The organism is Psychromonas arctica, from assembly GCF_038155225.1.
Lineage (GTDB): Bacteria > Pseudomonadota > Gammaproteobacteria > Enterobacterales > Psychromonadaceae > Psychromonas > Psychromonas arctica_B.
The window spans coordinates 57,672-115,342 of record NZ_JBAKBA010000007.1; the positions used below are offsets into that span (position 1 = coordinate 57,672).

Below are 57,671 nucleotides of genomic sequence, written 5' to 3' on the forward strand. Positions count from 1 at the left end.
AGAGCTACTTTCAACTACTACAGGCTCTAAAGAAGGTAAGTCAGCAGCTGTATCTGTTGATGATTGATCGCTCCCAATCATCCGCACATTATGCAAAAAGGCGACATCTGAACCTTCATCCAAACTCGAATCTTTAGTATATTGCCAAGTAATAACGGTGTTTGTTCCAGCAATTTGATAGTTTTCTGATGTAAATCCTTGTATGCCAGAAATACTCTGTATGGCAATACCGTTAATAAACAGTGTCAGAAAGTCATAATTTTCTTCGGAACTAATTGCCCAATCAAAATTCAACGACCAATCCCCAGATACGATTGCGGTTATTTGTGTGGCACCATTATTAGAAATAGACGGCGATTGAAGGTAGCTTGCACCTTCCGAAAGTAACCATGGTAATGTATTTGATTGATACCAAGTTACATCGGCATTTTCGGTAAAAGTAATATCATTAGCATTAACGATTTGCATGCCTTTAGCTTCAATTTCAATCGTTGAATCTGCTACTGTGTCATCATTGGTTTCTACAAGGAGGGTTGTTTTATGTGTTTGATAGGTATTCGGTTTATATTCAAAACTCACATCACAAGTGCTGTCTGTAGCTAACCCTGCGCATTCACTTGTTTGTAACGTAAATTCAGTTTCGTTTGATAAAGAAAAAGTCGGTGAGATAAGAGATTCAGAATTATTTTGAAGAGTGATAGTAAATACTCTGCCTTCACCAATATCTGCGACAAAATAGTCTGTATTATTGACGCTTGTGACCGCATTGATTTGTAAATCAATCCACTCTGAATAATTTGACACTTTAGTATAAGCACCTGGGTTATTAGGAGCTGCACAACCAAATCCGAAACTAACAATTCCAATTTGTTGAGTTTCACTTTGTTCTATCGATTCAACAACTAATGGGCCTCCACTATCACCCTGACATGAGTCAATACCACCATTACTAATATCTCCTGCGCACACCATGTTATCAGTGAAATTAGGAATAGCTGCTCCACATGTTGTAGTAGATAGAAGGGGAAGTGTCACTTCATTTAAAATATCTGGGTATATTGGGTCTACATCTTCGCCAGCTGTGAAACCAACCGTTGAGCCCCAACCAATAGCTGTTGAGGTTATGCTATCAACCGAAGTAAACTCTGCTGTTTCTAAGCTTGATAGTGCCATTATTGTCGTATTAGTTACAGGAGTTGATAATTTGATAAGTGCAATGTCGTTATCAAAAGTAATAGAATTAAAATTAGGATGAATAATTATTTTATCAATATTGATCGATGATGTTTCAGTAGAAGTCGATAAGTCGTATTCACCTACTGTCGCGACAATATTATTTGCCGATAAACCTTCCATACAATGTGCTGCAGTCAAAACCCATTGTTCATTGATTAAAGAACCACCACAGAAATGACTTTCTGTATTTGCCGTTTTGATACTCACTATCCATGGGTACGTTGATTGACTAGTAACTTCATCGCCACCGACAATACGTGCAGATGGTGGTTGAGAGTCTTCTGCAAATGAGCTCATTGATGTAACCAATAAACATGAAAATGTAAGTTGTTTGAAAAATGTAGTGTTATTCATAATATCCCTATTAAATAAAATCCGCTTAATATGTTATTGGTGCCTTTAATCTTCAACCTATAACTTATAAGTTGGGTGCATCATAATTAGTTGGTTGATCGCTATACACACACACATTATGTGCTTCAACTAAGCCATTCTCCGCGACACATTGTTGTTCAAAGAAATCAACAATTTCTTTACGTTGACAGTGTGCTTCAAACGCTACTTTATTTGCCCATATTTCATTAAATACCAAAGGAAAGCTTTCACCTGTCGCGAAGTCATTTGGCACATGTCTAGTTGCTATATATTGGACACAACCATCTTCGCGTAGTGAGTTTGGCTCAAGTGATTGTAGTATGTTAAATAACGCATCTTCTTGGCCTGGTTTTGCTCTAAACATAGCGATGCAATAAATTTTTTGTGACATGTTATTTTCCTAATAAAATGGGATTGAAATTTTTGATATCTATTTAACGTAACGGTGTTAACTTTTAACTTAGTCGTCTCACCATAAGCACTGCTAACACTTAATATTCTCAATAAAAGAGACTAAACAATAAGTGCTCATGTGACCTTTATGTCAACAATCTACGTATATAATTAGCAGTCGACATTTATCGTTATAAAAATGTACTTAATCGGGATACTTGATTATTTCTATTTTCAATTTAGCCCTTAAATACATCGTATTTTTTGATGTGAAATTGACAACGCAAAAGATTGTACAGTGCACCAATCACAATATTTAAACTCAAACTTATAGGTAAACGATAGAGGTTAATGATTTGTTTTATTTAATGAAGCAACACGTTACTATCACTTAATTATATAATTTTAATAAAGGAATTAATATGGATATCTTATTTCAGTACATTTTTAATATACAAGTTTTTATTCTAGTGTTGGTCGTTATCATCTTAAAAAAATCAATTATTTTTGTGCCACAAAATCGTGCATTTTTAATTGAACGATTTGGTAAATATCAATCGACTCGAGAAGCTGGCTTGAATTTTCTTGTTCCTTTTATCGACCACATAGGTGCAAATCGCTCTCTTAAAGAACAAGCCGTTGATGTACCAAGCCAAAGTGCGATTACTAAAGACAATATTTCGTTAAGTGTTGATGGTGTATTATTTTTCAGAGTACTAGACCCACATAAAGCAACTTACGGTATTGATGATTATGTTTTTGCGGTTACGCAGTTATCACAAACAACGATGCGTTCTGAATTAGGTAAAATGGAACTAGATAAAACATTCGAAGAGCGTGATGTACTGAATACCAATATTGTTGCATCAATCAATGAAGCTGCCGGTCCTTGGGGGATTCAAGTTTTACGTTATGAAATTAAAGATATTGTGCCACCGACAACCGTTATGGAAGCGATGGAAACACAAATGAAAGCGGAGCGTGTTAAACGAGCTCAAATTTTAGAGTCTGAAGGTGATCGTCAAGCTGCTATTAATGTTGCTGAAGGTCAAAAACGTTCAGTAGTATTAAAAGCGGAAGCTGAAAAAGAAGAGCAAGTACTGCAAGCTCAAGGTGAAGCTGAGGCCATTATTGCTGTTGCAACGGCTCAAGCAGAAGCGTTAAATCGAGTTGGTGAAGCTGCTAATACTGACGCAGGTCAAAAAGCTATTCAGTTAGATCTGGCAACTAAAGCGATTCAAGCTAAAGCTGCCATTGCTAAAGAATCATCAGTGGTATTATTACCTGATAGCGGTAACGATGCAGCGTCTATGGTTGCACAAGCAATGACTATCATTACTAGCTTAAATAAAAAATAAAGGCTGATTATGGAATATATATTTTTACATTTACCGCAAGCTTTAGTGGTACTTGGTCTTATTCTCTTAGCCATTGAAGTATTAGTATTGGGTTTTTCAACATTTGTTTTATTTTTTGTTGGGCTGGGTACTATTATTACTGGTATTTTGATGGCGTTAGGCATTTTGCCTACGAGTATGCTTAATGCGTTATTAGCAACAGCCGTTATTTCAACAATTGTTGCTTTGATAAGCTGGCAGCCTATGAAACGATTGCAAAACAAAGGTGAAATACACCAAGTAAAAAATGGCATGATTGGTGAGAAATTTACATTATTTGAAGATTTAGCAGTTGGAAAAACCATCACCCATCGCTATTCGGGCATTAATTGGCAAGTTAAAGCGAACGAATCACTAACTGCAGGAACCGAAGTAAAGATAACGGAAATGCAAGTAGGTTTATTAACCGTGGAACAAGTTATTTAAGTTGTAAATGTAGAAATATATTGGTGTTACGACGTAAACAACTGGTTTGCGTTGTACCACTTTTTACCTTTATTTTTTATTCCCTCTCTATCTTTGTTTATAAAATCCAGTCTATTGCCGTCTCTATATTTATCACAAAACCTGACAACGTCTTAAACCTGTAATTTACAATTCATTACCATCATTTAATTATTTAATTTATAGAGTCTATTATAGCAATCATGCGAATTAACTGATCTATTTTACTTGTTAAAATCACTTATTTTATCGTTGTAAATCTCGTAAAGGAAACAACCATTAAAGCATTCACATCTTTTGTTAATTCTCCGACAGACGATTAACGAAGCCTTTCTTCGAAAGGCCTCAACTTACGCCTTAAACTAAATTATTTTTTCTGCGAAAAATTTAGGTCAATTATTTAATGTAATTGGAATTAGAATGCCTTTTACTCTTTAAATTTTATTATTTTGAATGTAAACAGCTAGTTTTAAAAGGGCAGTTAGAGCAGGAAAATGAAGGGGAAGTAAATGGTAATAAAAGCCGATAAAATTATCGGCTTTTATAATTGGTATAACGGTTATGCACGACCCATAAATTTCTTTTCAGTCGTGTTAACACGGATTTTGTCACCCGTTGAAATATGCTCTGGTACTTGTACTGTTAAGCCAGTTGATAAAATAGCTGGTTTTGTACGAGCAGTAGCAGAACCACCTTTAATAGAAGGATCTGTTTCTACAATCACTAAATCAACACTTGCCGGTAATTCAACACCTACTGGTGAACCATCAACAATAACAACTTGTAAACCTTGTGTATTTTCATCAATAAATAAAACTTCATCAGCGATGCTGTCTTTATTTAAGTTGTATGGCGTGTAATCTTCGCTATCCATAAAGACTAGTTCATCACCATCAAGGTATGAAAACATAACATTACGACGAATTAAGTCTGCTAATGTAAGCATGTCACTGTCTTTGAATGTTTCATCTGTTTTTGCACCAGAAACAACATCGTACATACGCATACGATATAAACTACCGCCTGCACGACCTTGAGGTACTGAACGCTCGATGTCTTTAATAATGTAAACACTGTTGTTAAATTCAACTGCAGTATTCTTTTTGATATCACTTGCCTTAGGCATATTAACTTTCCTTTATATTGTGCTTATATACATCGCGCTGGTTTAGGTAAACCAGCAATTTTAGTGGCTTGCTTCGCTGGGCCATCTGGGAATAATCTGTATAAATAACGGCTATTGATTTTTTCTTTACCGTATTTGTTTTGCATCGCTTTGACCAGAGCTCGAATTGCTGGTGAAGTATTAAATTGCTCATAAAAATCACGAACAAAATAGATAACTTGCCAGTGTTCATCTGTCATTGCTATCGTTTCTAATTGTGCTATTGCATCTGCTAATGCTACATCCCACTGTGTTGAGTCGAGTAAGTAACCTTGTGCATCTGTAGCAATTTCTTGACCATTAAATATCAAGTCTAATTCCTTTACCTAGTGAGCGCTTTATTGGAGCAAAATTCTATATTAAAAGTGATAAATTGCCTATCCTAAAAAGAGCAATCTTTTACATTGTTTACACTTGTACAAGTTATTTAGGTGAGCGAAGGGGATTCGCGATGTGCCCTACGTTCAATTTTTTGTAAAAGTGCTTGTATATCTAATGCAGTAAAAGCAATCAATCGTAATTGTTCAACAATTAATTTAGATTCATCTGACATTGTCTCTTTATATAATTGAAATGACTCAATTTCAATTTTTTCAATCGCAGTCTCTTTTAATTCAGGACGGTAGGTATATAAAATTTGCTCCGAAGTGGCGATAAAAAGTTGCTTTAATAGTGCTAAATCCTGTTCTGATTCAATCTTATGACGATGTGAAGAGAGGGCTGCAATATAGCAATTTAATGCATCACAGCGATTAACTAAGCCATAGACTTCTTGTTTAAGGTGTTGTTTTGAATTGGGCTCAAAGAGCATGCTCTGCCAAGCTGACGTTAATGCGGCATCTGATTTAAAGGACGCAAACCGAGTTTGGCGGAATATAATGCTTTCACTTCGCCCAAACTGATATTGCTGTGCTATTTGTTTAAAGTAACGACTACTATTGAGCAAATGATTATTTACTAAAGCAGGGAAGCGTTTAAATTGCCAATCAGGGTAAATAAAGCTAATCGCTAAAAAGCTTAATACACAACCAATTAACGTTTCATAAATGCGTGCGTATAAAACATCAATACCGGAAGGGGCCAGTAGATTAGTTAATATCATTACAAATAAAGTAATAAATATAACGGCTAAACCGTAATTTGTTCGTACGTAGTTAATGAACAAGAATGCTGAAACGACCATTAATATTGATTGTAATATCTCATTTTCAATCATGATAAAAACAGGAAAGCTAAGTAGTATGCCTAATAGTGTACCAAAACTTCTCAACGTAAGACGTTTACGTGTTTCACTGAAACTAGGCTGACAAACAAATAACACGGTTGATAAGATCCAAAAACCATTGTTAAGTTGAAACTGTACTTGGATAAGGTAAGCAATCACTAATGAGAGACTAATACGCACGGCATGTTTAAATACCGGTGTTTTTTGTTTATAGGCTTTTCGGATTGTTTTCCAAAAGTCTGGGGATTGTTTGTTTTCACTATCAACAACAATAACGGCATTTTCTTTGTTTATGTTAGATAATGAATTTAGTAGGCAGTCTATACCATTAAGGTTATCGTAGATTGCTTGTAAAGCTTGCATTGCTTCTTGATTATTATTGAATAATTGCAGTTTTTGTTTTAATAAAAAAAGTTGATCAGACAGTGCTTGTATAGTCCATTTTAAACGGCGTGAATGTTGATATATTTTTTTTTCACTGATGTTTGCACCTACTTGGTGGCAATCCATGCTCAATTGTAATAGTAATTGGTGAAAGCCTTCTAATATCTGACTTCGCCCAAAAGTGTTTTCTAATTGACTATATAAATATTGGCTCGCACTAATACGTTCATGAATTTGTTCTGCAACTAAATAATATTGGTTCAGTAAACTTAATTCTTGTTGTCGTCTATTCGCTTTGTATTGACCTTTTATCATACTTTTAGATGATTCTAAACGCGCCATAATACTGATGTTTAAAACGGCTAGTTTCTGTCTCGTATCAATAATAGCTTGTTTAGAATTGCCTTTTTGCGCATCAAATAAGTCTGACTTTTGTAGTTGATATCGACTTATTGCATAAAATAGCTGTGAGAGTTGTTCACGCAAGGTTCTGTTAGGACTTAAATGCGACCAATAAATCGCAAATAAACCATACCAGAGTGCGCCGATGGCTAATAAAAGAGGTTGTTCAAACCAAACTACGTTAGCTTTGTGACCTATCATGGTATAGATAGCGATTAAAATCGCACCAAAACCAATCTTAGTATAATGCGTCCCAAGGCTCGCTAACATCATAAAAGCAAAGGTAGAGGTGCCTAAACCGAGGGCAAAAAAGGTAGGGTAAGGTAATAATAATTCGACACTTGAGGCTGCAATAAAGAAGCAAGCGATAACCGTCGCAATAAATTTCTTTCTCTCTTTAGTGTTTTCATCAACTTCAACAATAGCACTGGCCATTACACCCAAACAAAGTGACAGTGAAACCGCTAAATTAGATTGTTCAAATAAGCCTAGATGAAAGTCAAATAATGCAGGTATAAAGGTGCATGTCATTGCAATGACAACACGAAATCCAGAATGTGCGTTAGAGTCAGAAATTAATCGTCTAAGCATTAAAGCAAAAGAGTATTGCATGTACTATTCTCATTAGCGTGGTTAATAGCAATCAGTGTCGGCACAGGATCATTGCTATTGATAAAATACTTGGGTTAAGTGTTAATAACCTATATCGAGCTTGTATAGCTAACTTATCATCATTAACGATGACTTTATAATGGTGAATCACAGCATAAAAAAAGGTTGTGAATCAAAGAGTTGATTTTAACCTTAATTCTTAAGCTTAAGTTACTAATTTTTGTATCTTTGATGTGACATTTTAAGTGAGTTTTGCGACAATAGCGTCGAATTTTTTAACTAAAAAGAGTAATGTTTGATGTCTGCACAAATCATTGATGGAAAAGCGATTGCTGCTAAGGTTACTGATAAAGTAGCTATTGGGGTTCAAGCCCGTAAAGACAAGGGGTTACGTGTACCTGGTCTGGCTGTAGTGTTAGTGGGCGGAGATCCTGCTTCGCAAATTTATGTACAAAGTAAACGCCGTACCTGTGAAAAAGTAGGATTCACTTCTAAAGCATTCGACTTACCAGCAACGACATCTCAACAAGACTTATTAACACTTATCGATGAACTGAATGAAGATTCAACGATTGATGGTATTTTGGTGCAATTTCCATTACCTGAAGGTTTGGATGAAACATCAGTGATTGAACGTATCAAGCCAAGTAAAGATGTCGATGGCTTTCATCCTTACAATGTTGGCCGTTTAGCACAACGTATTCCATTATTAAGATCATGTACACCACGCGGAATGATCACTATGCTTGAGTCAATTAATATTGATTTACATGGTAAACATGCTGTTGTTGTTGGTGCATCAAACATTGTGGGTCGCCCAATGACATTAGAGCTTTTACTCGCGGGTTGTACAACAACGACGTGTCATCGCTTTACTAAAGACCTTGAATACCATGTACGACAAGCTGAGATATTAGTCGTTGCACGTGGTAAAGCTAACTTTATACCAGGAGACTGGATCAGAGAGGGCGCTGTTGTCTTAGATGTGGGTATTAATCGTTTAGAGAACGGGAAAATCACCGGTGATGTAGATTTTGAAACAGCAAAAGAAAAAGCGGCTTGGATTTCGCCTGTACCTGGTGGGGTTGGTCCAATGACAGTTGCCACGTTAATTGAAAATACATTATTCGCTTGTAACGAATACCATTCTTAAAAAATGAATTGCCATTAAAATAAAAAAGACTGCAAATGCAGTCTTTTTTATATTTGGCTGTGTATCTAAATATCTCTCGATGATCTAGGATTTATAGATTATCTAAATATCTCTCAGCATCTAGTGCCGCCATACAACCTGTTCCAGCAGAAGTGATTGCTTGACGGTAAATATGGTCAGAAACATCACCCGCAGCAAATACACCTGGAATAGTGGTTTGAGTTGCGTTACCTTCACTACCTGTTTGTACTTTCAGGTAACCGTGATTCATCTCTAATTGATCAACAAACATATCAGTATTTGGTTTATGACCAATAGCAATGAATACACCCATTACTTCTAATTCTTCAGTTTTATCAGATAATGTATCTTTTAAACGTAAGCCTGTTACGCCCATATCATCACCTAATACTTCATCTAAAGTACGGTCCGTATGTAACACGATGTTACCGTTTTTAACTTTTTCGTTTAAACGGTCTAATAAAATTTTCTCTGAACGGAATGTAGTACGACGATGTACTAAATGTACTTCAGAAGCGATATTAGAAAGGTATAGCGCTTCTTCAACAGCGGTATTACCACCACCAACAACCGCTACTTTTTGATTACGGTAGAAAAATCCATCACAAGTTGCACATGCTGAAACACCGCGTCCTTTAAATGCTTCTTCTGAATCTAGACCTAAGTAACGTGCAGAAGCCCCTGTTGCAATGATTAATGCATCACAAGTATATGTGCCAGTATCACCTTTAAGTGTAAAAGGAGGCTTAGTTAATTCAACTTCGTTGATATGATCAAAAATGATCTCAGTATCAAAACGTAAAGCATGTTCTTTCATGCTTTCCATTAAACCTGGACCTGTCATATCAGCCGCACCACCTGGCCAGTTTTCAACTTCAGTTGTGGTCGTTAATTGTCCACCTTGTTGCATACCTGTAATTAATACTGGTTTAAGGTTGGCACGAGCTGCATAGACGGCAGCTGTATAACCTGCAGGGCCTGATCCTAAAATCAATAATTTGTTATGTATAGTTTCGCTCATATCGTTACCTTGAATAATGAAAAAACAGATCAGCTAATGTGTAATGCTGACCTTAATAATTAATAAATTATGCTAATACTAAACTTTTAGCACATAAACTTCAGTAAAAAAAAACGGATACTTCATAGAAATATCCGTTTTTATTAATAGGCATCACCTACTAAAATGTTACCTACTAAGTTATAGCGATGTTTTTACTGTGTCACTACTTGCTTTATTACTTGCAAATGAACTACCAGCTTGTTGTGTTGCTTTTACAATTGTTTGGCGTTCTGTTGCTGCAACAATTGTAATCTCTTTAGATAAATCTAATGGCTCTGAAATAGTCTTCACCGTTGCAGATGTAGATTGACCTTTGGCGATACTAACTGTTCCACTTTTACTTGCTGGCACTGTCGTTGCTTTAGGTGCTTCAGTTGCTTCAGTTGCTTCAGTTTTTGCAGGCGTCACGTTGACTTCTTCTGCTTTAACTTCAACTTCATCAACTTTAGGTGCTTCAACAGCGGCTTCAGCCATTACTGCTACTTCAACTTTAGGCTCTTCAGTCTTTGTCTCTTCAACAGCTGCTTCAGTAACCGCAGGCGCTTCAACGTTAACTTCTTCAACGATAGGTGCCGTTGTTTCAGTAGCAACAGGAGTAGCAATTTCTTCTACTTTAGCTGTTGTTTTAGCTTTTTCTACTGGCAAGATCTTTTGTGCTGGTGTCACAGGAGATTGCTCAGGGATTTGTTGAAGTTGTTCAACTTCTTGCTGTGGTGTTTTATTGTCAGCGATTTCATCAACTGTTTTAGCAACTGGAACGGTTGCTTTTACATTTGCTGTATCAGAGTCTGAGTTCGTATCCGTTTCTGGGTAACGACTTGTCACTGCTTGAGCTTGTTGATCACGCTTGTTACGTTGTCCATTATTACGTAAATAACGAGAACGACGCTGCGGAATCTCAACAGGTGTGTAACCTTCATCATTTGATGATGGTACGTTATCTGTAGACTCTGTTTCAGCTGAGTTGTCTGTAGTAGGCGCTTGATTTGCTTCAACCTTTTTAGCTGCTTCTGGTGATTTTCTCACTTTAGCTTTTGGCTTTTTAGTTTCAACGTTTGCTTTAGGCTGAGTTGTTACATCTACATTAGTATCAGCTACTTCTGACTTGTTATTTTCAACTGCATTTTCTGCTACGTTCTCAGGTTGTTGAACACGTACTTTTTTACGCATGTTACGACGTTTACGACGCGCTACAACAACTTCTTGAGTATTGGTTTTCTCAGTATTGTCTTGAGCAGGTTTTGCTTCATTCTCATACTTTTTAGTTTGTTGTGTAGGCTTACGATCCGAAGGCTTACGATCTGAAGGTTTACGGTTACCGCGACGTTCAGTTGAGCTATCCGCTGGTTTTTCATTGCGGTTACGGTTTGGGTTACCTTTCGTATTACGAGGGTTACGCGGACTACGGTTCGGTGCAGTTTTTGGTTCAGGTTTTGCTTGAACTTCTGCTTTAGCTTCAACTTTTGAATCGTCACTGAAGAATTTAACTATTGCATTAATAACTTTAGTCACTAAAGAATCTGAATTAACAGCTGCTTTTGTTTCTATTGTTTTTTTAGCTTCAACTTTTACCGTTGGTGTTTCTTTAGTCGGAGCGCTAAAACCACTTAGTAACGGCTCTTCTAGTTCTTCATGCTCTTTTTGAGCAATGTTAGGAATGTATACTGTATGTTGTTTTTCTAACGCATCATAATTGATGTCTTCTTTACCATCTTTACGTGTGCGTTTAACTTCGAAATGAGGCGTTAATAAGTTTGCATCAGGAACAATGTAAACTTCACATCCATGACGGTTTTCAATTTTAGCCACTGCTTTACGTTTTTCATTAAGTAAATAAGCAGCAACGGCAACCGGTACTCGTGCTTGGATTTGAACTGTATTTTCTTTTAAGCCTTCTTCTTCAATTAAACGAAGAATCGCTAAAGATAATGAGTCATTATCACGAATAGTACCTTGTCCATGACAGCGAGGACATACACGAGAAGCTGATTCACCTAGAGAAGGGCGTATACGTTGACGAGACATTTCCATCAAACCAAAACGAGAAATTCGACCTAATTGGATACGAGCTCTATCTTGACGTACTGATTCACGCATTCTGTTTTCAACTTCACGTTGATGGCGTGCAGGTGTCATATCGATGAAATCGATAACCACTAAACCACCTAAATCACGTAAACGTAGTTGACGAGCAATTTCTTCTGCTGCTTCTAAGTTTGTGTTGAATGCGGTTTCTTCAATATCTCCACCACGTGTTGCACGAGCTGAGTTGATATCGATAGAGGTTAATGCTTCAGTCGGGTCAATAACGATTGAACCACCAGATGGTAAACGTACTTCACGTTGGAAGGCTGATTCAATTTGGCTTTCAACTTGGTAATGTGTGAATAATGGAATTTCACCTTGGTATAATTTAAGGCGATTTACATAGTCTGGACGAATCATTTCGATATGACTTTTAGCTGTTTCAAAAGTCTTTGCATTGTCGATAACAATTTCACCAATATCACGACGTAAATAATCACGAATTGAACGTACAATAACGTTACTTTCTCGGTGAATTAAAAATGGAGCGGCTTTTGTTTTTGATGCTTGATCAATGGCTTGCCAATGAGTAATTAAAACGTTTAAATCCCATTCTAATTCTTCAGCTGATTTACCAACACCTGCTGTTCGTACAATCAAACCCATACCATTTGGTAATGTAAGATCTGACAATGCTGCTTTTAATTCAGTACGCTCATCACCTTCGATGCGACGAGAGATACCGCCAGCACGAGGATTGTTTGGCATTAAAACTAAATAGCTACCAGCTAAACTAATAAAAGTGGTTAAAGCTGCACCTTTATTGCCACGTTCTTCTTTTTCAATTTGAATTATAACTTCTTGGCCTTCTTTAATAACATCTTTGATGTTAGGGCGGCCTTTAAATGAGTATCCTTCTGGAAAATAATTGCGAGCAATTTCTTTAAGCGGTAAAAAACCATGGCGTTCAGCACCGTAATCTACAAATGCAGCTTCTAAGCTTGCTTCAACACGTGTAATTTTACCTTTATAAATATTTGCTTTCTTTTGTTCGTGACCAGGACTTTCGATATCAAGATCATACAGCTTTTGCCCATCGACTAGGGCTACACGTAACTCTTCTGCTTGAGTTGCGTTGATTAACATTCTTTTCATTTGTGAACTCTTGTTTAATTTTTTCGTTATTTTTATATGTACTAACTGTTTTTTGCATGCTGACCTCATGTCTGGTTATACAATCTCTCGACTGGAAGTATTCTGAGGTGCGTTAAAAGCGGATACAAATAGGTTAAATTAAAATTAATTTAACCTTGCAGCGTTACATTCTAATCATTTGATTTGCTTTCATAATAGTTATGCCTACAAGCGATTTTATAGTCATAAAATCACGAGGCATTAACTTTGTTATTGTCGCATTTATATCTACTTACAAGCAACAAAGTTTTTATATATTATGCGATCAGGCGTGATAAACTTAACGAATGGAACAGATAAATCACTCAGTACGCATTATTGACATCGCTCAAGAAAATGCACAACAACGCATCGATAACTTTCTTCGCTTACATCTTAAGGGCGTGCCTAAAAGCATGATCTATAGAATAGTGCGTAAGGGAGAAGTTCGAGTAAATAAAAAACGTATTAAACCAGATTACAAATTACAGGTTGGCGATAGTGTTCGAATTCCACCTGTTAAAGTTGACCCTGACAATGCGTTACCATCACCTAAACTTAATAGTATTAAGAATTTAGAGTCAGAAATTGTTTATGAAGATGATGGTTTAATCATTCTTAATAAACCCTCTGGCCTTGCCGTTCATGGAGGAAGTGGAGTCGATTTTGGCGTCATAGAAGGGTTGCGCGCATTACGTCCTGACGCTCGATTCTTAGAACTGGTACATCGTCTTGATAAAGCAACGTCGGGATGTTTATTAATTGCTAAAAAACGCAGTGTTTTACGTGCATTACATGAACAGCTTCGCCAGAAAACAATGAAAAAGCAATATTTTGCTTTAGTAAAAGGGCAGTGGAATATAAAAGACCGCTTAGTCCGTGAACCGCTATTAAAAATTCCTCAAGATTCCGTGGTTAAAGTGAGTCCGTTAGGAAAAGCATCAGAAACACATTTCAAAATTGTTCAACGTTATGAAGGTGCTACATTAGTTGAAGCAAGCCCTGTGACTGGCCGAACACATCAAATTCGTGTTCACGCTGCTTGTAAAGGACATAATATTGCTTGTGATGAACGTTACGGCGATAAAACCTTTGATAGTAAAATGAAAGCATTAGGGTTGAATCGACTATTTTTGCATGCAGCTCATATTACTTTCTTTCACCCTGTGCTTGAGAAAAGAATGACCGTTAGTGCACCACTTTGTCCTCGTTTAGAGGAATTGTTAGGAAAATTACAACGAAGCTAATATGAAATATCAATTAATTATTTTTGATTGGGATGGAACCTTAATGGACTCCATTGATAAAATTGTTTTGTGTATGCAACAAGCTGCAAAACAACAAAAGCAAACAATACCTGATGCGCAAGCGGTGAAAAATATTATTGGTTTAAGTTTATTAAAAGCAATGCAACAGCTTTTTCCAAACGGTTCATTAACTGAACATGCGTTATTAGTTGAAGCGTATCGAGATCAATATAATAGAATGCATGACATCGACACGCCTTTTTATGATGGTATTGCTGAGTTATTAATTAATCTGAAAGCACAAGGGTATACGCTTGCGGTGGCTACTGGTAAAGGACGTAATGGATTAAACCGTATGATGAAGAAAACAAATACTGAACATTTGTTTTCTATGACAATATGCGCCGATGAATCTAACTCCAAACCAGATCCATCGATGATTTACACCTTATTAAAAGAATTGAATATAAACTCATCGGAAGCTTTAATGGTGGGTGATTCAAGTTATGATTTAGATATGGCTGCTAATGCAGGTGTAAATAGTCTAGGCGTTAGTTACGGTGTGCATGGTCGCGATATTTTAATGTTGTCTAAACCTGTTGCGGTTGTTGATTGCTTAGCGACACAACTGTATGACTACATTTAATCGCTGTATTTAGTTATGCTTTATCGGGTTATTAGTAAATGGCTGTTAATAGTTAATAGTTAGTTGATATTTTAACTTAGTCTTTGTGAAATATTCATCGATTAAAAGGAATGATAATGTTTAGTGAATATATTAAATTAACGGGGCGTGGTGAAAAAGGCCGTCGTCCTTTAACCATGGATGAATCAAAACAAGCCTTAACTGATTACTTAAATGGCGATGCTACTTTATTACAGTTAGCTGTATTGTTGATGTTACAACGTGTTCGTTGTGAAACTCCCGAAGAAGCTGCCGGCTATATCGCAGCACTGCGTACTAAAGTTTCAAATGATTGGCACACATTAACGCCTGATCTTGATTGGCCATGTTTTGCGGGCAAAAAAAGACAGCCACCTTGGTTACTGTTAGCCGCTAAATTGCTTGCTGCCAATGGCGTGAAGATATTTTTACACGGTCACATGACGGTTGATTTAGTAAAATACCAAGTTGAGTCAGCCTGTCCTTTACTTAACATTGCTATTGCCGACACACCTGAAAAAGCTAAGATTGCATTAGAAAATGATTCATTGGTGTATGTGCCTTTATCAGCTTATTGCCCTGAGTTAATTGAATTATTGGCACTACGTGAGCAAGTTGGCCTACGTACCCCACTTAATACAGTTGCTAGAAGTGTCAATCCAAGTAATGCGCCTTATAGTATTCATGGTGTGTTTCATAAAAGTTATGAAAAGATTCATGCACAAGCAGCATTATTAAATAATGAACACAGTATTATTGCCTTCAAAGGGGAAGGTGGGGAAAGTGAAGTTAATCCTCGTGTTTCTACTTTGGCTTGTGGTGTAACGCAAGTAAATGGAAAAGCTCAGTATGTTGAGCAAGATTGGCCAACGTATTTAGAAGATTTCTCAGGTGCTCATACAGAAGTGTCTGCTGAATATTTGTTAAAAGTTTGGAATAAAGAGATTGAAGATGCTTACGGAGATGCCGCTGTTATTACTACCGTTGCAATGGTATTAAAACAAATGCAACCCGATAGCTCGCAAGATGAAGCATTACAAAAAGCGAAGCAGTTATGGGAAAGTCGAACTATTTGAGTATTTTCAATACTGAGAGTTTAAATAAAAAGGAAGCTAATTAGCTTCCTTTTTATTTATTATGCTTAGGCTGATAACATTTAATACGATTCAATATTTGGTAAATTATCTACGTATCTGAATGATAATACCGAATAAAGGATGGTCTAAATAATGAATTTCTCCACTTTTTAGACGTCTAGTTTGATCAAATAAAGTTTCTGTTATTACTTTTTCAGTTCTTACTGTTCTTTTTGGTACAGATTCTTGAGCAACTATTTGTACTGTTGCTTCTGTATCGACTGTTGGCGTCTCCGTTGCAAGTACAGATACAGAAGATGAAACTGGTTTTTCTGTTTGTGTTCTAACAATGAGCTGTGCATCTATTTGCAAGTAACGTTGTACATAAATTAAAAAGTTACCATCTATTTCATATAGATCTTGAAGTGTCTCGTTCTTTTGAAGAGAGGCTAATACATCTAATTTTTCAGGGGCAGTGTCAAGATCATTTGATGTTGTTACCGTTGCTTTTCCAAGCCTAGCTGATTGAGGCATATCTAATGCATAGTTTTTACCTGCAAACAAATGAATTGGCAATGCATCTTGTTTATTTTGAATCGGCATACGCCATGCCGTATGTAATAGTGGCGTAAATAATTGATGATTATTAAGTCTTCTAAGTTGCTCTTTAAGTCTTAACCCTTTCAATAATATAAGTCTATTACCTTCCTTTACCATTTCATTATCAGTTATTTGAACTGGGTTTTGCTTATGCAAACAAGGTTGGCCTGCTAAACAACTTGTTGCAGGCTCCGCTTTAATGACTTCTAGGCGATCACGTTGTTTTAAATAAACATTATTCTGATCTAGCTGTTCACTGGTATTTTTTACATCAACATTGCGTTTAAAGACAATAATTTCAACGTCAAACCAACGATCTCCTGCTTGTACGTTGAATGAGCATGTTGTTGCGATCAGTAATGGTAAAATATAACGTAAATTCAAAGCTTATCCTTTCTTGGATTTATTTAATTAGGTGTAATTTAAAGCTATCAAGTAATTGTTTCAACCAATTTAGGCGCTCTGCGCTATTTTCTAGTGCCATGGTGAATTTTAGTTTACTTGGACCGTCTAGTTTAAAGGTATTTGATTGAGTTTGCAGTAACGAAACAAGAAACATCGGATCTACTTTTGAATGTTCAGTAAAGGTAACTGCACCACCTAAAGCATGTGCTTCAATGCGTGCAATGCCCAATTTTGAACAACGTTGTTTAATGGCGGTTACTGCAACTAAGTTTTTTGTTGAGTCAGGCAACAAGCCAAATCTATCAATTAGTTCAACTTGAATCTCATTTAGTTCATTATTATTTTTGCTATTCGCAATACGTTTGTATAAAGAAAGGCGCATATTAACATCTGGAATGTAATCATCTGGTATCAGTGCCGGTATGCGTAACTCAACCTCTGCTTGTGTGGCTAACAGATGTTCTAAACTTGGCTCTTGGCCATTACGTAAAGCATCAACTGCTTGATTTAGCATATCCATATAAAGGTTAAAGCCGATACTGGTTATCTGACCGGATTGTTCGTCACCCAGTAATTCACCCGCACCACGAATTTCTAAATCGTGTGTTGCTAAGGTAAACCCCGCACCTAATGTGTCTAATGAGCCGATTGCTTGTAAACGTTTTTTAGCATCTTTAGTCATTAATTTCGGTGTTGGCGTTAATAAGTAAGCATAAGCTTGATGATGTGAACGACCCACTCGACCACGTAATTGATGCAATTGAGCGAGGCCTAAGTGATCTGCTCTGTTAATAATGATGGTATTAGCCGTTGGAATATCGATACCTGTTTCAATAATAGTGGTACACACTAAAACGTTTTGACGCTGATGATAAAAGTCAGACATGACGCGTTCAAGCTGTTGTTCATTCATTTGACCATGCGCAACTGAAATACGGGCTTGCGGTAATAAAACTTGTAAGTCGGCCGCCGCTTTTGCAATGGTTTCAACATTATTGTGTAAAAAGTAAACTTGTCCACCGCGCATAATTTCACGTGTGATGGCATCGCTAATCGTTTGATCTGTTTTTTGCTCAACGAATGTTTTGACTGCTAAACGTTTAGCAGGTGGCGAAGCAATAATAGATAAGTCTCGCATACCATTCATAGACATGTTTAATGTTCGTGGAATAGGTGTCGCAGTTAACGTTAGAATATCAATTTGAGCACGTAGACGTTTTATTTTCTCTTTTTGACGAACACCAAAACGATGCTCTTCATCGATAATTAATAAGCCTAAATCAGCAAACTTAATGCCGTCACTTAATAGTTTATGAGTACCTATTAATATATCGATTTTACCTTCAGCGGCTTCTTGTAAAATTAGCTTCTGTTCTTTTGCTGTTTTAAAACGAGATAAAACTTCTATTTTAACTGGCCAGTTAGCAAATCGGTCACGAAAATTCTCAAAATGTTGCTGTGCAAGAAGCGTTGTTGGGACGAGTAAAGCAACTTGTCGAGCATTATCCGTCGCCATAAATGCAGCACGCATTGCCACTTCTGTTTTACCAAAGCCTACATCACCACAAACGAGTCTATCCATTGGTTGTGATGAACACATATCGGAAATCACAGAATTAATAGAAAGTGCCTGATCATGCGTTTCTTCAAAAGGGAAGTCATCACTAAAGGCGGCGTAATTAGCTTGATTAAATTGGTATTTAAAACCTTTTTTTGCCGCTCGTTGTGCGTAAATTTCAAGTAACTCAGCGGCGACATCACGTACTTTTTCAGCTGCACGCTTTTTAGCTTTAGCCCAAGTGTCATTACCTAGTTTACTAATAGGTGCTGTTTCAACATCACTGCCACTATAACGCCCAATAAGATGTAAAGAGGTTACTGGAACATATAATTTGTCACCCCGAAGGTATTCAAGTGTTACAAATTCATTAATGCTGCCTGATACTTCAATCGTTTGTAACCCTAAATAACGTGCAACACCATGGTCTATATGAACAACAGGTTGATCTACTTTTAATTCTGCGAGGTTACGTACTATATGTTCAGAGCTTTCTTCACTTTGATTCTCTTTATTTTGACGCCGACGTTGCGTAATTTTGCTGCCAAGTAATTCCGTTTCAGTAATAAAAGCAAATTGACTGTCGATGATTAAAAAGCTGTTCTCAACACGGCTAACGGTAATAGACACTTTGTTTTTACTTTGATGGCATTCACTAATGCTATCGACTGATTTGATGGATAATTTAAGTGGACTTAATAAGGTTAATAACGCTTCTTTACGTCCAGCTGACTCAACACTTAATAATACTTTACCAGGAAAGTCTTCAATGAAAGCTGCAATGTTGGCCAGTGGGTTTTTATCTTTATGATGAATTTTTATATCTGGCAGGGTTGTTAACGGTAAATTAGTTTTACCTGCTTTAGGCGCTGCAAAAGAATCTTGTTGTAATTGATACTTAGGAAATTCATTTAAACGTTTAAAGCATTGTTCTTGTCGTAAATAAAGGGCGATAGGTTGCAATAAAGGGCGTAATAAATCAACGCCTCGTTCTTCAAAACGGTGTTCTATAGTTTTCCAAAAACTATCAATGGCACTATTAATATCACCGACAATGCACAGACGAGTTTGTTTAGGGAAATAGTCAAATAAAGTGGCGGTGTCATTAAAAAATAACGGTAAGTAGTATTCAATACCAGCTGGTAAGTTTGATTGAGAAATTTGCTGGTAAATAGAATTCGCACTAGTAGATAATTTTGAAGGAAATTTTTCACTATAGGCTGTTTTAAAGTTCACAATAGCCTGTTTATCCGTTGCAAATTCATGCGCAGGTAACATTTTAATTTCTTTTATTGTTGGTAATGAACGTTGTGTTTCAGTATCAAAAGGGCGTATCGAATCAACTTCATCATCAAAAAAGTCAATACGATAAGGCGTATTACTGGCCATTGGGTAAATATCTAACAACGATCCTCTTGCACAAAACTCACCGTGCTCGCGTACTTGATCGACTGAGTAGTAACCTGCTTCTTGAAGCTGTTCACGTAATATTTGTAATTCTAATTTTTGCCCTGTTTTAACCACTAAAGTATGTTGTTTTAAATAACTTGGAGGCGCTAATCTTAATAGTAAAGTGGTGACTGGGACTATTAATATGCCATTTGTCATGGATGGTAATTGATACAAGGTTTCTATACGGGTTGAAATAATATCTTGGTGGGGTGAAAAATGATCATAAGGCAAAGTTTCCCAATCAGGGAATAATTTTACTTCAAACTTACCTTCAGCAAAATAAAGCAGCTCTTGGTGCAACTTAATGGCGCTAGGCGTGTCATTAACCACAACGACTAAAGGAGACTTCTGTGGGTTATCTTCAGCGCATTGGTTAATAACAAAACTTTGACTACTGCCAACTAAATTAGCAAGTTGTTGCGTGTCACTAGAAGATTTCAAAGACGGTACATTAAGTAAACTGTTCATATTATTGACTTATTTTCACTTTTTTTTGCTAATTATAGAATGTGTTTATTTAACTATTCGATACAGAGCGAACAGTTAATAATAGTTATGAGTTTAGGTATTTAATTCACGTTGTTTAGCTCTGTTTTTTAGCTGTTGTGATTGTACATGTAGACTTGCTCTAATCAATAGCTCTCTATCTTGTTCGCGTATAAAGCTGTAGGTGCAAGTGCACTCTGTATCATTAATTTCAGACACGCTAGCATAACAGTAGATAGCTGATGACTCTTCAGGTAAAAATATTTTAAGACGAACATTATCATCTACTTTCAATGTGTTGCTACTTTTTATGATAATGCTACCAGCACTAAATTTAATCGTTTGATAACGAGATTTCTCATCATCTTGTTGTGTCAGTACATAACTCAGCAGTGTATTGATTTTTTGATTCTGTGCTTGTAGATAATTCCATAGTGCTTGTGTATTATCGCTGTTTAATTTTAACGGCGCTAAAATGCTCGCATCGGCTTTTGCAAGATCGCTTGCCATTCTGAATGGTCCTGGGATCTCTTCTTCAAAAGCGAGTTGATTAAGTGGTAAATCGTTTTGATCAATTGATTTTAAATTGATTGATAGTACATGCTTTACTAAAAAATATTCATTATTGTTCATATCTACAAACCAAGCTGTTATTGAATGATACAGAAAAACCTTATTGTAGGAGTTTTGTCTGTCTTAGCGAATAAAGATACATTAGAATGGCCTGCATTAAAATGTAATCAACAAGTTAAGTCTAGATTTAGCGCTATTAATGTTGATTGTTGGCGGATAACGCTATTTTAATAACAATCATGCTTTATACCAATGGAATTAAATAAGTGATCAGAGATTGCGCAGGAAAAATTAACACTAATAAGGCGTGAGTTGTAGGGGATAGTTGTTCTCACTTCAAAACTCACAACGCAGTTAGGGGTGATTTTAACCAGTAAGAATGATCACCTTATTAATTCTTTTGGTATTATTAAGACAACTAAAATAAAAAGGTAACTATGTTTTATCCTTTGAGTGTATTTATCGGTTTGCGATATACAAAATCTAAACGTAATAATCAATTTGTCTCGTTTGTTTCTTTATTTTCTACTGGCGGCATTATTTTAGGTGTTTTAGCCTTAATTACTGTTTTGTCGGTGATGAATGGTTTTGAAGGTGAATTAAAACAGCGAATTCTTGGTGCTATTCCCCACGCTAAACTCACTAATCAATCTCAAATGATTGATAACTGGCAACAACGTATTGACTTGATACCTTCCGACCCATCAGTTGTAAGTATTGAGCCTATGATAAATGCTGAAGCAATTTTACAAAGTAAAACAGGATTGCAAGGTGTAAAAATAGAAGGTATTTATCCAGAAAAATACGGAAGTAAAACAGTACAAGATAATATCATTATCGGTAGTCTTGATGACTTAAAAGCCAGTGAATACAACATCATTATTGGTGATCAATTAGCAAATAAATTAGGTGTTCGTTTAGGTGATAAAGTCAGAGTGACTTCAACGAGAGGTGTTCGCTATACCCCACTTGGCCAAGTTCCTAGCCAACGTAACTTCACTATTGCTGGTTTCTTTAACGTTGGTTCGGATGTCGACCAATATCTGGTGTTAATGCATGCTGAAGATGCTGCTCGATTAATCCGTATCAATATTAATCAAGTGACAGATTTACGTTTTTATTTTACCGAACCTTTTGCCGTGGAATCTTGGCAACCTCCTGCACTTAATGATAACGAAATAATTATAGATTGGCGTAGCACTCACGGTGAACTTTTTGCTGCGGTAAAAATGGAAAAAAATATGATTTGGTTGTTGTTATGTTTAATCATCGCTGTGGCAGCTTTTAACATATTATCTTCGTCGGTTATGGTGGTGACAGATAAAAGTGCAGAAGTCGCGATTTTAAAAACCTTAGGCATTCAAGCTTCTACCATTAATTTTATTTTTATTATTCAAGGTGCTTTCAGCGGTATTATTGGAGCCTTAATAGGAACAGGTTTAGGTTTGTTATTAAGTACTTATATTAATGAAGTTATGACATTTTTAGGTTTACATTTATTAGCAAATGCCTCAGGAGGCGCACGCATATTACCCGTTGTACATGAACCAATACAAATAGTTTCAATCATGTTTGGTGCTATGTTTTTAAGTTTATTAGCTACTTTATATCCTGCTTATCGTGCAGGTAAAGTGAGCCCAGTAGAGGCATTAAGATATGAATAATTCAATAATAGTATGTGATGATTTAAGTAAAGTTTATCAAGAAGGGCGTTTAGCAACACCGGTACTACAGGGAGTCAACTTATCTGTCGCTAAAGGCGAACTACTCGCGATAGTGGGGACATCTGGCTCAGGCAAAAGTACACTTTTACACTTATTAGGTGCGCTTGATGCACCTACAACAGGTAATATTCTTTTTAATGGTAAAAATATACATCAGTTGTCTTCAAAGTTGCAGTCTAAATGGCGTAACCAAGAGCTCGGTTTTGTATACCAATTTCATCACTTATTATCAGAATTTAGTGCATTAGAAAATGTAGCTATGCCGTTATTGATTGCGGGAGAACCAATAAAATCCGCACAAAAAAAGGCAATTGAATTATTAAAAAGAGTAGGGCTTAGTGAACGGATTGAACATAGACCTTCTGAGTTGTCAGGAGGGGAAAGACAGCGTGTTGCTATTGCTCGTGCATTAATCAATAAACCATCATTGGTACTTGCAGATGAACCCACTGGTAATTTAGATGCTAAAAGTGCTGAGTCTGTTTATCAATTATTAAGAGAGTTAAATACTGAATTTGGTACTGCGTTTATTGTTGTTACACATGATCAACAATTAGCGAGCAAATTAGATAGACAGTTATATATGAGTAATGGCATTTTAAAGGATACGCAATAATGTTTAGGCCTTTATCGTTATTTGTTGGCTTACGTTATAGTAAAGCCAAGCATAAGAATAAATTTGTTTCCTTTATTTCAATGGCCTCTATTTTCGGTATTGTGTTAGGTGTTGCTGTTTTAATTGTTGGCCTTTCGACCATGAACGGTTTTGAAAATGCATTAAGGGATAAATTGTTATCTGTTATTCCCCATGCTGAATTAGAAGTGGTGAAAGGTGATTTTGAGGATGAAACCAATATTCTTGCTCAAGTAAGAGCGCATCCTGGTGTGACAGGTGCAAGCCCTTATATTGTGATGAATGCATTATTACAAAACAATATTAAAATGAAAGCCTTACAAATGAGGGCGATCACTCCTGAAACAGAAACCCAAGTAACAGCGATTGAAAAGTATATCAAACAGGGTGGTTGGGAATTATTGTCAACAACGGACAGTAGCATTATTTTAGGTGAACCTGTTGCTAAACAGCTTGGCTTAAGTGTTGGTGAGCATGTCACTTTATTATTGCCACAAATCAGTAGCGATAAATTAAGAGCGCCACGTAAATTTATGTTTACATTGACTGGTACTTTTAAAATGGGTGGACAAGTCGACAGTACATTAGGTTTTATCCATATTAATAAAGCTAAAGAAATGCTTAATCTTAATCATGCTACTGGTATCGCATTTAAAGTCGATGATGTCTTACAGGCACAGGTATTGTCGAGAGAAGTGGCTTATAGCATTCCTGTTTATATGTATATAAAGAGCTGGATCACCAGTCAAGGTTACCTTTATCAAGATATTCAAATGGTTAAATCATTGATGTACGTGATTTTGCTCTTAGTAGTCGCCGTTGCTTGTTTTAATATTGTATCTACATTAGTGATGGCGGTTAATGAAAAACGTGGAGATATTGCCATCTTAAAAACTATGGGGGCTGATAAATGGTCTTTACGCGCTATCTTTATTGTTCAAGGTGCCTTTAATGGTTTAGTGGGATGTATTTTCGGCGCTTTACTTGGCGTATATTTAGCCATCAACTTAAGCAGTATATTTAGTACTTTTGAAGAGTTGTTAGGACGAAAATTGCTTTCTGGTGATATCTATTTCATTGATTACTTACCGTCACAATTAGATTATAAACAGGTGTTTATTATTGCTGGTGTCGCCTTTGTGATGAGTGTTGTTGCAACCATCTATCCTGCTTGGACGGCTAGTAATATTGAGCCAGCCAAAGAGTTAGGTTACAGCCATTAATCTTTGACTATAAAATAATTTAAATGGTGCGTTACTTTAACGCACCATTATCTCCTAATAAGGCATAAACAGCTTCTGCAATTAAGCGGTAACCTTGGGCATTAGGATGTATTGTATCACTGCGTAATGAAGATTCCTTTAAAACACCTTTTATAATGTCATTTTCTAATGGGATATTATATTGCTCTGCAAGTTCTTGATATTGTTTAATATCAGGCAAGAATAAAGACGCGCCCGGTACTGAAATAAGTACGACTTGTATGTCTCTGCTTTGCGCTATTTCAATCATCTGAGCTAGATTTTCTTTCATATTGTCTAAGTTTTGCTTTTTAAGCACATCATTACCACCATGACATAGAAGCAATAGTTGTGGTTGATGTTCATCTAATAAAGCACCTAAACGTTGCAGTCCTTGTTTACTTTTCTCGCCACTGATCCCGGCATTGATTACTTCCATGTTTAAGAGTTGACTAAGTTGTTCTGGATAACTTTGTGCTGTAGCTGCACCGTATCCATAAGTTAAGCTATCTCCAAAGGCTAATATAGGTTGTTGGTTATTAAGAGGAGTAAGCTGCTCTGAGTTACCACAAGCCATCAATAGAAGAGTAAGAACGATAGAAAGCAATTTTTTCATTAATGAGTACCTCGTAATAATCATTTAATTAACCCTTTGTATACATCAGGTAGGCTCATTAGCGTTAATGAAGTATTGATAAAGGTATTATAAATTATGGGCAAAAAAAAGCGTACTTTACAGTACGCTATCTATTAATAAGCTTTTCATAATACTTAAAGCTAATGATTAATCATCTAAAATACCAAGAATACTAAGTAAGTGTACAAAGATATTGAAGATATTTAGGTATAAAGAAACAGTTGCACGAATGTAGTTTGTTTCGCCACCGTTAATAATACGGCTTGTATCAACTAAAATTAGACCAGACATGATCATAACAACAACGCTGCTGATGACTAACTGTAGCATTGGAATTTGTAAGAAGATGTTTGCGATGATTGCTACAATCACAGCAATCATACCAGCCATTAAAAAGCCGCTCATGAATGAGAAGTCTTTACGTGTAGTTAATACATATGCAGATAAAGCAAAGAAGATAATCGCAGTTGTACCTAATGCTTGCATGATTAACGCAGGACCGTTTGCCATGGTTAAGTAGTGGTTTAACATATTTCCAAGAGATGCTCCCATCACACCTGTAAACATGAATACCCAGAATAACCCTTTACTAGAGTCTGCCGTTTTTGAAACAACAAACAAAAGGCCAAATCCAACTAGCATTAAAACTAATGATGCTATTGGTCCAATACCAACCATCGTCGCAATAGTTGCAGTAACAGCACTAAACGCAAGTGTCATGCCTAATAACATATACGTATTTTTTAATACTTTGTTAATTGAAACGCCAACACCTTGGGTGTTAGTGTTAATTGAAGAATTCATAATGTACTCCAGTTGATGAATTATAATTAACAACATCATAACATCAGATTTTAGCTTGTGCAGTGTTTTTGTTTTAGATAATAAGATAGTTGTGATTTTTATCGGATGATTGTGATATTGCTTGTTTTAGAAAGAGTTAGGATCAAGTTAATGCTTATAATAAGAGGATTATTGGGAGACTAAAAACAAAAAAAGGCACATAAAGTGCCTTTTATTATAGATATTTTATAAAAGAGCTTATTTAGCGCCTTCAATAATACCTACGAATTCTTCAATGATAAGTGCTGCACCGCCCACTAAACCACCATCAATGTCTGCTTGAGCAAATAGTTCTTTTGCACTGTTAGCTTTAACGCTACCGCCGTAAAGAATTTGCACTTTTTCTGCAACTACTTCACTTTGTGCTTTTAGCCAATTACGGATATGAGCATGAACTTCTTGTGCTTGCTCAGATGTTGCAACTTTACCAGTACCGATTGCCCAAACTGGTTCATAAGCAATCACTGAATTTTCAAGAGCGTCAATACCTGCTAGGTCAACAACTGCTTTAAGTTGAGTTTCTACAACAGCAAATGTTTTATCAGTTTCACGTTCTTCTAGTGTTTCACCAATACATAAAACAGGTACTAAACCATTTTCTTGAATTGCTACGAATTTAGCTGCAACAACAGTATCAGTTTCGTTATGGTATTGACGACGCTCAGAGTGACCTACTAAGCTGTATTTAGCGCCAAACTCTTTAACCATTACTGGCGAAGTTTCACCTGTAAATGCGCCAGCAACATTCGTGCTTACATCTTGCGCACCAAATTCAATGCTGCTGTTTGTAGTTAGGTTCGCAACTTGCTCAATGAAAATAGCTGGCGGACATACAGCTACTTCAACGTTAGTCGCAGCGTCTGCAGCACTTTCAATGCCTTTAATTAGCGTAGAAACTGATTCTTTTGTACCGTTTAGTTTCCAGTTACCCATTACAAGAGGTGTTCTCATGTTTGACTCCATTGTTTTATTAAATTGAATGCTTTTCTGATGTTTTGGTAATTATAAATTACTTCACTTACCATTACTTGATCTATCCGAGTAAATTATCTGTTATCTACTCTAAATACAAGCAAGCGTTGACTGAAAGTCTTATATTTATTGTGTTCAATCAATTATCTATTAATTTACTTCAGTAAATTGCACTGCTGACTGTTGTTTGTAAAAATCATTGTTTAAATCTTCGTCAATTACTGCTGGTTGAGCAAAAGACTCTTTATCAAACGCAAGATCGCCACCATCAATAATACCCGAGTCTTTAGTGATAGATTTAAAGTCGTATAAACTCGTATCTGCTAAATGTGAAGGCACCACATTTTGTATCGCAGTAAACATGGTTTCTAATCGACCTGGATATTTAACATCCCATTCATTTAACATGTCTTTAGTTAATTGGCGTTGTAAGTTAGGCTGAGAGCCACATAGGTTACAAGGAATGATAGGAAACTGTTGTAATTTGGCAAAAGCTTCAATATCTTTTTCTTTACAGTATGCAAGAGGGCGGATAACAACATGTTCGCCATTATCTGATACTAACTTTGCTGGCATTGATTTCATTTTTCCTGCAAAGAATAGATTCAGCATCATAGTCGCCAACATATCATCGCGGTGATGGCCTAATGCAATTTTAGTTGCCCCTAGTTCTTTGGCTGTTTTATATAAAATGCCTCTACGTAAACGAGAACAAAGGCTACATGTCGTTTTACCTGGCTCTAGCTTTTCTTTCACAATACTGTAAGTGTCTTGCTCAACTATTTTATAATCGACGCCAAGTTGGTCAAGGTATTCGGGTAAGATATGTTCAGGAAAACCTGGTTGTTTTTGGTCTAGATTAACGGCAATAATATCAAAATTGATCGGCGCTACTTTCTTTAATTGACTCAATATCTCCAATAAAGTGTAACTATCTTTCCCACCGGATAAACAAACCATGATTTTATCGCCATCTTCGATCATATTGTAATCTGCGATAGCTTGACCGGTTTGTCTGCGCAACACTTTATTTAATTTTTTGAGATCGAATTGTTCTTTTTCTGAAAGTTGTTGCGTCATGATAGGCCTTGTTTAGAGATAGTAAAAACAAGGCGCATTGTATAAAAAGTGGGGAGTAGATGTAAAGAGCTGACTAATGCCAATCAGTATAAATAGCATATCTATTTTATTGTTTAAAATAATTTATCTATGCGATGTAATTAGTATTGTGTTCGTTGATTTATTTTATGAAACTAATCAAAAACCTTCATTCAATCAGTAGAAGTCAATTTATAACTCTGTCGGACGTGCTATTAAAAACCCTTGTACGCCGTCAATGTACATACTTTCTAGTATTTGTCTCTGTTCTGGACTTTCTATTCCTTCTGCGATGACTTGACATTCCATTCGCTGTGCAACGTCAATGATCATACGTATAAATTGTTGGTTTGAACTATCATGTTCAAGGTCTGCAATTAAGCTTGCATCGATTTTTATATAATCTGGTTTTAATTCTTTAAATAAACTAAATGAACCGATACCTTTGCCAAAATTACAAATAATAGAGTGACTACCGACTCTTTTCAGCATATCAAAAAAGCGTTTACTAGAAGCTAAATTGCTGTCTAGTAACTTCTCTTGTATTTCGAAAAATAATGAACATGCAATATCTGGTTCTCTTAATAACAAACGCTCTAACCAAATAACGAAACTACTATTTTGTATCGCAGTTGAGCTTAAATTGATTCCCCAACGTGTATTTGGTTTGGCTTTACGTCTGTAATTAGAAATGACTTTTTCAAGAATTAACTTCTCAAGTTTGATAATCGTATCTGTTCTTTGCGCCATTGAAAAAATAGTACTCGTTGGAATAGTGTTATCATTCTCTCCAATGAATCGAGTGAATATTTCTTGGTAACCTTTCATATTGCGATGTACTGCTTGAACGGGCTGCTGTAAAAAAGAAAATGAACGTTTTTCCATGATATCCATAATCACTGTACGCCAATACTTCTCGCCTACTTCAAATTCTTGATTGTTATTTTTACTGTCTTCAAATGCCCAGGCATTCGAACCACTAATTTGTGCTTTAGCTAATGCTATATCTGTACGAGCTAATACATGTTCAGGTAATTGGTTAGATGAAATTAATGTTACACCATTAAAAGCAACACTTTCTAAATCATTGATAGATTGGTATTGATCGAATTTTACCTTTAGTTCATTACTCAATTTTTGTGCATTAGTAATACTCATCTCATGCGCTATAATGGCAAAATCTGAACCGCTGATTCGAAATACATTTATATTTTTAAATTTGCTCGCTACTTCGCGAATAATATTGGCGATACTGAGTACATATTCATCACCCTGTTGTGAACCTCGGCTAATATTAACTGCAGATAACTCAAATATTCTTATAATAGACAGTATTGCATGTTGTTGTTCATACTCATTGGATAAAAATTGTGTTAATTCTTTACGAAATGCATGTCGGTTATTCAACCCCGTCAAATTATCTTTGTTGGCTTGGTTGGTTAATTTAGTGATTTTTTCATCTTTTAATTGGAGCTGTATTTCAGATAGATGCTTTTTATCTTCTAAGTGCTTTGATACGGTTATAAAAGGTGATTTTTTAGCTTTATTATTGATAATCTCACCAACAATAGTGAGTTCAATGTATTTCAGTAATTTAAAATAAATAATATTGCAGAATAAAAAGGTTAGAAATAATCCACCAAGTATAGATAATATTATGTATTCATATAATTGGTACAGATTAGTGTTAGCTGCTGAATATTCAATAATTTGGTTGGTGCTTTCAGATACTTCTAGTGAATTTTCTATTGGTAATAAATTCTGCAGTAACAAGTCAATATCTGACTCATTACTAAATATTAATGGAGATGGAAGTTGTTCATTACTTATTTTGATATGATTAAATTTACGAATATCGACTGCTTCAGTAAGCTGATTTAAAGATGTAATATTAACTAAAGAAGCTAATTGTTCATTTTCACTTAATAATTTCTGTTGCTCTATTAAACTAGGATTAAACATTGCTTTAATACCTACAATTAATGCAAGTGCAACAATAATGAAAAATAGACTAGAGGCCCAAAGGCTGTGTTTGAAATTATTCAAGTAGGGTGCCTCTTGGTGTGGTTAGATCCTAAAGTAGTTGATTAACTGTTTTGTGTCTTAGCTTTTATCAATTAACTTAGTTTATATTAACTTACTTGACTTTATCAGTGATAGTTAAGTTTTATTTTTCTTAAAATTTACAATTGGTTACAAATAATATTTTTATTTTATTTCAATTAATAGCAAACAGATTAATCGAAGTAAAGATTGGTAATTGTAGCCACAATAATAAGTAAAGTATCATTTTTTATGATTATTTTGTCAACTATAAGTTACTTTCTGTAATCCGGTTGATGCGTTAATAGTAAATATTTTGTTTGTTCTTGCTGTGGATCCTCGCAAATAGTTTCAGTTGAACCTTTTTCTATAATTTTACCTTGGTGTAATACCATTATCTGATCACTCATATGTTTTACCAAATGCATGTTATGAGCTACAAAAATATAGCTTGTACCCTTAATTTTTTGAATATTAAGTAATAAATTAACGATTTTAAATCTTAGCGATATATCTAATGTTGTTAAAATTTCATCTGCTAGAATGATATCAGGATCTAATATCATCGCACGCGCAATGGCTACTTGATGTTTTTGTACGCTTGATAACATATTAGGAAAGAAGGCTAAGTAATCGGGTAATAAACCAACCAATTTAAGTGTTTCAATAATTTTTTGAGAGCGTTCTTTCGCATTCTTGTTGGTATTTAACTCTAATGGAGCGTTTAAGATTTTTCCCACGGTCATTTTAGGATTCAATGAACTGCTTGGATCTTGGAAAATCATGCGAAGAGATAAGCAACGTTGTTGAGAACTAAGTGACTCTAGAGGTTGACCTTTTATAAAAATCTCACCAGAAGTTGCTTTCAAAACACCTGCAATGGTTCTAACTAACGCACTTTTGCCTGAACCACTTTCTCCTACAATTGCTAATGTTTGTCCTGCTTCTATCGTAAAACTAACTGGGCCATAGGCTACTTTTTCACGTGTAGTGAATAAACCTGAAGGTTGCTTAAAGCTTTTACAAAGATTGGTTACTTTTAATAATGACGGCATAATTAGCTCAGTTTAATTGGGTAATGACAGCGAAAACTATGACCTTTTTTGATCGTTAAAGTAGGGTTTTTAACACAAATACGTTGTGCTCTAGGGCACCTTGGGCCTAATCGACAGCCTATAGGTAGTTGATTTGAAGAAGGAATATTACCCGGTAATGTATAAAGTTGAGCTTTATGTTCATAAATTTCTTCATTATTTATCATTGTTTTGAGCATCGCTTGAGTATAAGGGTGCATCGCTGAACCCATAATTTGCTTATATGAACCAGACTCAACTGTTTGGCCACAATAAACTAACGTCATATAATCAGATATACCACTTGTATTAGCAAAATTGTTACTCAAAATTAACAAAGTTGTATTATTAAGTTGATTTAGTTTATACAGCAAACGAAATATTTGTGACTGTGTGACTGCTTCCATCGACGTTGTTGGTTCATCTGCAATAATTAATCGAGGGTTGTTTGCAATCGCCATTGCAATCATTACCTTTTGACATACGCCTTCAGATAATTGATGTGGATAACAATTTAAAACCGCCACATCATTTTGAATACCCACTTTATGTAGTAATTCTTTAATTTGTAAACGTCTTGACGAGATATGCACACGTTTTATTTTACTTAAAATACGTCTAAAGCGTTGTTGCATTGTTTTTTTTGGTAAGACTGATTCTATTTGGGTATGTATTTTTTGGCTCGGATCTAGGTACGAGCTAGGCTCCTGAAAAATCATTGATATTTCGGTACCGAGGATCTGACGACGTTCTTTTTGTGATAGCTTTGATAGGTCTGTTTTACCTAAAAACATGCGATCAGCGGTGACAGTCCAGTTGCTATTATGTAAACCTAGTATGGCTTTCGCAATGAGTGTTTTTCCAGAACCTGATTCACCAATTAAACCATGTATAGAGCCATCGACAATATTTAATGATGCTTTATCAATAACACGAATTTTGCCCTGTGCAGTATCTATATCAATACTTAAGTTTCTGATATCTAATAAAGCCATTACTCTTCCCCTTCAATAACAGCATGGCGAAGACCTTCTGCAAAAACATTTACAATAATTATCACAAGAAAAATAACTAAACCAGGAAAAGTCACTAACCAAGGAGATAGATAGATAAGTTCCATACTATTGGCAATTAATGAACCTAATTCTGTTTGTGGTAATTGAGCGCCAAACCCTAAAAAGCCTAATGTCGCAATTTCAATAATAGACATTGTAAATAAACGGTTAAGAATAGTAATGGTGGGCTCTAAAATATTAGGTAAAATACCATAGCGAAAGAGTCGTGTTTTTGTTGCTCCGTCTAATTGCAATGCGACAATATATTGTTTACTCAATTCTTGCTCAATAACGATATAACTGGCTCGTATAAATTGAGGTAATAGTGATAGTCCAATAGCAATTAAACAATTCGAATAACTAGGTCCAAAAATCGTTATTAAGATGAATGCGGAAAGTAAAGAAGGGATCGCTAGCAGTGCATCTAATAAATGGTGTAAAACACTGGCTTTAACACCTTTAGTTAAGGCTGCGCCTGCTCCGATGACCATTCCTAACAATGCGACAAAAAAAGTAATGGTTAATGCACCACCCAAAGTGAACTGTAAACCATGAAATAAACGAGATAGAGTGTCTCTTCCTAAATCATCAGTCCCAAGTACATGGTTTATATTACCACCTTCGGCCCAATAGGGAGGCAGAAGCATACTTTCAGGATCTTGTGCTAAAGGGGAGTGAGGCATAAACCAAGGAGAGAAAATAGAAGTCATTATTAATATAATCATCAGCCACATTGCAACGACAGCAATACTTTTGCCTTTAAAAATAGCCCAAATGTAACGTAATGGAGATTGAATTTTATCTTCATTGAACCCGTTATTTATCAACATATAACGAACCTCTTCTTAGTGGGCTAATGATAACCATAAAGACCTCTGTGGCAATACTGAACATTAAAATAAAACCTGTGATGATAAGCATGCCAGCAGGAAGTACTAAGTAATCCCCTGATTTTAAGGAAGTAAAAAGCCACTTCCCAATACCATTTAGGTTAAATACAATTTCAATGGTCATTGCAAAGGAAATAATGGTACTTAATTGTAAACGTAATTGAGGAATAATCGGTGGTAATGCATTTTTGATTGCATGAGTAAAAACGATTTTAGTTCTTGAAAAGCCTTTAGCGTAAGCGGTTTGTATATAGTTACTGCGCATCACCATGGTCATCGAGTGACGAGTCAAACGGACTATTTCGGCTACTAAGAAAAAAGATAAAACCAAAGCCGGTAATATTAAATGAGCCACGCGATCAATAAATGCAAAAAAACCGTACTGTTGAGTTACTAATAAAGTATCAATTAATAAAAAACCACTGACGACAGGGATATCATATACTAAGCTTAAATTACCATCGACTGGTAAAATATCACCCCCTATACTTGGTAACAATACTGCCATAACCCCGACCCAAAAGACGGGTAATGCAAGTCCAATGATCGCAATAGTCATGATTATGTAGTCAAGTTTTGTATTTCTGAATAATCCCGCAAGTAGTCCAAGTGGGATAGCTATTAGGTTTGAGAATAATAAAGCGATAAAACATAACTCTAATGTTGACGCAAAAAAGATAAGCCCGCGTTTCAATAAACCTTGTTGATCAATCGTGGAATAACCCAAATTACCACTCAAAATTTGCCATAAATATGAAAAATATTGTAAAACAAAATTTCCTTGGTCTAATTTTTCAGTCGCATGATTAATAGTTACCGTGCGATCAATCATAAAAGCGATAATAGTTAAAATAAACGCAGTGATTAATAGTAGGTTTAAACGTCTTATTAAAAATGACAGCATATTAATTCAAATCTTGTTTAATGGCATTTTGAAAATTAATGCCGGTTAATGGATTCACTTCTACATTCAAAATCGATTTGGAAATAGCATCTAATCTTAAAACGTGTGCAATAGGTAGGTAAGGGCGTTCCTTAAAAACGTCATCTTGAATGTGGTAATAATTTTTTATTCGTTGTGCAAAGTTAGATTCAGTCAATGATTGATCTAATAATACCTGGGTATTAATAGAACACCAATTACTACTATTACCTGTATCTGGAGTCGAGTTACAACTTAATAAAGGTCTGAAAATACTATCAGGATCGTTAATATGGACATTTATGCCAGTTAAGTAGGTATCATAATCGCCACTGTGTAATTTATTTTTTATTGCTGTTTCGCTTAAATTGTTGATGCTGCTCTTAACGCCAATAGCAGATAAATTAGCTTGAATTAATTCAGCTGTTTTATGGAAGTTAGGATTAAATACATCTGCTCCGTTTGGTAATAAAATACGCAATGTTTGTGTAAAGTCAAAATCTAACCTTTGTAAGGTTTGCTCTGCTTGTTCTGGGTTATACAAATCATTATCAAAACGAGGCTTCAACGCCCATGATTGTTTGCTTAACAATGTTTCTGTTTGAATTGCGCTTTGGAAATAAACCGCATTTAAAATTGTTTCGGTATCTATCGCTTGAGCTAAAGCTTGTCTAACTTGCGCATCTTTTAATTTATCTTGTTTAGTATTAAATGCCCACAGTGAAATATTAGCAGTGGATTTACTATTTAAAGTGATTTTTTTATTTTGACTGATCGTTTCCAACTGGCTGGCTGCAGGGTATGAAATTGCATCACATTCACCCGATAATAATTTGGTATAACGTTTTGTTGCACTTGGGTTAGTAAAGAAAATTAAGTTTTCAATATTGGTCATTGATTGCCAATACAATGCATTTTTTGTATAGCGTATAGTGCCGTTATTATCAAAACTCTTAAATTTAAATGGCCCAGTACCAATAGGCTGAAAGTCTATTTTCTCTGGATGTCCTTCTTTTAATAATTGTTTACCATATTCTTTAGAGTGAATAACTGCGTAGTGTGCGGCTAAATTAGCTAGCAAAGTTACATCTGGTTTTGATAGAACAAACTCAACAGTATGGTCATCAATTTTATTTATTGCTGATAACAAATCAGTAAAAGGGTGATTATAAAAATAATTAGCCGCTTGATTATTAACGGTGTGATAAGGATGCATTACATCTCGCATACGATTAAAGCTGAACAATACATCGTCAGCATTTAAGAACCTTGTTGGTTTAAAGTAATCTGTATTATGAAAACTAATATTGTTACGTAATGTAAAGCGGTATCGGAGTTTATCATCGCTACGTTCCCAGCTTTTTGCTAGATCAGGTACAAATTCATTAGTTTTAGAGTCAATCTTGACCAATCGGCTAAAGATTTGATGTGTTGTTGCATCTAAGCTGGCGATATCGTCACTTATTTGAGGATTAAATGACGCTGGCTGACTATCTGTACAGTAGATAAGCGTATTTTGTGTCAGCGCTTTATTTTGGTAACAACCACTGAGGCTGGCAATTAAGAACAATAAGCATATTAAACGCATAGTGTTTGCTATTCCATTAGGGTAATAAGGTTAATTTAACATTTGATAAGCTGAAATAAAATATTAAATATCAGAAGGATAGGTTAACTCTGTTATTTAATGAAACTAACACAACAAATGCATGACAGTTGAGTTAATTATAATCTAATTTACGCAGTATTTGATAGCATAGCATAATTGCAATTAAAGCAAATACAACACTACCTAATGCTTGTCCTATCAGTATTCCTTGTGCGCCATAATAATAGGCGCCAATACTCACAAATGGGATAGTACCTAAGGACAATTTAGCGAGGTTAAGCATGCTGGCTAACTTCGGGTATCCAACATTATTCAAAAATGACATCGCGACTAAATTCATGGCTACAAAAATAAAACTAATACTAATGTATTGGCAGAAAAATCGAATCATAATGGCAGCCCCATTCTGCGCATTAAATAATGTAACCAAATATTCTTGCAATAAAGAAAGTACCAAAGCTAACACAAACACATATTTAATAATAAAATTAAGAGATTGATTTAATGTTGTTCTGACGCGTTTGAATTGCGTTGCTCCAACATTTTGGCTAATGATTGGGCCAATGGCACCGGGCATTGCAAATAACATCATAAAAACAACAGGTATTAATCTACTAATAATCGCCCAACCAGCGACAAAGCTTGTCCCGTATTTAGCTATTTCATAGGTAATGAAGAGTTGGCTAAGAGGTGTTGCAACTTGGGTTAGAGAAACTGGAATAGCTACCTTAAAAATAAATTGACTATGCTTTTTAATATCGACTAATCCAATTCTTGTTATAAACCTAGCTTTGACCAATAAATAATATATTGCCAGTAATAACATTGTACTTTTAGCAATTAAAGAAGCGAAAGCAGCCCCTTTAAGGTCAAGTTCAAAATAAAAAATGAATAAAGGGTCAAGTATAATATTCACCACACCAGCAGTGATGGTGCAGTACATGCCTAATTTAGCTTTACCTAGCGAACGTAATGTTGCATTTATTTGCATGCCTAGTGCAACAATGGGGGTAGCAATAAGGGTAATGTTTAAATAATCTTTTGCTGATTGTAACTCGTTTCCTTGGGCACCTAATAACGTTAATAATGTATTAGCATTATTAAAAATAATAAAACTAACCAACAAGCTAATAGTAAAAGTGATCATATAACAGGTCATTGCTGCTTGTTTAGCCTGTTGATACTGTTGCTGACCAATCAGTCTTGCTACAACTACTGAATTTGCAATCATCATGGCGATAGTTAGAGAGGTGGTAAAAAACAGAATAGCAGCAGCGTATGCAATTGCTGATAAAAGTAGAGGTTGATTTAATAAACTAATAAAGTAAATATCGACCAGATCAACGACAAAAAAGACACTTAATCCAATAACATTGGTAAGTGCCATCTTTATAATATGTTCGGAGAGATCACCTTGTGTAAATTTAGCAGTTAACGACACTGTTAATTGACGTATAAATTAGCGAATTTATCTAACAATTGTTCTTGTGATTCTTTATTGTTTGGGTCAACGATAATGCAGTTAATGGGGCAAACAGCGACACAAGTGGCCTTTTCATAAAAACCCACACATTCAGTGCACAAGTCTGAGTTTATTTCATATATTTCTGCACCAAATGTTATTGCTTCATTTGGGCATTCTGGATCGCACATATCACAATTGATACAGCTATCTTCTATTAGCAGTGCCATTTTATAACCAAACCATGTTATTTAGAATGTGGGTTACGGGTATCGTTACCCTGAACAAGATTACGCATTAGTAAGCCGTGGTTTAAATCAATTTCTTTTGGCACTGGAATATATAAAGTGTGGCCAGAACCCGGCGCAATATCAACTAATTCACCTTTACGGTTATGTAACTCTTCCAGTTTAAAGTTGATGTTGCCCAGTGGTGTCATTAATTCTAGTTTATCACCCACTAAAAACTTGTTTTTAACGTTAACTTCAGCAAGCCCTTGAGCATTACGTCCCATTATTTCGCCCACAAATTGTTGTGTATCACTCACTGAATAACCAACATCGTAATTTTGATATTGATCATGTGTATGACGACTTAAAAAACCTTCAGTGTAGCCTCGATGTGCTAAATTCTCTAAAGAACTCATTAACGATGGATCGAAAGGGCGTCCAGCTATCGCATCATCCATTGCCTTACGGTAAATTTGAGCGGTACGGGCGCAGTAATAAAAACTCTTGGTGCGGCCTTCAATTTTTAACGAATGAACACCCATTTTCAAAAGACGTTCAACATGCTGAATGGCACGTAAATCCTTTGAGTTCATAATATAAGTGCCGTGCTCATCTTCAAATGCTGGCATATATTCACCAGGACGACCTTGTTCTTGTAATAAAAACATTTGGTCTGTTGTTTGTCCGCTACCTAACGTAGGCTCAGCAGGCTGGATGGCGACAATATCACCCGTTTCATTTTCTTTTGCTTCATGCGCGTCATATTTCCAACGACATGAATTAGTACAAGTACCTTGGTTTGGGTCGCGCTTATTAATATAACCAGACAATAAACAGCGTCCTGAATAAGCCATACATAATGCACCATGTACAAAGACCTCAATTTCAATTTCAGGGCAGTGATAGCGAATGTCTTCGATTTCGTCTAATGAAAGTTCACGTGATAAAATAACGCGCTCAATACCTTGTTGATACCAAAACTTAACCGTTGCCCAATTGACAGCATTCGCCTGTACACTTAAATGAATGGGTATATCAGGAAAAACATCACGTACCATCATGATTAATCCTGGGTCTGACATAATTAAAGCATCTGGCTTTAAATCGACAACAGGTTTCATGTCGCGAATAAAAGTTTTTAATTTAGAGTTATGAGGCTGTATATTACAAACGACATACAGTTTTTTACCTTGAGCATGCGCTTCATTAATGGCAATCTGTAGTTTTTCGATATTAAATTCGTTATTTCGTACGCGTAAAGAGTAACGAGGTTGACCTGCATAAACTGCATCAGCTCCGTAAGCAAAAGCATACCGCATATTCTTTAAAGTGCCCGCTGGCGATAATAATTCTGGTTTCATTTGTCTCTCTTAAGTAATAATGAAGGCGTAATATCGAAAAATTGAAGTAAATATACTACTTGTTTTTATAAAAAAGGTGTAGAAGAAGCTGATAAACCTTAACTATTCATAATAAATATCAATAAATTGACGTGAATAGGTTCCTATGACAATAATTCGGTTCACATTTAATAAACGCAACACTATACTACCCAGTAATTTTCTTAATGATAATCAGAGATTTACTCTGGATATCTTTCAACATCGTTTTTAAATATTAGGTTTTACATGGAAATCACAGAAAAGTTTACAAATAACAAACAAATCATTGCCTTCTTAACAGAACAATTTCCGGCTTGCTTCATCGCTGGTTCAGAATCTGCAAAACCATTAAAAATTGGTGTATTCCAAGAATTAGCGGCTCGTTTAGAAAACGAACCACGTGTCAGTAAAACACAGCTTAGAGGTGCATTACGTCAATATACAATGAGCTGGCGTTATCTTCATTGTGTTAAAGCAGGTGTTAAACGGATTGACTTAGATGGCGTTGAAGGTGATGAAGTTTCTCAAGAGCATGCTGATCACGCTCAGTTATCGTTAAAAGAAAGTAAAGAAAAAGCATTTGCCAATAAAAAGAAAACAGATGCAAATAAAGCACCAGCCCGTACTGCTAAGAAAGTGTCTGTTCCAAGCCGTAAAAAAGAGGCTCCTAAAAAAGCGGCTAAAAAGCCTGAAATCGACTTAAGCCAATATAAAGAAGCTAATCATAATGAACTAAAAGTGGCGCAGTCAGTCAAAGTTCTTTTAGGTAAATCACCTGTTTCAGCAACCGTAGTAGAAATTTTAAAAGAAGAAGTACAAGTACAACTAGACTCAGGAATGGTTGTGAAAGTTAAAGCTAAGCATTTAATCGTATAAAAGGTCTTTTTAATGAAAAAACTCTTTCGTCATGCATTAATTCTCTCTCAGTTATGTTTTGTTGGGGTGGCATTTTCCGCCGCCGATAGTACCTCCATAAAAGATATCCCACAGTTGAAGCAAGAATCTCAACATGCAAAAGTGGCGAAAAGAGTGAGTGACCTATTCAGTCGCTCTCATTACAAATATATTCCTTTAGATGATGAATTATCTGCCAAGGTATTTGACCGCTACATCGAACAATTAGATTTTAATAAACAAATTTTTATGCAAAGTGATATTGATGATATGAAAGAATATCAATTTACCTTTGATGATAATTTGAAATTTGGTCAATTGGATTCAATCTATTCAATTTACCAACTTAATTTAACTCGTCGTTTTGAACGTTTTAATTATGCATTATCTTTATTAGATAATGAGATTAAGTTCGATACAGATGAAGAGTATCAATATGACCGAAGTGATGCAGCATGGCCTAAAGACAACGCTGAACTTGATTTGTTATGGCAGTCTCGTGTTAAGTCAGATGCGCTAACATTAAAGCTGTCGGGTAAAAAATGGCCAGAAATTAAAACGCTATTAACTAAACGTTATAATTATGCGCTTAAGCATTTGACACAAACAGAAAGTGAAGATGTTTTTCAAACGTTCATGAATGCCTACGCTTACACAATTGAACCTCATACAAGTTACTTATCTCCTCGTAATGCTGAACGTTTTAAAATGGAAATGAACCTTTCTTTGGAAGGTATTGGTGCCGTTTTACAACTTGAAGATGATTACACTGTTGTTCGCAGTCTTGTCCCTGGCGGCCCTGCAGATAAATCTAAACTATTATTAAAAGATGACAAAATAATTGGTGTCGGCCAAAAAGGCGAAAAAATTATTGATGTTGTTGGGTGGCGTTTAGACGATATCGTTGAATTAATCAAAGGTCCAAAAGGCACGACAGTGCAATTACAAATTTTATCGGGAAAAGCTGGTGATATTAATAAAGTAATCAATATTGTTCGAGAAGAAATTCATCTTGAAGATAGAGAAGCTAAATCATCAGTTGAAGTGATTGATGGTGATAATATTGGTGTTATCACTATTCCAAGTTTCTACATTAACCTCAGTGTAGATGTTGATCGCGAATTAGCAGCATTAGCGAAAAAAGACGTTAAAGGTATTGTTATTGATTTACGTAACAATGGTGGCGGTGCATTAAGTGAAGCAACATTGTTAACGGGTTTATTCATAAAAGCAGGACCAGTTGTACAAGTAAGAGACAGCCGTCAACAAATATCAGTGCAAGTTGATGATGATGAATCTATTTCATACGATGGCCCTTTAACCGTATTAATTAATCGTAATAGTGCATCTGCTTCTGAAATCTTCGCTGCTGCCCTACAAGATTACGGTAGAGCTATTATTATTGGTGAGCAAAGTTATGGTAAAGGTACTGTCCAACAACATCGTCGTATCGCGCGTTATTACGATACAAATCAAGATGCTGTAGGTTCAGTGCAATATACGATTGCAAAATTTTATCGAATTAATGGCGGAAGTACTCAAAATAAAGGGGTAATTCCTGATATTACTTTCCCAACTGCGATCGACCCTAAAGATACAGGTGAAAGTTTAGCGAATAACGCGTTACCGTGGGATAATGTTAAATCAGCAAAATACAAAAAAGTAGATGATCTGCAAGAAAAAATAAAAGAGCTAACATTAGATCATAAGAAACGTATTAAAAACGAAATTGAATTTAGTTATTTAGCGAATGACATCAACGAATATTTACTTGAAAAAGATAAAACGAGTATTTCATTAGTTGAAAAAGACCGTGTTGCTGAACGAGAAGCAAGTGAAGCTGATAACTTAAAGCGAACTAACGAGCGTCTTAAACGAGCTGGACTCAAAGAGGTTAAATCATTAGATGATCTTCCTGATGATTTTGAACCTGTTGATTCATTTTTAATTGAAGCTGGCCACATCACTTTGGATTATGCCAATCTATAGATAATTGTTCGGTATTAAAATAAAGCCGACTTCTATAGTCGGTTTTTTTATTTTAGTAGGAATTGATTATGTTTAAACCTTGGTCAGATAAATACCCGCCTGGTATTAATAGCAAAATTAACGAAAACACGCTGATCAACTTGGTTGATATGTTTGAACACTCATTCGATGAATATGCAGATCATATTGCTTTTATCAACATGGATGAAACGTTAACCTACAGAGAGCTAGAGTCACAATCGCGTGATATAGCCACTTATCTACAACAAACTTCTCAATTATCAAAGGGCGATCGCGTTGCAGTAATGATGCCGAACCTTTTACAATACCCTATTATTCTACTCGGAATATTAAGATCAGGCTTAGTCGCTGTTAACGTAAACCCCTTATATACCGCTTCAGAATTAAAACATCAACTTAACGATTCTGGTGCTAAAGCCATATTTATTGTATCCAATTATGCACAGACATTAGAAAGTATTGTTAAAGAGACACACATTGAACATGTGGTACTAACTAAAATTGGTGATGCATTGCCATTGATGAAGCGTAAATTTGTTAACTTTATCGTCGCTTACGTAAAAAAAATGGTGCCTAAATTTAAATTACCAAGTGCAAAGAGTTATCGAAATGCTTTAAAAGAGGGCGCAAAAGGACAATATATTCGTCCTGTTATTAACTTAGACGATATCGCATTTATACAATATACCGGAGGGACAACTGGTTTATCTAAAGGGGCTGTTATGTCTCATCGAAATATGGCGGCAAGCCTTGCACAAGCGGATGCTGTCTTTGGCTTAACGATTGAACAAGAAACAGAAATGATTGTTACTGCCTTGCCTCTCTACCATGCTTTTGCGTTAACTGTAAATTGTTTGTTCTTTATTAAAAGAGGTGCTACCAATTTACTCATTACCAATCCACGCGACTTAGATACCTTCATTAAAACCTTGAGTAAATATAGATTTACTTACTTTACTGCGCTTAATACATTGTTTAATGCATTATTAAATCACCCTAAAATAAATACCGTTGATTTTACTCATTTAAAAATTACGTTAGCGGGTGGGATGGCAACTCAAACCAAGGTTGCTAAACAATGGAAAGAAGTCACAGGAAGTACGGTTATTGAAGGATATGGATTAACTGAATGTGCACCAATGGTTAGTGTTAATGCTTATAATGTTGATGTACATGATGGCTCTATCGGACTTCCTATGCCAGGGACTGATTTGCGATTAATCAATGATGAAAATGAGATTGTCGATACCATTAATAGTGTCGGTGAAATCGAAATTAAAGGCCCGCAAGTCATGGTCGGTTATTGGAATAGCCCAACTGAAACTGAAGAATCCTTTAATGATGGTTGGTTTAAAAGTGGTGACATAGGGTTGTTTAATGAAGAGGGACTTCTGTATTTGGTCGATCGTAAAAAAGACATGATATTAGTCTCTGGTTTTAATGTTTATCCTAATGAAATAGAAGATATAGTAGTCCAATTGGACGGAGTACTTGAAGCTGCAGTTATTGGTATTGAAGACGAAGCAACGGGAGAAAGGGTTAAACTGTTCGTTGTATTAAATGATCATAAGGTTACCGTTGGAAACATTAAAACCCATTGCGCGAAGTATTTGACGCGTTATAAACAACCTAAACAAATAGAAATTGTGACCGAGTTGCCTAAAAATAATGTCGGAAAAGTATTACGTCGTTTATTAAAAGAAAGATGAGTATTTAATACCGATTACATTAACTAAGTGATCTAAATTTTGCGCAGGAAAAATGACTTAGTTTAAGGCGTAAATTGAGCTAAATGGTTGTTCCCTTTGCAAAATTTACAACGAAGAAATAAGTTATTTTAACAAGTAAAATAGATCAGTTAATTAGTGTGATTGGTATAATTAATTAAAGGACTTATATTAAGGGAAAGTGTCGTAAGAGTTAATTTGTATTGAATATAAATTAACTCTTTTACAGCATTAGTAATGAGCTATTCAAGATAAAATTATTCAACCTTTTATTGTTGATAATAATCTATCGGTAGAATTACTAACTCGACTCCCTCAGGATTCGCATCAACAAAACTTAAATTTGTATACCAATCACCTACATCAAAACGCTGTCCTGCTTTTTCATTGACGGTAAAGTCATGGACAAAAGCTTGATGGGTATGACCGTGTATTAAACGTTGTACTCCATGAAACTCCATTAAACGAGTAACTTCTTGCTCTGTTACCCCCATCATATTAGTATTTTTATACACTTTTTTAGATTGACTCGCCGTGCGAATTTTCCAACCAATACGTTTACGTAATTTTAACGGTAAACAGTTAAATATAAATTGTAATACGGGATTATGAATCACTTTGCGCATACGTTGATAATTTTTATCGAACAAACATAGCGTGTCACCGTGCATAATTAATGTTTTTGTACCGTATAAATCTATTTCAGTATGTTCAGGTAACAATGTCATTGAAGCTTGTTTTGCATAACGTTTACCGATCATGAAATCACGGTTACCGTGTATATAGAATATTTTTGCATTATTCTTTTTAGCAAAACTAGTGAGTTTTTGCGCAACTTCATCCATCAAAGGTGTGTGTTCATCATCTCCGATCCATACCTCAAACATATCACCTAAAATATAAAGTGTTTCTGCATTGGTTGCTTCTTTTTCGAGAAAAGCAAAAAGGGCATCGGTTATATGACGATGATTCTCGCTGAGATGTAAATCTGCAATGAATAAAGTGCGCATAGTGGCTAAGCTACTGTAACGTTTGTGATAACAACGTCATCTAGCGGTACATCTTGATGTACATAGTGTGCGTTACCCGTTGCTACACCTTTAATTTTATCCACTACATCTTCACCTGCAGTTACTTTAGCAAATACACAGTAACCCCATCCATCAGTTGTTTCTGATTTAAAATCTAAGAATTTGTTATCGCCAACATTGATGAAAAATTGTGCTGAAGCTGAATGCGGTTCCATAGTTCGTGCCATTGCTACAGAATATTTAACGTTTGATAAACCGTTGTTTGCTTCATTTTTAATTGGTTTTTGGCTATCTTTTTCTTCCATACCCGGTGCGAAACCACCACCTTGAACCATGAAACCATCGATTACGCGATGGAAAATGGTATTGTCGTAATGGCCACTTGTTGCATATTTAATAAAGTTAGCAACCGTTTTAGGTGCTTTTTCTTCGTTCATTTCTAATGTGATGTCGCCAAAGTTTGTATGTAAAGTAATCATTATAAAATCCTATCCTAAAAAGAGCCTTATTGTACCTTAATAGCAATGAAATTAAAAAGATGGTCAATCCTACCTGTTAAAATCAATCGTATTTGAGTGATGATTTTTCAAGGGAAATCACTAACTTTTGTCTTTCATACTTGGTTAATATTAATTTTGTAGCATAATAGTTGAGCAGTTGATGCTTTCATTTTATTTAAGCTGTTAATTCACAAATACAAAGCGTGAATTTGTTACTTTAGCAGGTTAGAATAAACCTTTTTACAGTAATCGCATTGGATGGAAAATGTTAAAAATATATAACACACTAACTCGTAGTAAAGAACAATTTAAACCCCTTGTTGAAGGCAAAGTGGGAATGTATGTGTGTGGTGTTACCATTTACGATTATTGTCATATAGGTCATGGCCGTACGTTTGTCGCTTTTGATACTGTTGCGCGTTATTTACGCTTCAGTGGATACGATTTAAATTTCATTCGTAATATCACCGATGTTGATGACAAAATAATAAAACGTGCAAATGAAAATGGTGAAACTTGCGATCAATTAACAGCTCGATTTACTGATGCAATGCATGCCGATTTTGATGCATTAAATATGATTAGACCAGATATTGAACCTCGTGTAACTAACCATATGCCTGAAGTCATAGAAATGGTAGAAGCATTGATTGCTAAAGGTCATGCGTATGTTGCTGAGTCGGGTGATGTACTTTTCTCTGTTTCATCTTTCCCTGAATATGGTCAATTAAGTGGACAAAATCTAGAGATGCTACAAGCTGGATCTCGTGTTGAAGTAGAAGACAGTAAACACGATCCGCTTGATTTTGTTTTATGGAAAATGGCTAAACCAGGTGAACCCGCGTGGTCATCTCCATGGGGAGAAGGGCGTCCAGGTTGGCATATCGAATGTTCTGCAATGAATAAAAAACATCTAGGTGAAGTCTTTGATATTCACGGTGGCGGTTCGGATTTGAGTTTCCCACATCATGAAAATGAAATTGCACAGTCGTGTTGTGCACATCATGGCCAATACGTTAATACTTGGATGCATTCAGGTATGGTACAAGTCGATAAAGTTAAAATGTCTAAATCATTGAATAACTTTTTTACGATTAAAGATGTATTAGATGTTTATGACAGTGAATCAGTGCGTTATTTCTTAATCTCTGGTCATTACCGTAGTCAATTAAATTACTCTGAAGATAATTTAAAGCAAGCTAGAGCAAGCCTAGAACGTTTATATACAGCAATACGCGATGTTGATGTTACTGACATTACAACGTCAGATGATACTGTTAAAGAGAGTAAGTTTTATCAAGGTTTTGTTAAAGCAATGGATGATGACTTTAATACGCCTGAAGCATTAGCCGTATTATTCGACCTTGCTAAAGAGCTTAACCGTGTTAAACCCAATGATTCAGAACAAGCGCGATTGTTAGCGAGCATGTTAGTTAAATTTGCTAATGTATTAGGTTTATTAACACAAAACCCTGATCAATTTTTACAGGGGGATAGTGAGTCAGATGATCAAGTAGCGGAGATTGAAGCGCTAATTGTTCAACGTAATACTGCAAGAGCGAATAAAGATTGGCCTAGTGCAGATGATGCGCGTGATAAATTAGCGGCGTTAAATGTAATACTTGAAGATGGTGCTAACGGGACAACTTGGCGTAAAGTTTAAGCTTTATAAATTATAAATTATAAATTATAATTTATCTAAAGATAGTAGAAGTACCAACTAAGCCCTTGTAATATGGCTAAACTTAAAAAAGGAGAACAATGGTTCTCCTTTTTTTGTTTCTTAATGCTTGCTTTTAAACATTCCATTTATTCTGAGTAGGTTATTTCTTTCGTTTATTTTTAAAGTCATTTAATACAATTTCCAATGCTTGAATCGTTGTTTCTAGTGGTAATTCATTTTCTTCCAGTAGTTGTATTAAATCTACTGCTAGTTTTATTTCATTAGGTGCTGCTTCTAAGGCGCTTAATGTTTCTTTTTGGCTATTAGTCATTATCTAATGCTTCCATTTTAAACTCTAAGGATTGTGTAAACTCATTACATTTTTGATAACGTTCTTTGAGTACGCCCACTCTGGTTTTATGTATTTCTTTGTGTACACTCGTTGCATCTCGATAAAGGGTATTTTCTTCATCTATCATGGCTAACAACCTTTTTTCATATTGGTATTGGCGCTGTAACTGTTGGTATACTTTTTCTTGCTGTGTGGAGTAGCGTTTATACAACCCCTCTGCTTTACCTGCATCTAATTGATTAACAATATTTAATAAAGCTGAAAATTGATTAATGAACTTTTCACATTCATAGTTGATAATAGTATTACCCATTTTTTTGGTAATAACATGTGTTAGATGTTCAAAAGTAGTTTGGATTTGTTGACAGTAACCTGACAACGTTAAGCTACTTGCATTGAATAAATGTACTTCAAAGCGAAATGATTTATTTTCTGATAGCGTTATTTTATTATCCCATTCCTGACAACGTGAACTCAGCGTTTTTAGTTGTTCAAACAAAGCGTTTAAATGTTTTAAGTCTATTGACTGAACCATGCATTATATCCAAGGTTAATGGCCATTATTAACACAATAATAATGAACAATGGGCGAATAAATTTAGCACCGAAATAGATAGCTGAATGAGCGCCAATAAAAGCACCTAACATCAAACAGGCACCCATGGTTAAACCGATAAACCAATTGACTTGACCAAAGTAGATGAAAATTAACAGTGAAACAAAATTACTGGTAAAGTTCATCGCTTTCGCAATACCACTGGATAACAAAATATTCAAATGGTACAAGCGCATATTAGAAATAACCCAAAATGCACCGGTACCTGGGCCTGATATTCCATCATAAAAACCTAAAACAAACCCTTGGATTCGTTGCTTAATTCTCAGCAAAGTATTTTGTTCGGGCAGTACTGAATTATCAATTTCTTTGACACGGCTAAATAAAGTATAAATAGCAGCTGTTAGAATAACCAAAGGTAGAAACTTATTAAGAAATGCTGTTGAAATATAATTAACTAAAATTGTGCCACACAATGCGCCAATAAAAGTACTATAAAAACATTGTTTCCAAAATGCAGGGTCAAATAATTTTTTTCTAAAATAAGTGAAAGCAGCGGTGCCTGATGCAAAGCTTGCAGATAGTTTATTTGTGCCTAGGGTTAAATGTGGCGGTAAACCAACACTTAATAAAGTAGGAACTGTTAGCATTCCGCCACCTCCTACAACGGCATCAATGAATCCTGCTACTAGCCCTACTAATGCTAATAGCATCCAACTGCTTGGATCTAATGCAAACTCAGTCATTTTATTTCTCTACGTTTAAAGCAAAAGGAGGAAGCGCATCAATTAAACTTTTGCCATATCGTTTGGTAATAACTCGCTTATCTAAAATAGTAATTTTTCCTGTATCTTCTTCTTTACGAATTAATCGGCCGCAAGATTGTATTAGTTTTTTACTGGCCTCTGGAATAGTTATTTGCATAAAGGGATTACCACCTTTTGAGGTTATCCATTCTGCGTGTGCTTCTTCGACGGGCGAATCTGGGACAGCAAAGGGTAATTTAGTAATCATTAGGTTGGTTAGGTAATGGCCAGGAAGATCTAAACCTTCAGCTAAACTACCTGTACCAAATAAGATACTGGTTAATCCTTGATCACAATTCTTTTTATGCGTAGTGATCATTTTAGTACGGGATGTTTCACCTTGTACTAACAAAGACGTTGGAAACTTTCGACGTAACTTGTCAGCGACTAAGTTCATTTGCCAATAAGAAGCAAATAACACTAAATTACCGGCTTTGTCTTCTATACGCTGGGCAATATTATCGATTAATTCGTTATCGAACCCTTTTTCTGTAGGGTCGTACTTCATATTCGCCACATTTAATGAGATAGCAGGGTAGTCAAATGGCGACTTTAAGCGTAAATATTGAGTACCATCATTGTTTTTTAAACCTGCTTGGCGCATAAAGTAATCAAAACTGTTTAATGAGGTTAACGTTGCAGAGCATAAAATAACGCCAGCGGCTTGTGACCAGAGCATATATTCTAATAAACCACCCACTTCTAATGGACTAGCACAGAGTGTAAATCCATCATTTTCGTTATTTACCCATGCAGCAATAGGTGCTTGATTTGTTGCGCGATCTTTTAATAACATTTTCCATAATGCAGCCAAATTTTCTAAGCGTTGAATATAAAACCCAGTTTCAATTAAAATGGGTTCAGCATCTGATAACTTAATGCTCGCATCTTTTAATTCTTCAGAGGTAATATTAGATAACTTATTAACTGCGCTTAAACATTTCTTAGTTTCTTCTTTTAAACTAATTAACGCATTAACGATTGGTTGCGGTACTTCACCCATCGAAAAACGGTATTGATTTGATTTATTGTAATTAGGTGGGTTATTCCTAAAATATAACTCGATACTTTTTAAGTCATTAACCATTTCGTTAGCACTTTCTAGCATATTAATACCAGGAGTGATGGTCGTTTGACGGTGTACTACGCGATTAACATGGGAGCTAACTTGTTTAATTTTTTTCAACCAATCTTGACTTGTTTTAATATTGACATTAGCACTTGAAAAATCGCGTGAAATTTTTGGTAAATGATGTGCTTCGTCTAAAACGTAAAAACAAGCATCTGGATCGGGTAAAATAACGCCACCACCTAACTCTAAATCCGCTAGCAATAAAGCATGGTTAACGACAATAACGTCTGCTTTGTTGATGTTGTCTCGAGCACGATGAAAGGGGCATTGACGGTGATTTGCTAATGCTTTTTTACAACTATGTTTATCTGAAATAATTTGTTGCCAAATACGTCGAGGAATAGGTGTAGGCCAACTATCTTGATCGCCATTCCATTTTCCATCTAAATAAGCATTTTTTAATTTAGCTAATAATTCACTATCGCCGATTTGTGGTTTTTCAGTAAAAAGTAGCGTTTGCTCAGGATCGTTATCTTGTAAGTTTAATAATTTATGTTCACAACAATAACGTTGCCTGCCTTTTGCGAGCGTAAAGGTAAATTTATAATCGCTATGCTGAAGAAAGAAAGGAAGTTCTTTACTAATCAATTGTTCTTGTAACGTAACGGTAGCGGTTGAAATAACAAGCTTTTTATTGAGCCGTAATGCGACAGGTAAACCCGCTAATATATAAGCCAAAGATTTACCAATACCTGTTCCTGCTTCTGCTACTAAAATTCGACGTGATTTATCATAGTTACCCGCTAATACTTTTGCTATTTCGGCGACTAAATAGTTTTGAGCTTTACGCGCTTTAAATTGCGGTAATGCTTGAGTTATGAGCTCATAATTAGTGCGAATTTCTTTTTTTAGTGAGTCTGAAAGCATAAATTTTTTGTGTTCTCGGTGCATTAACAAGCAGGGCGGTAAACTAACAAAAGCAAAAAACCTTTATTTCGGGAGTTTACCAAAATAAAGGTTATTTATCTGCGACAATATCGCTATATGTTATTTCATAAAACAGATTTACTATTTCATGTTGAGCGTTTATTACTTTGGTTGTTCTAAGAATAAAACAGCTGCTTCAACACGAGATTTAATCGCTAATTTTTTAAGTAAACTTTTAACATGTACTTTTACAGTACCTTCTGAAATATTGAGGTTTTCAGAAATTTCTTTGTTGCTTAACCCACGTGAAATTTCTTCCATAATTTGATTTTCACGGCGTGTTAATGTCGCGATTTTCTCTCTGATGTTGTTTTCTTGATCTAAACAATCTAAATATTGTGTTAAACCTTCACTCACCACTAATTTACCTTGTTGGATGCGGTGTAAGCTATCCAATAAGATTTCTGGATCGGTATCTTTTAATAAATAACCGTCTGCGCCTTGATTAACTAAGGAAATAACATCTTGTTTCGCATCAGATACCGTTAAAATAACGATTTTACTAGTGATACCATCATTACGTAACGCTTTAAGCGTTTCTAAACCGGAAACTGCTTTCATGTTTAAATCTAATAACACCATGTCTGGATGTTGCTTCTTCACCATACTGACAGCTTCAATGCCATTGGTTGCTTCATCGATAACAACAAAGTTCGGATCAATACTTAATAGTTGTGTAATGCCTTTACGCATAAGGGGATGGTCATCAACAACAATAACGGTAGATACATTGCTCATTTGTGATTCCTTTACTGGGTGATAGTTAATTTACATATACTGCTTAGTATTAATGTAAATTAAAAGTAATAATAAAAGTGAAATATAAATGATTTTTTGGTAAAAAGCTAAATTTCAAATATAAGTTTGATTTCTGTACCAATGGGTAAGTTTTTGATTTCTAATACACCATTAAGTTCATTTGCGCGTTGATTCATAATTTCTATGCCATAGTGATTCTCTTTACCAGGCTTTTCTTCTATTCCTACGCCATCATCGCAAATAGTAATGATAACTTTTTGTGTGATAAGTTTTTGGTCTATAACCACACAATTAACAACAATATTGTCACAATTTGCATGTTTCATCGCATTTATTATGGCTTCTCTTATTATTTGTAATAAATGAATGTGTTGATTAGCATGAGTTTGGAAATTAGATTCAAACAAACCCAACTGAATTTTTGCTGTAGTTTGTTTTTGTAATTGAGATATCATAATTAATACTGCTTCTTTAAAATCAGATACACTAATATTTAATCTAAAAGTAGAAAGTAAAGAACGAAGTTGTACATAAGCATCTGTGACAGCTTCTTTAATATTATTAACTGAACTTTTAATTTGCTCACTGTCTGTATTCGAATCGATTTGACGATTTAAAACAGTGCATTGAATTTTAAGAAAAGACAGTGCTTGTGCAATGGAGTCATGAAGTTCACGAGCAATAACCCCACGTTCATCCATCAATAATAACTTCTGTTCCTGTAAACTATATTCTTCTTGATATAAAGCGCGAGCAAGCAAACTACTAAAGCTGACAATAATCGAGGTATTTTCATCTGTTGATACCGTTTGAATATAATTTAAATAACCATAAGGTTCGCCATTAATAATGATAGGGATACGTTTACAATTTTTATCATCAGTTGCACAGCCATAATCACTGTCTATCTGCACTCCATTAACCAACTCTAAACACAACTTGGTTAAAGTAGTCTGTTTTGCTAAAGCATTTAATGCTTCTATGATAATAGGGTGTGTTAATTTAACCGTACTTAATTTTTGAGAAATATTGAATAGAAATTGAATGCTTTCATTGGCACTTTCTAATTCTGTTTTTTTATCAAATACTTTCTTTTGCATTGCAGCAATTAAAGATTCAAGTTCGGCTGACATGCTTTTTAAACCAGTGGACAATACTCCAATTTCATTACTATGATCTAAAAATTCAACATTAAAATGGTGGTTAGAAATTGAACTGACATTGTCTTCTAGTTGGTTTAATGGCGTAACAATATAGCGTCTACAATAAACTAATAAAAATAATGAGATAAGCAATATAAACAAAAATACAACTATTTCAGAGATGAAGATAACTGAAGATTCTTTCTCTAATAAAATATTATATTGTTGAACTGCTAACATAACATTATCAACTAACACTGCCAATTTTGCAGATAACTGTTTGTCAGAAAGTTCTGGAAATTTTTCTTGAAGTGTTAACAACTCAAATTTCAAGTCTGTATTTGCTGTATAGATATGACTGACATCAAAGAATTTATTTTCTAATAATTTATTAGCAAGAGTAGGAGAAAATTTATTAAATGAAACAATAATAGCATCCCTATCAAGCTTCTTTGCATTGATAAAGCTTTGAGCTTCATTTTTAAGCACAACTAAGCTTTTAATTGCCTCTTTATTAATATTTTGACTGTGAGTTGTAGTAAGAAAAATAAAGATATGAGATCCTGATATTATCAATATCAGTAAAGCGATTGTTGTAATCACCTTTGTAATAGAAAGTGAGTGAAATAGTAGATTAATTTTCATAAATAGTTAAGAATAATGATTAACATGTTGATTGAGTTTCCTTTAAAAGGAGGTTTAAGTCATTTATATTTAATTTAGCTCCGAGCATATATCGCTAACTTTAACATATTATTTTAAATATGCGATGTATGCCGCTTAACTTACAACTAGTTAAGAAGGGTAAACCTAGAAATGGGTTTGCCTCCCGTGTTTGGAAAGGAACTGACCATGCAATTAATAGATAAGTATCATCGAAAATTTGAATACTTACGTTTATCAATTACTGATGAATGTAATTTCAAATGTAATTATTGTTTACCTGATGGCTACCAACGTACTCATCAAAAACAATTTCTATCCCAAAATGAAATACAAAACCTTATTAATGCTTTTGCGGAATTAGGCACAAGTAAAGTAAGAATTACAGGCGGAGAACCAAGTTTACGAAAAGATTTCCCCAATATTATCGAGCAGATAGCGACTACTGACGGTATTAAAAAGGTGGTAACTACAACCAATGGGTTTAATTTAAGTAAACATGCAGAGCATTGGTTTGAAGCTGGACTAAGCGCTATAAACGTGAGCATCGATAGCCTAGATGCCAATACCTTTAATCTTATTACGGGTAAAAATATTTTTCACAAAGTAATGGAAGGTGTCGATGCCTGTATTACCGCTGGCTTTGAACAAGTAAAAGTGAATAGTGTATTGATGAAAGGGTTAAATGATAATGACCTGAGTACATTTTTAGCCTGGATAAAACAACAACCAATACAACTCCGATTTATTGAGTTAATGCAGACAGATGATAATGCCGAGTTTTTTAATCGTTATCATTTATCAGGTCAAAGCATTAAAGATGTATTGTTAAGTCAGCAATGGGTTCAAAAAAATCGTCATGCCAATGATGGCCCTGCAGAGGTGTTTTTCCATCCTGATTATTTAGGTGAAATTGGTTTAATCATGCCTTACAGTAAAGATTTCTGTGATAATTGTAATCGATTACGCGTTTCTGCTGTTGGACGATTGCACCTTTGTTTATTTGGAGAAGATGGTGTTGATCTTCGTCATTTGTTACAAAATAGTGCGGACAAAGCTGAATTAAAATCAACCATTTTAGCCGCTTTAAAAGAAAAAAAATCCTCACATTTTCTTGATTTAGGCTTAACTGGCGGTACCCCTCACTTAGCATCTATTGGCGGTTAGTTACTCATTTGTTTATAAATTCTCCGCTTTTGCGGAGAATGTCTAAATACCTCATAAATTCTGTTGATCCAAATCAAGCAATATTCAATCAGTCTCACTTCTCAAAATAGTTCTGCTACAGTTACACTTATCTTATTTTACATTAATTTAACATTTATTTTATACCTATGGTTGATATACAAAAACGTAATTTATTTCGTCGTAAATCTGAGCTTATCATTAATAATTTGATGCCTTGGGTTGATGATAAACAACAATTTTTAGATAACTGCACTCAATGTAAAAGTTGCATAACAAGTTGTCCTGAAAATATTATTGTTAAAGGAGATGGCGGTTTTCCTGTCATTGATTTTTCATTGGGAGAGTGCACCTTTTGTGGCAAATGTGCTGAAAGTTGTCAGGAAGATATTTTTGTAGCAACGACTCAGCAAGCTTGGCATAAAAAGGCAGTGATAAGTCATGCCTGTTTAGCGTTTGAGAATGTTTATTGCAGAAGTTGCGGGGAAAGTTGCCCGGAGGAAGCGTTAAGTTTTCAAATTGGCATCAATGCTGTTCCAGAAATAAATTTAGATAAATGTAATGGATGTGGAGCCTGCTTTTCACCTTGTCCAACCAGTGCAATTAGCATTGAGGAAAATAGATGAGAAAAGTAGGTGAAGAAAGTCGATAAGGAAAGTAGATGAGAACAGATGAATTACACATATCGAGCTTAATTGTACATGTGAGGCCTGAAAAAATATTGGATCTTAAAGCTTGTATCCAAGAGTCACAACAAGCGGAGTTGGTAACAGTCACTGAAAAAGGCAAAGCCATAGTGGTGATAGAAGCTGCAAACCAACGAGAAATAATGAAGTGCATTGACAATATTAATGACATAGACGGCGTTGTACATACGAGTCTTGTTTACCATGAGTTTGAACAATCTACGCAAAACAACAGCGAGGAAGGACAATGAAATTTACTAGACGTGAGTTTATGAAAGCACAAGCAGTGGCGGCTGCTGCAACGGCTGCAGGTATTGCATTACCTGTTTCTGCGAGCAATATCATTGCCAGTAAAGATGCCACTAAAATTAAATGGGACAAAGCGCCTTGTCGTTTTTGTGGTACAGGTTGTGGTGTTTTAGTCGGAACACAAAATGGTAAAGTGGTTGCTACACAGGGAGATCCTGAAGCACCAGTAAATAGAGGCTTGAACTGTGTAAAAGGCTATTTCCTTTCTAAAATAATGTACGGTAAAGATCGTTTAACTACACCATTACTACGTATGACTAATGGTGTATATGATAAAGAAGGTGAGTTTGAACCAATCTCTTGGGATGCTGCTTTTGAGATCATGGCTGAAAAATTTAAAGACGCTTTAAAAAAGAAAGGGCCAACGTCAGTAGGTATGTTTGGTTCGGGTCAATGGACGGTAATGGAAGGTTATGCAGCTAGCAAATTATTAAAAGCAGGTTTTCGTAGTAATAATTTAGATCCTAATGCGCGTCATTGCATGGCGTCTGCAGTAGGTGGGTTTATGCGTACCTTTGGTATTGATGAGCCAATGGGTTGTTATGATGATCTTGAAAATGCAGATGCCTTTGTATTATGGGGATCAAATATGGCGGAGATGCATCCAATCCTATGGTCGCGTTTAACTGATCGTCGTTTAAGCAATCCTGATGTCAGTGTGCATGTGTTGTCTACTTATACGCATCGTTCTTTTGAACTTGCAGATAACGGCATGATATTTACGCCTCAAACTGATTTAGCTATTCTGAATTTTATTGCAAATTATATTATTCAAAATGATGCAGTCGATAAAGACTTCATTAAAAAGCATATTAACTTCCGTAAAGGTACAACAGATATTGGTTATGGCTTACGTCCAACTAATCCCTTACAAGCGGCTGCTAAAAATCCAGATTCTGGCGCATCTACGCTAATGTCGTTTGAAGAGTTTGCTGACTATGTCTCTGAGTTCGATGTTGAGTATGCAGAGAAAATGTCAGGTGTACCTGCTGATAAATTAATTAGACTTGCCAAAATATACGCCGATCCAAACATCAAAGTGACTTCATACTGGACGATGGGTTTTAACCAACATACTCGTGGTGTGTGGGCTAATAACTTAATGTACAACGTGCATTTATTAACAGGCAAAATATCAAAACCAGGTTCAGGTCCATTTTCTCTAACGGGTCAACCGTCTGCCTGTGGTACTGCTCGTGAAGTGGGTACGTTCTCGCATCGCTTACCGGCTGATTTAGTGGTTAATAATCCTAAGCATCGTGCTATAGCAGAAAAAATATGGAAATTACCAGAAGGGACTATCCCTGCTAAACCTGGATACCATGCCGTTTTACAAAACCGTATGTTAAAAGATGGCAAATTGAATGCTTACTGGGTGATGTGTAATAACAATGTGCAAGCGGCTGCCAACATTAATGAAGAAGTTATTCCGGGTTATAGAAATCCAGAGAACTTTATTGTGGTATCAGACCCTTATCCAACCGTCACGGCGCAACTCGGTGACCTTATTTTACCGACAGCAATGTGGGTTGAAAAAGAGGGGGCTTACGGTAATGCCGAACGTCGTACACAAGCATGGCATCAACAAGTTAAAGCGCCTGAAGGTGCACAGTCTGATTTATGGCAGATGATGGAGTTTGCTAAACGATTCAAGATTGAAGAAGTTTGGAGCGATGATTTGATCGCTAAAATGCCAGAAGTCAAAGGCAAAACTATGTACGACGTACTGTATCGAAATGGTCATGTTGATGCGTTTAGTTTAGATGAAATTAAAGATGATCAATTAAATGATGATGCACGTCATTTTGGCTTTTACGTTCACAAAGGTCTATTCGAAGAGTATGCAAGTTTTGGACGTGGTCATGGTCATGATCTAGCACCTTATGATAGATATCACGAAGAACGTGGCTTACGTTGGCCTGTAGTGGATGGTAAAGAAACACAATGGCGTTTCAGAGAAGGTTCTGACCCTTATGTAGAAAAAGGAACAGGTTATCAGTTTTATGGACATGCTGATAAAAAAGCAGTTATTTTTGCTTTACCTTATGAGCCACCTGCTGAGTCGCCAGACGAAGAATATAACCTATGGTTAAGCACGGGGCGTGTACTTGAGCATTGGCATTCTGGTTCAATGACAAGACGTGTGCCTGAACTTTATAAAGCTTTTCCAGATGCAGTGGTGTTTATGCATCCCGATGATGCTCAGCAACGAGGTTTGCGCCGTGGTGATGAAATTGTAATGGCATCAAGACGTGGAGAATTAACCTCTCGTGTTGAAACGCGTGGACGTAATCGCCCACCTAAAGGTTTAGTGTTTATGCCTTGGTTTGATGCAAAACAGTTAACAAACAAGATAACGCTTGATGCAACTGATCCGCTATCAAA

At 35.5% G+C, this 57,671-nt stretch carries 48 protein-coding genes and 1 riboswitch (2 of these 49 cut by a window edge); of the genes, 17 read left to right on the forward strand and 31 right to left on the reverse strand.

Annotation, left to right across the window (positions count from 1 at the left end; genetic code table 11):
* A protein-coding gene (locus tag V6255_RS04630) for a serine protease (RefSeq protein ID WP_341627081.1) crosses the window boundary here: on the reverse strand, positions 1-1,590 show its 5' portion. 111 nt of this gene lie to the left of the window's left edge; the window shows 1,590 of its 1,701 coding nt (coding positions 1-1,590); it begins with the start codon at positions 1,588-1,590; the stop codon falls past the left edge of the window.
* A gap of 64 nt (positions 1,591-1,654) precedes the next feature.
* The gene (locus V6255_RS04635) at positions 1,655-2,002 is read right to left on the reverse strand and encodes a putative quinol monooxygenase (protein WP_341627082.1); all 348 of its coding nucleotides are present in this window, start codon (positions 2,000-2,002) and stop codon (positions 1,655-1,657) included.
* A gap of 424 nt (positions 2,003-2,426) precedes the next feature.
* Between V6255_RS04635 and V6255_RS04640 the strand changes: the two genes are divergently transcribed.
* Entirely contained in the window at positions 2,427-3,362 is a 936-nt protein-coding gene (locus tag V6255_RS04640; protein ID WP_341627083.1) for an SPFH domain-containing protein, read from the forward strand.
* Positions 3,363-3,371: 9 nt separating this feature from the next.
* Positions 3,372-3,827, forward strand: coding sequence for an NfeD family protein (locus V6255_RS04645; protein WP_341627084.1), 456 nt, complete (start codon positions 3,372-3,374; stop codon positions 3,825-3,827).
* Between the two features lie 577 nt (positions 3,828-4,404).
* On the opposite strand, the gene efpL is transcribed toward V6255_RS04645, so the two are convergent.
* The 3 genes from efpL to V6255_RS04660 all read right to left on the reverse strand — a co-directional run bounded on the left by efpL (position 4,405) and on the right by V6255_RS04660 (position 7,633).
* Complete coding sequence (gene efpL, locus V6255_RS04650) at positions 4,405-4,971, reverse strand: elongation factor P-like protein EfpL (protein ID WP_298939910.1); 567 nt, start codon at positions 4,969-4,971, stop codon at positions 4,405-4,407.
* Positions 4,972-4,994: 23 nt separating this feature from the next.
* Positions 4,995-5,321, reverse strand: a complete 327-nt coding sequence (locus tag V6255_RS04655; RefSeq protein ID WP_025563573.1) for a TusE/DsrC/DsvC family sulfur relay protein — start codon at positions 5,319-5,321, stop codon at positions 4,995-4,997.
* Positions 5,322-5,437: 116 nt separating this feature from the next.
* Positions 5,438-7,633, reverse strand: coding sequence for an FUSC family membrane protein (locus V6255_RS04660; protein ID WP_341627085.1), 2,196 nt, complete (start codon positions 7,631-7,633; stop codon positions 5,438-5,440).
* Positions 7,634-7,931: 298 nt separating this feature from the next.
* On the opposite strand from V6255_RS04660, the gene folD reads away from it, so the two are divergent.
* Positions 7,932-8,786, forward strand: coding sequence for a bifunctional methylenetetrahydrofolate dehydrogenase/methenyltetrahydrofolate cyclohydrolase FolD (gene folD / locus V6255_RS04665; RefSeq protein WP_341627086.1), 855 nt, complete (start codon positions 7,932-7,934; stop codon positions 8,784-8,786).
* A 91-nt stretch (positions 8,787-8,877) separates the two neighbouring features.
* Here folD and trxB read toward each other — a convergent pair whose 3' ends face one another.
* Both trxB and rne read right to left on the reverse strand, forming a co-directional pair.
* Positions 8,878-9,828, reverse strand: a complete 951-nt coding sequence (trxB, locus tag V6255_RS04670; protein ID WP_025563576.1) for a thioredoxin-disulfide reductase — start codon at positions 9,826-9,828, stop codon at positions 8,878-8,880.
* 180 nt (positions 9,829-10,008) lie between these two features.
* Positions 10,009-13,050: a ribonuclease E gene (rne, locus tag V6255_RS04675; protein WP_341627087.1), complete on the reverse strand. Its 3,042-nt coding sequence runs from the start codon at positions 13,048-13,050 to the stop codon at positions 10,009-10,011.
* A gap of 326 nt (positions 13,051-13,376) precedes the next feature.
* On the opposite strand from rne, the gene rluC reads away from it, so the two are divergent.
* The 3 genes from rluC (at position 13,377) to V6255_RS04690 (ending at position 16,055) form a co-directional block, all read left to right on the forward strand.
* A complete protein-coding gene (gene rluC, locus V6255_RS04680; RefSeq protein WP_341627088.1) occupies positions 13,377-14,315 on the forward strand; it encodes a 23S rRNA pseudouridine(955/2504/2580) synthase RluC in 939 nt (312 codons plus the stop codon).
* A 1-nt stretch (position 14,316) separates the two neighbouring features.
* The gene (locus V6255_RS04685; RefSeq protein WP_341627089.1) at positions 14,317-14,961 is read left to right on the forward strand and encodes an HAD-IIIA family hydrolase; all 645 of its coding nucleotides are present in this window, start codon (positions 14,317-14,319) and stop codon (positions 14,959-14,961) included.
* 116 nt (positions 14,962-15,077) lie between these two features.
* Positions 15,078-16,055, forward strand: a complete 978-nt coding sequence (locus V6255_RS04690; protein WP_341627090.1) for a glycosyl transferase family protein — start codon at positions 15,078-15,080, stop codon at positions 16,053-16,055.
* Between the two features lie 105 nt (positions 16,056-16,160).
* Here the strand turns inward: V6255_RS04690 and V6255_RS04695 are convergent, their stop codons facing one another.
* The 3 genes from V6255_RS04695 to V6255_RS04705 form a co-directional block, all read right to left on the reverse strand.
* A complete protein-coding gene (locus V6255_RS04695; RefSeq protein ID WP_341627091.1) occupies positions 16,161-17,039 on the reverse strand; it encodes a CsiV family protein in 879 nt (292 codons plus the stop codon).
* A gap of 19 nt (positions 17,040-17,058) precedes the next feature.
* A complete protein-coding gene (gene mfd, locus V6255_RS04700) occupies positions 17,059-20,538 on the reverse strand; it encodes a transcription-repair coupling factor (protein ID WP_341627092.1) in 3,480 nt (1,159 codons plus the stop codon).
* Positions 20,539-20,631: 93 nt separating this feature from the next.
* Positions 20,632-21,189 carry a PilZ domain-containing protein gene (locus V6255_RS04705; protein ID WP_341627093.1) on the reverse strand — a complete coding sequence of 186 codons (558 nt, stop codon included), beginning with the start codon at positions 21,187-21,189 and terminating at the stop codon, positions 20,632-20,634.
* A 377-nt stretch (positions 21,190-21,566) separates the two neighbouring features.
* Here V6255_RS04705 and V6255_RS04710 point away from each other — a divergent pair, with 377 nt between their 5' ends.
* The 3 genes from V6255_RS04710 to lolE are packed head-to-tail and all read left to right on the forward strand — an operon-like array spanning position 21,567 to position 24,710.
* Positions 21,567-22,793, forward strand: a complete 1,227-nt coding sequence (locus tag V6255_RS04710) for a lipoprotein-releasing ABC transporter permease subunit (RefSeq protein ID WP_341627094.1) — start codon at positions 21,567-21,569, stop codon at positions 22,791-22,793.
* Positions 22,786-23,469 (forward strand): lipoprotein-releasing ABC transporter ATP-binding protein LolD, encoded by a 684-nt coding sequence (gene lolD / locus V6255_RS04715; RefSeq protein WP_341627095.1) that lies wholly within the window; start codon positions 22,786-22,788, stop codon positions 23,467-23,469. Before V6255_RS04710 ends, lolD begins: the two co-directional genes overlap by 8 nt.
* On the forward strand, positions 23,469-24,710 hold the full coding sequence (gene lolE / locus V6255_RS04720) for a lipoprotein-releasing ABC transporter permease subunit LolE (RefSeq protein WP_341627096.1): 1,242 nt from the start codon (positions 23,469-23,471) through the stop codon (positions 24,708-24,710). The genes lolD and lolE overlap by 1 nt, the downstream gene beginning before the upstream one ends.
* Before the next feature lie 31 nt (positions 24,711-24,741).
* On the opposite strand, the gene V6255_RS04725 is transcribed toward lolE, so the two are convergent.
* From V6255_RS04725 to yegQ, 13 genes are all read right to left on the reverse strand, one after another.
* A complete protein-coding gene (locus tag V6255_RS04725; protein ID WP_341627097.1) occupies positions 24,742-25,344 on the reverse strand; it encodes an arylesterase in 603 nt (200 codons plus the stop codon).
* Positions 25,345-25,512: 168 nt separating this feature from the next.
* The gene (locus tag V6255_RS04730; RefSeq protein ID WP_341627098.1) at positions 25,513-26,169 is read right to left on the reverse strand and encodes a Bax inhibitor-1/YccA family protein; all 657 of its coding nucleotides are present in this window, start codon (positions 26,167-26,169) and stop codon (positions 25,513-25,515) included.
* Between the two features lie 237 nt (positions 26,170-26,406).
* On the reverse strand, positions 26,407-27,159 hold the full coding sequence (gene tpiA, locus V6255_RS04735; RefSeq protein WP_160061360.1) for a triose-phosphate isomerase: 753 nt from the start codon (positions 27,157-27,159) through the stop codon (positions 26,407-26,409).
* A gap of 171 nt (positions 27,160-27,330) precedes the next feature.
* Positions 27,331-28,260 carry a tRNA 2-thiocytidine(32) synthetase TtcA gene (gene ttcA, locus V6255_RS04740; RefSeq protein WP_341627099.1) on the reverse strand — a complete coding sequence of 310 codons (930 nt, stop codon included), beginning with the start codon at positions 28,258-28,260 and terminating at the stop codon, positions 27,331-27,333.
* Between the two features lie 210 nt (positions 28,261-28,470).
* A complete protein-coding gene (locus V6255_RS04745; RefSeq protein WP_341627100.1) occupies positions 28,471-30,324 on the reverse strand; it encodes a GGDEF domain-containing protein in 1,854 nt (617 codons plus the stop codon).
* 272 nt (positions 30,325-30,596) lie between these two features.
* Positions 30,597-31,379 (reverse strand): ATP-binding cassette domain-containing protein, encoded by a 783-nt coding sequence (locus V6255_RS04750; protein WP_425355904.1) that lies wholly within the window; start codon positions 31,377-31,379, stop codon positions 30,597-30,599.
* Positions 31,379-32,389 (reverse strand): oligopeptide/dipeptide ABC transporter ATP-binding protein, encoded by a 1,011-nt coding sequence (locus V6255_RS04755; RefSeq protein ID WP_341627102.1) that lies wholly within the window; start codon positions 32,387-32,389, stop codon positions 31,379-31,381. The genes V6255_RS04750 and V6255_RS04755 overlap by 1 nt, the downstream gene beginning before the upstream one ends.
* On the reverse strand, positions 32,389-33,279 hold the full coding sequence (locus V6255_RS04760; protein WP_341627103.1) for an ABC transporter permease subunit: 891 nt from the start codon (positions 33,277-33,279) through the stop codon (positions 32,389-32,391). Before V6255_RS04760 ends, V6255_RS04755 begins: the two co-directional genes overlap by 1 nt.
* Positions 33,266-34,243 carry an ABC transporter permease subunit gene (locus tag V6255_RS04765; RefSeq protein ID WP_341627104.1) on the reverse strand — a complete coding sequence of 326 codons (978 nt, stop codon included), beginning with the start codon at positions 34,241-34,243 and terminating at the stop codon, positions 33,266-33,268. The genes V6255_RS04760 and V6255_RS04765 overlap by 14 nt, the downstream gene beginning before the upstream one ends.
* A gap of 1 nt (position 34,244) precedes the next feature.
* Positions 34,245-35,849, reverse strand: a complete 1,605-nt coding sequence (locus V6255_RS04770; RefSeq protein ID WP_341627105.1) for an ABC transporter substrate-binding protein — start codon at positions 35,847-35,849, stop codon at positions 34,245-34,247.
* A 133-nt stretch (positions 35,850-35,982) separates the two neighbouring features.
* The gene (locus V6255_RS04775; RefSeq protein ID WP_341627106.1) at positions 35,983-37,257 is read right to left on the reverse strand and encodes an MATE family efflux transporter; all 1,275 of its coding nucleotides are present in this window, start codon (positions 37,255-37,257) and stop codon (positions 35,983-35,985) included.
* A 56-nt stretch (positions 37,258-37,313) separates the two neighbouring features.
* Entirely contained in the window at positions 37,314-37,562 is a 249-nt protein-coding gene (locus tag V6255_RS04780; protein ID WP_341627107.1) for a YfhL family 4Fe-4S dicluster ferredoxin, read from the reverse strand.
* 17 nt (positions 37,563-37,579) lie between these two features.
* The gene (gene yegQ / locus V6255_RS04785; RefSeq protein ID WP_341627108.1) at positions 37,580-38,923 is read right to left on the reverse strand and encodes a tRNA 5-hydroxyuridine modification protein YegQ; all 1,344 of its coding nucleotides are present in this window, start codon (positions 38,921-38,923) and stop codon (positions 37,580-37,582) included.
* 267 nt (positions 38,924-39,190) lie between these two features.
* Between yegQ and proQ the strand changes: the two genes are divergently transcribed.
* The 3 genes from proQ (at position 39,191) to V6255_RS04800 (ending at position 43,557) form a co-directional block, all read left to right on the forward strand.
* Complete coding sequence (gene proQ, locus V6255_RS04790; protein WP_341627109.1) at positions 39,191-39,820, forward strand: RNA chaperone ProQ; 630 nt, start codon at positions 39,191-39,193, stop codon at positions 39,818-39,820.
* Between the two features lie 12 nt (positions 39,821-39,832).
* Complete coding sequence (gene prc, locus V6255_RS04795; RefSeq protein ID WP_341627110.1) at positions 39,833-41,827, forward strand: carboxy terminal-processing peptidase; 1,995 nt, start codon at positions 39,833-39,835, stop codon at positions 41,825-41,827.
* 68 nt (positions 41,828-41,895) lie between these two features.
* Positions 41,896-43,557, forward strand: coding sequence for an AMP-binding protein (locus V6255_RS04800; RefSeq protein WP_341627111.1), 1,662 nt, complete (start codon positions 41,896-41,898; stop codon positions 43,555-43,557).
* 287 nt (positions 43,558-43,844) lie between these two features.
* Here the strand turns inward: V6255_RS04800 and V6255_RS04805 are convergent, their stop codons facing one another.
* Both V6255_RS04805 and V6255_RS04810 read right to left on the reverse strand, forming a co-directional pair.
* The gene (locus V6255_RS04805) at positions 43,845-44,585 is read right to left on the reverse strand and encodes a UDP-2,3-diacylglucosamine diphosphatase (protein ID WP_341627112.1); all 741 of its coding nucleotides are present in this window, start codon (positions 44,583-44,585) and stop codon (positions 43,845-43,847) included.
* A 5-nt stretch (positions 44,586-44,590) separates the two neighbouring features.
* Positions 44,591-45,085 (reverse strand): peptidylprolyl isomerase, encoded by a 495-nt coding sequence (locus tag V6255_RS04810; protein WP_341627113.1) that lies wholly within the window; start codon positions 45,083-45,085, stop codon positions 44,591-44,593.
* Between the two features lie 286 nt (positions 45,086-45,371).
* Between V6255_RS04810 and cysS the strand changes: the two genes are divergently transcribed.
* Positions 45,372-46,769, forward strand: a complete 1,398-nt coding sequence (gene cysS / locus V6255_RS04815) for a cysteine--tRNA ligase (RefSeq protein WP_341627114.1) — start codon at positions 45,372-45,374, stop codon at positions 46,767-46,769.
* 160 nt (positions 46,770-46,929) lie between these two features.
* On the opposite strand, the gene V6255_RS04820 is transcribed toward cysS, so the two are convergent.
* From V6255_RS04820 to V6255_RS04845, 6 genes are all read right to left on the reverse strand, one after another.
* Positions 46,930-47,100 (reverse strand): DUF2496 domain-containing protein, encoded by a 171-nt coding sequence (locus V6255_RS04820; RefSeq protein WP_341627115.1) that lies wholly within the window; start codon positions 47,098-47,100, stop codon positions 46,930-46,932.
* Positions 47,093-47,656: a primosomal replication protein PriC gene (priC, locus tag V6255_RS04825; RefSeq protein WP_341627116.1), complete on the reverse strand. Its 564-nt coding sequence runs from the start codon at positions 47,654-47,656 to the stop codon at positions 47,093-47,095. Before priC ends, V6255_RS04820 begins: the two co-directional genes overlap by 8 nt.
* Entirely contained in the window at positions 47,641-48,423 is a 783-nt protein-coding gene (locus V6255_RS04830) for a TSUP family transporter (protein WP_341627117.1), read from the reverse strand. Before V6255_RS04830 ends, priC begins: the two co-directional genes overlap by 16 nt.
* A 1-nt stretch (position 48,424) precedes the next feature.
* A complete protein-coding gene (dinG, locus tag V6255_RS04835; RefSeq protein WP_341627118.1) occupies positions 48,425-50,482 on the reverse strand; it encodes an ATP-dependent DNA helicase DinG in 2,058 nt (685 codons plus the stop codon).
* 162 nt (positions 50,483-50,644) lie between these two features.
* Positions 50,645-51,280 (reverse strand): two-component system response regulator NarL, encoded by a 636-nt coding sequence (narL, locus tag V6255_RS04840; RefSeq protein WP_341627119.1) that lies wholly within the window; start codon positions 51,278-51,280, stop codon positions 50,645-50,647.
* A 107-nt stretch (positions 51,281-51,387) separates the two neighbouring features.
* Complete coding sequence (locus V6255_RS04845; protein WP_341627120.1) at positions 51,388-52,932, reverse strand: histidine kinase; 1,545 nt, start codon at positions 52,930-52,932, stop codon at positions 51,388-51,390.
* A 222-nt stretch (positions 52,933-53,154) separates the two neighbouring features.
* A riboswitch (molybdenum cofactor riboswitch) is annotated at positions 53,155-53,305 on the forward strand.
* On the opposite strand from V6255_RS04845, the gene moaA reads away from it, so the two are divergent.
* The 4 genes from moaA to napA form a co-directional block, all read left to right on the forward strand.
* Positions 53,296-54,273 (forward strand): GTP 3',8-cyclase MoaA, encoded by a 978-nt coding sequence (gene moaA, locus V6255_RS04850; RefSeq protein WP_341627121.1) that lies wholly within the window; start codon positions 53,296-53,298, stop codon positions 54,271-54,273. It overlaps the preceding riboswitch by 10 nt.
* A 167-nt stretch (positions 54,274-54,440) precedes the next feature.
* Positions 54,441-54,917, forward strand: coding sequence for a ferredoxin-type protein NapF (napF, locus tag V6255_RS04855; protein WP_341627122.1), 477 nt, complete (start codon positions 54,441-54,443; stop codon positions 54,915-54,917).
* A gap of 35 nt (positions 54,918-54,952) precedes the next feature.
* Complete coding sequence (locus V6255_RS04860; RefSeq protein WP_341627123.1) at positions 54,953-55,228, forward strand: chaperone NapD; 276 nt, start codon at positions 54,953-54,955, stop codon at positions 55,226-55,228.
* A protein-coding gene (gene napA, locus V6255_RS04865; protein ID WP_341627124.1) for a nitrate reductase catalytic subunit NapA crosses the window boundary here: on the forward strand, positions 55,225-57,671 show its 5' portion. 49 nt of this gene lie beyond the right edge of the window; only the first 2,447 of its 2,496 coding nucleotides appear in the window; it begins with the start codon at positions 55,225-55,227; the stop codon falls past the right edge of the window. The genes V6255_RS04860 and napA overlap by 4 nt, the downstream gene beginning before the upstream one ends.

Bases quoted from the DNA above. Each gene is read 5' to 3' on its own strand.
- V6255_RS04780 (WP_341627107.1), bottom strand. From the start codon at position 37,562: ATGGCACTGCTAATAGAAGATAGCTGTATCAATTGTGATATGTGCGAT.
- cysS (WP_341627114.1), top strand. From the start codon at position 45,372: ATGTTAAAAATATATAACACACTAACTCGTAGTAAAGAACAATTTAAA.
- V6255_RS04800 (WP_341627111.1), top strand. From the start codon at position 41,896: ATGTTTAAACCTTGGTCAGATAAATACCCGCCTGGTATTAATAGCAAA.
- dinG (WP_341627118.1), bottom strand. From the start codon at position 50,482: ATGCTTTCAGACTCACTAAAAAAAGAAATTCGCACTAATTATGAGCTC.
- napF (WP_341627122.1), top strand. From the start codon at position 54,441: ATGGTTGATATACAAAAACGTAATTTATTTCGTCGTAAATCTGAGCTT.
- V6255_RS04810 (WP_341627113.1), bottom strand. From the start codon at position 45,085: ATGATTACTTTACATACAAACTTTGGCGACATCACATTAGAAATGAAC.
- V6255_RS04770 (WP_341627105.1), bottom strand. From the start codon at position 35,849: ATGCGTTTAATATGCTTATTGTTCTTAATTGCCAGCCTCAGTGGTTGT.
- V6255_RS04635 (WP_341627082.1), bottom strand. From the start codon at position 2,002: ATGTCACAAAAAATTTATTGCATCGCTATGTTTAGAGCAAAACCAGGC.
- V6255_RS04830 (WP_341627117.1), bottom strand. From the start codon at position 48,423: ATGACTGAGTTTGCATTAGATCCAAGCAGTTGGATGCTATTAGCATTA.
- trxB (WP_025563576.1), bottom strand. From the start codon at position 9,828: ATGAGCGAAACTATACATAACAAATTATTGATTTTAGGATCAGGCCCT.
- V6255_RS04860 (WP_341627123.1), top strand. From the start codon at position 54,953: ATGAGAACAGATGAATTACACATATCGAGCTTAATTGTACATGTGAGG.
- V6255_RS04690 (WP_341627090.1), top strand. From the start codon at position 15,078: ATGTTTAGTGAATATATTAAATTAACGGGGCGTGGTGAAAAAGGCCGT.
- lolD (WP_341627095.1), top strand. From the start codon at position 22,786: ATGAATAATTCAATAATAGTATGTGATGATTTAAGTAAAGTTTATCAA.
- lolE (WP_341627096.1), top strand. From the start codon at position 23,469: ATGTTTAGGCCTTTATCGTTATTTGTTGGCTTACGTTATAGTAAAGCC.
- rluC (WP_341627088.1), top strand. From the start codon at position 13,377: ATGGAACAGATAAATCACTCAGTACGCATTATTGACATCGCTCAAGAA.
- efpL (WP_298939910.1), bottom strand. From the start codon at position 4,971: ATGCCTAAGGCAAGTGATATCAAAAAGAATACTGCAGTTGAATTTAAC.
- priC (WP_341627116.1), bottom strand. From the start codon at position 47,656: ATGGTTCAGTCAATAGACTTAAAACATTTAAACGCTTTGTTTGAACAA.
- narL (WP_341627119.1), bottom strand. From the start codon at position 51,280: ATGAGCAATGTATCTACCGTTATTGTTGTTGATGACCATCCCCTTATG.
- moaA (WP_341627121.1), top strand. From the start codon at position 53,296: ATGCAATTAATAGATAAGTATCATCGAAAATTTGAATACTTACGTTTA.
- prc (WP_341627110.1), top strand. From the start codon at position 39,833: ATGAAAAAACTCTTTCGTCATGCATTAATTCTCTCTCAGTTATGTTTT.
- V6255_RS04805 (WP_341627112.1), bottom strand. From the start codon at position 44,585: ATGCGCACTTTATTCATTGCAGATTTACATCTCAGCGAGAATCATCGT.
- V6255_RS04660 (WP_341627085.1), bottom strand. From the start codon at position 7,633: ATGCAATACTCTTTTGCTTTAATGCTTAGACGATTAATTTCTGACTCT.
- V6255_RS04760 (WP_341627103.1), bottom strand. From the start codon at position 33,279: ATGTTGATAAATAACGGGTTCAATGAAGATAAAATTCAATCTCCATTA.
- V6255_RS04775 (WP_341627106.1), bottom strand. From the start codon at position 37,257: ATGGCACTTACCAATGTTATTGGATTAAGTGTCTTTTTTGTCGTTGAT.
- folD (WP_341627086.1), top strand. From the start codon at position 7,932: ATGTCTGCACAAATCATTGATGGAAAAGCGATTGCTGCTAAGGTTACT.
- V6255_RS04710 (WP_341627094.1), top strand. From the start codon at position 21,567: ATGTTTTATCCTTTGAGTGTATTTATCGGTTTGCGATATACAAAATCT.
- V6255_RS04730 (WP_341627098.1), bottom strand. From the start codon at position 26,169: ATGAATTCTTCAATTAACACTAACACCCAAGGTGTTGGCGTTTCAATT.
- V6255_RS04640 (WP_341627083.1), top strand. From the start codon at position 2,427: ATGGATATCTTATTTCAGTACATTTTTAATATACAAGTTTTTATTCTA.
- mfd (WP_341627092.1), bottom strand. From the start codon at position 20,538: ATGAACAGTTTACTTAATGTACCGTCTTTGAAATCTTCTAGTGACACG.
- proQ (WP_341627109.1), top strand. From the start codon at position 39,191: ATGGAAATCACAGAAAAGTTTACAAATAACAAACAAATCATTGCCTTC.
- V6255_RS04755 (WP_341627102.1), bottom strand. From the start codon at position 32,389: ATGGCTTTATTAGATATCAGAAACTTAAGTATTGATATAGATACTGCA.
- yegQ (WP_341627108.1), bottom strand. From the start codon at position 38,923: ATGAAACCAGAATTATTATCGCCAGCGGGCACTTTAAAGAATATGCGG.
- V6255_RS04685 (WP_341627089.1), top strand. From the start codon at position 14,317: ATGAAATATCAATTAATTATTTTTGATTGGGATGGAACCTTAATGGAC.
- V6255_RS04820 (WP_341627115.1), bottom strand. From the start codon at position 47,100: ATGACTAATAGCCAAAAAGAAACATTAAGCGCCTTAGAAGCAGCACCT.
- tpiA (WP_160061360.1), bottom strand. From the start codon at position 27,159: ATGAGAACACCTCTTGTAATGGGTAACTGGAAACTAAACGGTACAAAA.
- V6255_RS04705 (WP_341627093.1), bottom strand. From the start codon at position 21,189: ATGAACAATAATGAATATTTTTTAGTAAAGCATGTACTATCAATCAAT.
- rne (WP_341627087.1), bottom strand. From the start codon at position 13,050: ATGAAAAGAATGTTAATCAACGCAACTCAAGCAGAAGAGTTACGTGTA.
- V6255_RS04645 (WP_341627084.1), top strand. From the start codon at position 3,372: ATGGAATATATATTTTTACATTTACCGCAAGCTTTAGTGGTACTTGGT.
- V6255_RS04765 (WP_341627104.1), bottom strand. From the start codon at position 34,243: ATGCTGTCATTTTTAATAAGACGTTTAAACCTACTATTAATCACTGCG.
- V6255_RS04725 (WP_341627097.1), bottom strand. From the start codon at position 25,344: ATGAAAAAATTGCTTTCTATCGTTCTTACTCTTCTATTGATGGCTTGT.
- ttcA (WP_341627099.1), bottom strand. From the start codon at position 28,260: ATGACGCAACAACTTTCAGAAAAAGAACAATTCGATCTCAAAAAATTA.